The organism is Pseudacidovorax intermedius (assembly GCF_003350475.1).
GTDB lineage: Bacteria > Pseudomonadota > Gammaproteobacteria > Burkholderiales > Burkholderiaceae_C > Xenophilus > Xenophilus intermedius.
Genome location: NZ_QQAV01000001.1, coordinates 914928 through 970400, shown reverse-complemented (window position 1 = coordinate 970400; position 55473 = coordinate 914928). Strand labels below are relative to the sequence as shown.

General features: G+C 71.4%; 52 protein-coding genes (2 of these 52 running past the window's edge). 23 read left to right on the top strand and 29 right to left on the bottom strand.

The window, feature by feature from the left end; translation table 11 throughout:
• Positions 1-834, top strand: the 3' portion of a protein-coding gene (recQ, locus tag DFR41_RS04295) for a DNA helicase RecQ (protein ID WP_114801809.1). Its footprint begins 1104 nt before the window's first position; the window shows 834 of its 1938 coding nt (coding positions 1105-1938); the start codon falls outside the window, past its left edge; it ends in the stop codon at positions 832-834.
• Positions 835-997: 163 nt separating this feature from the next.
• Here the strand turns inward: recQ and DFR41_RS04290 are convergent, their stop codons facing one another.
• Both DFR41_RS04290 and DFR41_RS04285 read right to left on the bottom strand, forming a co-directional pair.
• The gene (locus tag DFR41_RS04290; protein WP_114801808.1) at positions 998-2569 is read right to left on the bottom strand and encodes a S41 family peptidase; all 1572 of its coding nucleotides are present in this window, start codon (positions 2567-2569) and stop codon (positions 998-1000) included.
• A gap of 147 nt (positions 2570-2716) precedes the next feature.
• Entirely contained in the window at positions 2717-5041 is a 2325-nt protein-coding gene (locus tag DFR41_RS04285) for an ATP-binding protein (protein WP_114801807.1), read from the bottom strand.
• Positions 5042-5222: 181 nt separating this feature from the next.
• Between DFR41_RS04285 and DFR41_RS04280 the strand changes: the two genes are divergently transcribed.
• From DFR41_RS04280 to DFR41_RS04275, 3 genes are all read left to right on the top strand, one after another.
• On the top strand, positions 5223-6428 hold the full coding sequence (locus tag DFR41_RS04280; protein ID WP_170159313.1) for a threonine ammonia-lyase: 1206 nt from the start codon (positions 5223-5225) through the stop codon (positions 6426-6428).
• A gap of 203 nt (positions 6429-6631) precedes the next feature.
• The gene (locus DFR41_RS27645) at positions 6632-6784 is read left to right on the top strand and encodes a hypothetical protein (protein WP_017759270.1); all 153 of its coding nucleotides are present in this window, start codon (positions 6632-6634) and stop codon (positions 6782-6784) included.
• A gap of 216 nt (positions 6785-7000) precedes the next feature.
• Complete coding sequence (locus tag DFR41_RS04275; protein WP_114801806.1) at positions 7001-8854, top strand: phosphoenolpyruvate carboxykinase (GTP); 1854 nt, start codon at positions 7001-7003, stop codon at positions 8852-8854.
• 283 nt (positions 8855-9137) lie between these two features.
• On the opposite strand, the gene DFR41_RS04270 is transcribed toward DFR41_RS04275, so the two are convergent.
• Positions 9138-9644: a hypothetical protein gene (locus DFR41_RS04270; protein ID WP_114801805.1), complete on the bottom strand. Its 507-nt coding sequence runs from the start codon at positions 9642-9644 to the stop codon at positions 9138-9140.
• Between the two features lie 116 nt (positions 9645-9760).
• On the opposite strand from DFR41_RS04270, the gene DFR41_RS04265 reads away from it, so the two are divergent.
• Positions 9761-10744, top strand: coding sequence for a LysR family transcriptional regulator (locus DFR41_RS04265; protein WP_017759416.1), 984 nt, complete (start codon positions 9761-9763; stop codon positions 10742-10744).
• Between the two features lie 66 nt (positions 10745-10810).
• Here DFR41_RS04265 and DFR41_RS27640 read toward each other — a convergent pair whose 3' ends face one another.
• Positions 10811-10984 carry a hypothetical protein gene (locus tag DFR41_RS27640; RefSeq protein WP_017759417.1) on the bottom strand — a complete coding sequence of 58 codons (174 nt, stop codon included), beginning with the start codon at positions 10982-10984 and terminating at the stop codon, positions 10811-10813.
• Between the two features lie 144 nt (positions 10985-11128).
• On the opposite strand from DFR41_RS27640, the gene DFR41_RS04260 reads away from it, so the two are divergent.
• Both DFR41_RS04260 and DFR41_RS27635 read left to right on the top strand, forming a co-directional pair.
• Positions 11129-11956 (top strand): metallophosphoesterase, encoded by an 828-nt coding sequence (locus DFR41_RS04260; RefSeq protein WP_114801804.1) that lies wholly within the window; start codon positions 11129-11131, stop codon positions 11954-11956.
• Positions 11957-12003: 47 nt separating this feature from the next.
• Entirely contained in the window at positions 12004-12207 is a 204-nt protein-coding gene (locus DFR41_RS27635; protein ID WP_017760188.1) for a hypothetical protein, read from the top strand.
• Between the two features lie 62 nt (positions 12208-12269).
• On the opposite strand, the gene DFR41_RS04250 is transcribed toward DFR41_RS27635, so the two are convergent.
• From DFR41_RS04250 to DFR41_RS04170, 17 genes are all read right to left on the bottom strand, one after another.
• Entirely contained in the window at positions 12270-13076 is an 807-nt protein-coding gene (locus DFR41_RS04250) for a crotonase/enoyl-CoA hydratase family protein (protein ID WP_114801802.1), read from the bottom strand.
• A 38-nt stretch (positions 13077-13114) separates the two neighbouring features.
• Positions 13115-14005: an SDR family oxidoreductase gene (locus tag DFR41_RS04245; protein WP_114801801.1), complete on the bottom strand. Its 891-nt coding sequence runs from the start codon at positions 14003-14005 to the stop codon at positions 13115-13117.
• On the bottom strand, positions 14002-14823 hold the full coding sequence (locus tag DFR41_RS04240; RefSeq protein ID WP_017760104.1) for an enoyl-CoA hydratase/isomerase family protein: 822 nt from the start codon (positions 14821-14823) through the stop codon (positions 14002-14004). The genes DFR41_RS04245 and DFR41_RS04240 overlap by 4 nt, the downstream gene beginning before the upstream one ends.
• Complete coding sequence (locus DFR41_RS04235; RefSeq protein ID WP_114801800.1) at positions 14823-16004, bottom strand: acyl-CoA dehydrogenase family protein; 1182 nt, start codon at positions 16002-16004, stop codon at positions 14823-14825. Before DFR41_RS04235 ends, DFR41_RS04240 begins: the two co-directional genes overlap by 1 nt.
• 49 nt (positions 16005-16053) lie before the next feature.
• Positions 16054-17616, bottom strand: a complete 1563-nt coding sequence (locus DFR41_RS04230) for an acyl-CoA synthetase (RefSeq protein ID WP_114801799.1) — start codon at positions 17614-17616, stop codon at positions 16054-16056.
• A gap of 20 nt (positions 17617-17636) precedes the next feature.
• A complete protein-coding gene (locus DFR41_RS04225; protein WP_114801798.1) occupies positions 17637-18719 on the bottom strand; it encodes a CaiB/BaiF CoA transferase family protein in 1083 nt (360 codons plus the stop codon).
• Between the two features lie 122 nt (positions 18720-18841).
• Positions 18842-19756 carry a thioesterase family protein gene (locus tag DFR41_RS04220; protein ID WP_147284315.1) on the bottom strand — a complete coding sequence of 305 codons (915 nt, stop codon included), beginning with the start codon at positions 19754-19756 and terminating at the stop codon, positions 18842-18844.
• Positions 19753-21402 carry a long-chain-fatty-acid--CoA ligase gene (locus tag DFR41_RS04215; protein ID WP_114801796.1) on the bottom strand — a complete coding sequence of 550 codons (1650 nt, stop codon included), beginning with the start codon at positions 21400-21402 and terminating at the stop codon, positions 19753-19755. The genes DFR41_RS04220 and DFR41_RS04215 overlap by 4 nt, the downstream gene beginning before the upstream one ends.
• A gap of 39 nt (positions 21403-21441) precedes the next feature.
• Positions 21442-22656 carry an ABC transporter substrate-binding protein gene (locus DFR41_RS04210; protein WP_114801795.1) on the bottom strand — a complete coding sequence of 405 codons (1215 nt, stop codon included), beginning with the start codon at positions 22654-22656 and terminating at the stop codon, positions 21442-21444.
• Positions 22657-22787: 131 nt separating this feature from the next.
• Positions 22788-23612: an enoyl-CoA hydratase-related protein gene (locus DFR41_RS04205; RefSeq protein WP_114801794.1), complete on the bottom strand. Its 825-nt coding sequence runs from the start codon at positions 23610-23612 to the stop codon at positions 22788-22790.
• Between the two features lie 40 nt (positions 23613-23652).
• Positions 23653-24660, bottom strand: coding sequence for a branched-chain amino acid ABC transporter permease (locus tag DFR41_RS04200; RefSeq protein ID WP_114801793.1), 1008 nt, complete (start codon positions 24658-24660; stop codon positions 23653-23655).
• Positions 24661-24665: 5 nt separating this feature from the next.
• A complete protein-coding gene (locus DFR41_RS04195) occupies positions 24666-25538 on the bottom strand; it encodes a branched-chain amino acid ABC transporter permease (protein WP_114801792.1) in 873 nt (290 codons plus the stop codon).
• Positions 25539-25545: 7 nt separating this feature from the next.
• Positions 25546-26271 carry an ABC transporter ATP-binding protein gene (locus DFR41_RS04190; RefSeq protein WP_114801791.1) on the bottom strand — a complete coding sequence of 242 codons (726 nt, stop codon included), beginning with the start codon at positions 26269-26271 and terminating at the stop codon, positions 25546-25548.
• Positions 26255-27103: an ABC transporter ATP-binding protein gene (locus DFR41_RS04185; protein ID WP_114801790.1), complete on the bottom strand. Its 849-nt coding sequence runs from the start codon at positions 27101-27103 to the stop codon at positions 26255-26257. The genes DFR41_RS04190 and DFR41_RS04185 overlap by 17 nt, the downstream gene beginning before the upstream one ends.
• Positions 27104-27234: 131 nt before the next feature.
• Positions 27235-28419, bottom strand: coding sequence for an acetyl-CoA C-acetyltransferase (locus DFR41_RS04180; RefSeq protein ID WP_114801789.1), 1185 nt, complete (start codon positions 28417-28419; stop codon positions 27235-27237).
• A gap of 118 nt (positions 28420-28537) precedes the next feature.
• Positions 28538-30481, bottom strand: a complete 1944-nt coding sequence (locus DFR41_RS04175) for an FUSC family protein (protein WP_170159312.1) — start codon at positions 30479-30481, stop codon at positions 28538-28540.
• A gap of 70 nt (positions 30482-30551) precedes the next feature.
• On the bottom strand, positions 30552-31010 hold the full coding sequence (locus DFR41_RS04170) for a MarR family winged helix-turn-helix transcriptional regulator (protein WP_244917640.1): 459 nt from the start codon (positions 31008-31010) through the stop codon (positions 30552-30554).
• Positions 31011-31196: 186 nt separating this feature from the next.
• Here DFR41_RS04170 and DFR41_RS04165 point away from each other — a divergent pair, with 186 nt between their 5' ends.
• Together DFR41_RS04165 and DFR41_RS04160 are read left to right on the top strand one after the other, a co-directional pair.
• Positions 31197-31454: a type II toxin-antitoxin system Phd/YefM family antitoxin gene (locus DFR41_RS04165; protein ID WP_114801787.1), complete on the top strand. Its 258-nt coding sequence runs from the start codon at positions 31197-31199 to the stop codon at positions 31452-31454.
• The gene (locus DFR41_RS04160) at positions 31451-31867 is read left to right on the top strand and encodes a type II toxin-antitoxin system VapC family toxin (protein ID WP_114801786.1); all 417 of its coding nucleotides are present in this window, start codon (positions 31451-31453) and stop codon (positions 31865-31867) included. Before DFR41_RS04165 ends, DFR41_RS04160 begins: the two co-directional genes overlap by 4 nt.
• 15 nt (positions 31868-31882) lie before the next feature.
• Here the strand turns inward: DFR41_RS04160 and DFR41_RS04155 are convergent, their stop codons facing one another.
• A complete protein-coding gene (locus tag DFR41_RS04155; protein ID WP_114801785.1) occupies positions 31883-32665 on the bottom strand; it encodes an SDR family NAD(P)-dependent oxidoreductase in 783 nt (260 codons plus the stop codon).
• A 66-nt stretch (positions 32666-32731) separates the two neighbouring features.
• On the bottom strand, positions 32732-34882 hold the full coding sequence (gene fadB, locus DFR41_RS04150) for a fatty acid oxidation complex subunit alpha FadB (protein ID WP_114801784.1): 2151 nt from the start codon (positions 34880-34882) through the stop codon (positions 32732-32734).
• Positions 34883-35029: 147 nt separating this feature from the next.
• Here fadB and DFR41_RS04145 point away from each other — a divergent pair, with 147 nt between their 5' ends.
• The 6 genes from DFR41_RS04145 to DFR41_RS04120 all read left to right on the top strand — a co-directional run bounded on the left by DFR41_RS04145 (position 35030) and on the right by DFR41_RS04120 (position 41275).
• Positions 35030-37702, top strand: a complete 2673-nt coding sequence (locus DFR41_RS04145) for a winged helix-turn-helix domain-containing protein (protein WP_114801783.1) — start codon at positions 35030-35032, stop codon at positions 37700-37702.
• Between the two features lie 48 nt (positions 37703-37750).
• Positions 37751-38563 carry a crotonase/enoyl-CoA hydratase family protein gene (locus DFR41_RS04140; RefSeq protein WP_114801782.1) on the top strand — a complete coding sequence of 271 codons (813 nt, stop codon included), beginning with the start codon at positions 37751-37753 and terminating at the stop codon, positions 38561-38563.
• A gap of 53 nt (positions 38564-38616) precedes the next feature.
• Complete coding sequence (locus tag DFR41_RS04135; RefSeq protein WP_114801781.1) at positions 38617-38910, top strand: antitoxin of toxin-antitoxin stability system; 294 nt, start codon at positions 38617-38619, stop codon at positions 38908-38910.
• Entirely contained in the window at positions 38907-39185 is a 279-nt protein-coding gene (locus DFR41_RS04130) for a type II toxin-antitoxin system RelE/ParE family toxin (RefSeq protein WP_017758264.1), read from the top strand. Before DFR41_RS04135 ends, DFR41_RS04130 begins: the two co-directional genes overlap by 4 nt.
• A gap of 200 nt (positions 39186-39385) precedes the next feature.
• Positions 39386-40615, top strand: a complete 1230-nt coding sequence (locus DFR41_RS04125; RefSeq protein WP_114801780.1) for a nucleoside recognition domain-containing protein — start codon at positions 39386-39388, stop codon at positions 40613-40615.
• Positions 40616-40765: 150 nt separating this feature from the next.
• Entirely contained in the window at positions 40766-41275 is a 510-nt protein-coding gene (locus tag DFR41_RS04120; protein ID WP_017758556.1) for a flavin reductase family protein, read from the top strand.
• Positions 41276-41448: 173 nt separating this feature from the next.
• On the opposite strand, the gene DFR41_RS04115 is transcribed toward DFR41_RS04120, so the two are convergent.
• The 3 genes from DFR41_RS04115 to DFR41_RS04105 form a co-directional block, all read right to left on the bottom strand.
• Positions 41449-42846: an aldehyde dehydrogenase family protein gene (locus DFR41_RS04115; protein ID WP_114801779.1), complete on the bottom strand. Its 1398-nt coding sequence runs from the start codon at positions 42844-42846 to the stop codon at positions 41449-41451.
• A gap of 124 nt (positions 42847-42970) precedes the next feature.
• On the bottom strand, positions 42971-43909 hold the full coding sequence (locus DFR41_RS04110) for an isopenicillin N synthase family dioxygenase (RefSeq protein ID WP_017758219.1): 939 nt from the start codon (positions 43907-43909) through the stop codon (positions 42971-42973).
• Between the two features lie 78 nt (positions 43910-43987).
• Complete coding sequence (locus DFR41_RS04105) at positions 43988-44707, bottom strand: GntR family transcriptional regulator (protein WP_147284314.1); 720 nt, start codon at positions 44705-44707, stop codon at positions 43988-43990.
• Positions 44708-44832: 125 nt separating this feature from the next.
• On the opposite strand from DFR41_RS04105, the gene DFR41_RS04100 reads away from it, so the two are divergent.
• The 7 genes from DFR41_RS04100 to DFR41_RS04070 all read left to right on the top strand — a co-directional run bounded on the left by DFR41_RS04100 (position 44833) and on the right by DFR41_RS04070 (position 52146).
• A complete protein-coding gene (locus DFR41_RS04100; RefSeq protein ID WP_244917639.1) occupies positions 44833-45852 on the top strand; it encodes a Bug family tripartite tricarboxylate transporter substrate binding protein in 1020 nt (339 codons plus the stop codon).
• 10 nt (positions 45853-45862) lie between these two features.
• Entirely contained in the window at positions 45863-46612 is a 750-nt protein-coding gene (locus tag DFR41_RS04095; RefSeq protein WP_114801777.1) for a sulfite exporter TauE/SafE family protein, read from the top strand.
• A 50-nt stretch (positions 46613-46662) separates the two neighbouring features.
• Positions 46663-48090, top strand: a complete 1428-nt coding sequence (locus DFR41_RS04090) for an amidohydrolase family protein (protein WP_114801776.1) — start codon at positions 46663-46665, stop codon at positions 48088-48090.
• A 47-nt stretch (positions 48091-48137) separates the two neighbouring features.
• Complete coding sequence (locus tag DFR41_RS04085; RefSeq protein ID WP_114801775.1) at positions 48138-49028, top strand: DMT family transporter; 891 nt, start codon at positions 48138-48140, stop codon at positions 49026-49028.
• A gap of 76 nt (positions 49029-49104) precedes the next feature.
• Positions 49105-50040 carry a glutaminase gene (locus tag DFR41_RS04080; RefSeq protein WP_114801774.1) on the top strand — a complete coding sequence of 312 codons (936 nt, stop codon included), beginning with the start codon at positions 49105-49107 and terminating at the stop codon, positions 50038-50040.
• 19 nt (positions 50041-50059) lie between these two features.
• Positions 50060-50962: a ketopantoate reductase family protein gene (locus DFR41_RS04075; RefSeq protein ID WP_114801773.1), complete on the top strand. Its 903-nt coding sequence runs from the start codon at positions 50060-50062 to the stop codon at positions 50960-50962.
• Positions 50959-52146, top strand: a complete 1188-nt coding sequence (locus DFR41_RS04070) for an MFS transporter (RefSeq protein ID WP_114801772.1) — start codon at positions 50959-50961, stop codon at positions 52144-52146. The genes DFR41_RS04075 and DFR41_RS04070 overlap by 4 nt, the downstream gene beginning before the upstream one ends.
• On the opposite strand, the gene DFR41_RS27855 is transcribed toward DFR41_RS04070, so the two are convergent.
• The 3 genes from DFR41_RS27855 to DFR41_RS04055 form a co-directional block, all read right to left on the bottom strand.
• Positions 52110-52700 (bottom strand): DUF3253 domain-containing protein, encoded by a 591-nt coding sequence (locus DFR41_RS27855; RefSeq protein WP_211322547.1) that lies wholly within the window; start codon positions 52698-52700, stop codon positions 52110-52112. The two genes, DFR41_RS04070 and DFR41_RS27855, sit on opposite strands and share 37 nt — an antisense overlap.
• An 11-nt stretch (positions 52701-52711) precedes the next feature.
• Positions 52712-53770, bottom strand: coding sequence for a phosphotransferase enzyme family protein (locus DFR41_RS04060; RefSeq protein ID WP_114801770.1), 1059 nt, complete (start codon positions 53768-53770; stop codon positions 52712-52714).
• Positions 53771-53913: 143 nt separating this feature from the next.
• Positions 53914-55044: a citrate synthase/methylcitrate synthase gene (locus DFR41_RS04055; RefSeq protein ID WP_114801769.1), complete on the bottom strand. Its 1131-nt coding sequence runs from the start codon at positions 55042-55044 to the stop codon at positions 53914-53916.
• 86 nt (positions 55045-55130) lie between these two features.
• Between DFR41_RS04055 and DFR41_RS04050 the strand changes: the two genes are divergently transcribed.
• Positions 55131-55473, top strand: the beginning of a protein-coding gene (locus DFR41_RS04050; RefSeq protein ID WP_244917638.1) for a citrate synthase. 854 nt of this gene lie beyond the right edge of the window; the window shows 343 of its 1197 coding nt (coding positions 1-343); it begins with the start codon at positions 55131-55133; the stop codon falls past the right edge of the window.

Below are 55473 nucleotides of genomic sequence, written 5' to 3'. Positions count from 1 at the left end.
GAGGAATTCAAGCAGGTGATGCGCGGCAAGCTCGACGCGCTGCTGGCCCTGGCCGAGGCCACCGACTGCCGCCGCGTGCGGCTGCTGGCGTACTTCGACGAGACCTACGGCATGCCGCCGGATGCGCCCGAGGGCGAGGAGCGCGCGCCGCTCATGCACTGCGGCAGCTGCGACAACTGCCTGTCGCCGCCCGCGGTGTGGGACGGCACGGATGCCGCCCGCAAGCTGCTGTCCACCATCTACCGCGTGCAGCAGCAAAGCGGCATCGGCTTCGGCGCCGGCCACATCATGGACATCCTGCGCGGCAAGCCGACCGAAAAGGTCAAGCAGTTCTTCCATGAGCGGGTGAGCACCTTCGGCATCGGCGCCGAGTACAGCGAGACGCAGCTGCGCGGCGTGCTGCGCCAGCTGATCGCCATCGGCGCGGTGGAGGTGGACGCGGAGAAGTTCAACACCCTGCGCCTCACCGACGGCTCGCGCGCCGTGCTGCGCGGCGAGGTGCCGGTGCGGCTGCGCGAATCGGTGTCGCAGCCGGCCCCGCGCCGCAGCCGGCGCGAGCGCACGGGCGGCGCCACGACGGCGGCGCCTGCTGCCGCAGCGGCGCTCGACACCGGCGGCCAGGCGCGCTTCGCCGCCCTCAAGGCCTGGCGCGCCGAGGTCGCCAGGGCCCACAACCTGCCGGCCTACGTCATCTTCCACGACGCCACCCTCGCCGCCATCGCCGAGCGCGCGCCCGACTCGCTGGAGGCGCTGGAAGGCATCAGCGGCCTGGGCGCGAAGAAGCTGGAGGCCTACGGCGAAGAGGTCGTTCGGGTCATCGCCAGCGTCAAATAGGCGGGCACCCCCCAAGCCGCTTCGCGGCTCCCCCCTCCCTCGCGCCTTCGGCTTGGAGGGGGCCCACCCCCCGGCCCGGCAAAGCCGGTTCCGCGGGTGCACTGGCATGGCCTGCTCCGCGGCCATTCGATCTTGCCGCTGCTTGCAATCGGCGTGTGTTCGTCTAGAGCCCACGGTCCGCCGGCAGCACGATGCGGTTGTCCAGCCAGGGCGCGCGCGGGCCGAGCACGGCCTGGTCGGCGGGCAGGCCGGTGCCGCTGCCGGCGATGGCCGAGCGCGCGCTGGCCACGAGCGGCGTGGCGGGCGCGGGGCACACGCCGTTCTGGCGCAGGCTGAGGGCCGCGGCCAGGCGCGCCTCGGCCGGGTCGCCCAGGGCATGGCTGAAATCGTCGGCCACGCTGCAGGTGGGCGCGAAGCCATCTCCGTAATCGCCCTGGCCCTGCGCATTGACGCCCTGGAACTGGATGGTGAAGTAGGTGGTGCCGCAGTTGTCCTGCGGATAGAAGCCATAGGGCTTGCCGCAGGTGGTACCGCCCACCAGGGCCACGTTCACGCCGATGCCACGCAGGCCGTTGACGACCGACTCGCTGGCCGAGCAGGTGTCGCCACCGGCCAGCACCAGCACACGCGGCAGGTTCAGCCGCGGCAGCGGTGTGCCCGAGCGCGGCCCGTACTGCGCCGTGGCGTAGAAGGGCACGCGGCTGGCCGCGGCGGAGGTGCCGAAGGGATTCTTGCGGTTGTAGATCAGGCGCTCGAAGGTCTGCCCGGTGGTGCTGTTGCTCGGCGCGATCATGCTGGCGACCTCGGAGGCGATGCCCAGCAGACCGCCGCCGTTGTAGCGCATGTCCAGCACCAGGTCGGACACCGCCGCGTCGCGCAGGGCGGCCATCGCATCCATCAGCTGCGATTCGGCCGCCACGCTGTGCTGGTTGAACTGCAGGTAGCCGACGTTGCCGCTGGCCGTGGGAATGGTCTTCACGTTCATCACGGCGCTGCTGACGATGTCGGTGGCCGTGAGGCCGAGCGTGATGTCGCTGCCGTCCAGGCGGCGCAGGCCCAGCTGGTGCACTTCGCCCGCTTTCTGGGGCGCCAGGCCGGCGTTGAGGCCATCCACGTTGCTGCCGTTGGTCACGTCGATGCCGTCGACCGTGCGCAGGCGCATGCCGCGTGTCACGCCGGCGGAGGAGGCCGGCGAGTTGGGCTCCACATAGGCGACACGCACATCGCGCGGCGGCACGCTGGAGAGGTAGGCGAAGCGGATGCCGTAGCCGATCTCCTGGCCGTTGCTCGACAGGCCCTGGTACGCGGCCGTGTCGTAGGTGAAGTGGAAGCGGTCCTTGGGCTTGCCGCTGGAAGTGAGCGCCGAGGTCTTGAGCACCGCGAAGTAGTCGATGGGCGTCGCATAGTTCGCCGCCGAGAGGGTGGGCACCTCGTCGTACCAGAGGTAGGTGTCGTCGATCCAGGAGCGCACCCAGCGCTTCTCGTCGAGCAGGGTCCCGGCCAGGTCGGCGCTGCCGCTGCGGGGCTTGGCGCACCGGCCCGCCACGGAGGCCACGTCGACGATGTCCGGATCGCCGGCCTGGGCGACAGGCGTGGACGCCGGGGCCGCCGGACTGCTGGCGGGCAGGGCCAGCGGCAGCGCGCCGCCGCCACCTCCGCCGCCGCCGCCGCCACAGGCACTCAACACGGTCACGATCGCGCCGGCCAGCAGCGCCCCCATCCCTCGTCGCATCATGGATCGTCCTCGGTGTGATGGGCACGCGGCCCCCCGGCGCGCATGCCGGCGCCGATGCTAGCGCCCCCGCACGACAGTTCGCGCGATCAGGAGGTGTGAATGAATCCGGCGGGGCCGAGCGGGCGTGGCGGGCTCGCCCACCCTTTCTCAGTGGACGAAGCCCATGCCCCGGGCCTCGCGCACCTCGGGCTTGAGGCGATGCTCGGCCTCCAGCTGCGCCAGGAATTCCTCGGGCGTGAAGGCGGCGGCGAGGATCTCCACCTGCCGCTTCACGGCGGCGAAGTCGCCGGGGCACAACTGGTCGAGCCGCGCCAGCCGCGCCGTGACCTCGGGCGTGAGTGCTTCGGCCTGGCCAGCCAGCGCCTCGGTGACGAACATGCGTTCACGCTGCCCGGCCGTGAGGGGCTTGAAGCGGATCTTGAAGGTGAAGCGCCGCAGCGCCGCCTGGTCGATGCGGTCGAGCAGGTTGGTGGTGCAGACGAAGACGCCCTGGTAGCGCTCCATGCCCTGCAGCATCTCGTTGACCTCGGTGACCTCGTAGCTGCGCTGCGCGCCGCGCCGGTCCTGCAGGAAGGAGTCGGCCTCGTCCAGCAGCAGCACGGCCTTCTCGGCCTCGGCCTCGCGGAACATGGCGGCCATCTGCTGCTCGGTCTCGCCGACGTACTTGCTCATCAGGTCGCTGGCCTGCTTGATCATCAGCGGCCGGCCCAGCGCCCGCGCGATGTGCTCGGCCAGGGCGGTCTTGCCGGTGCCGGGTGCGCCGTAGAAGCACAGCGTGCCGTGGCCGCGGGCCTTGAGCGCCTCGACGATGCGCGGGATCTCGAAGCGCGTGTCGACGTTGAGCATGCCCAGGTCCCAGGTCGTCACGGCCAGCCGCTCGGCGGGCGTGCCGGGGCTGCGGCCCAGGGCCTGGTCGGCATTGCGCAACTGGCGCTCGATCAGCGCTTCGGCATCGGCACCGCCCTCGGCCGCCAGGCCGGCGAAACGCACCGCGGTGCGGATCTGCGCCGGCGTGAGGCCGCGCCGCTCGGCCAGCCGGCCGGCGAAGGCCTCGGACACCTCGACGCCGGCCAGGGCCTTGCGCACGATCTGCTCGCGCGCGCCGGGCGGCGGCGACTTCAGCTCCAGGTGGTAGGCGAAGCGACGGCGGAAGGCCGGGTCGATCTGCTCGATGCGGTTGGTGACCCACAGCGTGGGCACCGGGTTGGTCTCCAGGATCTGGTTGACCCAGGCCTTGCCGTTGACGCTGCCGCTGGCGGCCGGCGCCGCGATCTGCTCGGCACGGGCCATGAACTGCGCCGCTTCGGTGCTGATGGGCGGAAAGACGTCCTCCACCTCGTCGAACAGCAGCGCCGACTGCGCGCTGCCCTTGAGGAAGACCTGCGCGATCTGCAGCGAGCGGTAGCGGTCGCGGCCGGAGAGCGAGTTGCCGTCGCGGTCGGCGTACTCGACCTCGAACAGCTCCAGCCCCGCCGCCTGCGCCACCACCTTCGCCAGCTCGGTCTTGCCGGTGCCGGGTGGGCCGTAGAGCAGCACGTTCACGCCCGGCTCCTTGCGCGCGACGGCGGCGCGCAGCAGCGTGATCAGCATGCGGGCCTCGTCGCCGACGAATTCGAAGTCGTCCAGCGCCAGTTCGCTCTTGGTGGAGGGCCGCGTGAAGACGGCCATCAGCTCGCTCTGGTCGCGGTACTCGCGCATGAGCACCGGCGGCAGCTTCTCGCTGACCTTCATCAGGTCGGCCAGGTCGGTGATGTTGTGCTCGGAGATGAGGTTCTCGACCAGCCCGATGCGCTCCAGCCGCGAGCCGGCGCGCAGCGCCTCGCCCACCTCGCTGGGGCTCACGCCGGCCACCTCGGCCAGCGCGGCATAGGCCTCGGGCGCGTTGCTGACCTTGAACTCCACCAGCAGCGAGCGCAGGTCGCGCTGGTAGCGCGCCAGCGTCCCGTAGAGCAGCAGCGCGCGCTCGGCCTTGTTCAGCTGCAGCAGGCCGGCCAGGGCGTCGATGTTCTTCTCGACCAATGTGGACTGCTTGCGCAGCGTCTGCGCCAGCCAGTCGCGCGTGAGGGCCAGCACGGCCAGCAGATCCTTGGGCTGGTCCTTGGCGTATTCGTCGAGGTGGAAGAAGAGCGTGCCTTCTTCGTACGGGCCGCGCCAGTGGCCGTGGCGCTCGAGCAGGGCGCGGTTGTCCAGCGTCTGCACATCCTTCCAGACCTCGTTGCCCTCGCAGCGCCGCGCCAGGAAGGCCCGCAGCCGCTGCAATACCGACGCGGGCCACACCAGGTGCCGGCCGGTGAGCGAGAGCAGGCCGTTGAGATCGCGCCGCACATTGAAGCGCGGGCCCTGCTGCGCGGCCAGCGTCAGCACGAAGTGCGAACACATCAGCTCCAGCACCGGCGCCTCGCGCAGGCCGGGCGAGGGCAAGGCGGCCCCGCGCTGGGCGGTGCTGGCGTCGAGTCCTGAGCGGCGGGCCATGGCAGGGTTTCCTCGGAGATGGAGCGGCGACCATAGCGCAGTCCGATGCAATGCGAAAGTGCGGGGCCGCGAAAGCCCCCCAGGGCGACTGCGCGTGTACGCCGGCGCCGGTGCGGGGCGAGCGCGGCTGCAGGCGCGTCCGGCGGACGCCCGTGTGCAGGGCCGCGCCACAATGCCGGCCATGGTCTCCCTCCAAGACATCGAAGCGGCCGCCCGGCGCCTCCAGGGCCAGGTGCTGCGCACGCCCTGCGTGGAATCGCGCACCCTGTCGGACATCGTCGGTGCGCAGGTCTTTCTCAAGTTCGAGAACCTGCAGTTCACCGCCTCCTTCAAGGAGCGCGGTGCCTGCAACATCATGGCGCAGCTGGCCGCCGCCGACGTGCCGCCCAAGGGCGTGATCGCCATGTCGGCCGGCAACCATGCGCAGGGTGTGGCCTACCACGCGCAGCGGCTGGGTATTCCCGCGACCATCGTCATGCCGCGCTTCACGCCGGGCGTGAAGATCGAGCGCACCCGCGGCTTCGGCGCGAACGTGGTGCTGTTCGGCGATTCGCTGGAGGCGGCACGCGCCCATGCCTACGAGCTGGCCGAGCGCGACGGCCTGGCCTTCGTGCATCCCTACGACGACGACGCCATCATCGCGGGCCAGGGCACGGTGGCGCTGGAGATGCTGGAGGACGTGCCCGAGCTGGACACGCTGGTCGTCTCGGTCGGCGGCGGCGGCCTGCTGGCCGGCATGGCGGTGGTGGGCCGGGCCCGCCGTCCCGGCCTGCAGATCGTGGGCGTGCAGACCGCGCGCTTCCCGGCCATGGTCAACGCCGTCAAGGGCACGCAGCACATCGCCGGCACCAGCACCATCGCCGAGGGCATCGCCGTGGGCACGCCCGGCGAACGCACCCGCGAGATCATCGCGGCGATGGTCGACGACCTGGTGCTGGTGGACGAAGGCGACATCGAGCAGTCGGTGCTGATGCTGCTGGAGATCGAGAAGACGCTGGTGGAGGGCGCCGGCGCCGCCGGTCTGGCGGCGCTGCTGCGGCATCCGGAGCGATTCCGCGGGCGCAAGGTGGGACTGGTGCTCTCGGGCGGCAACATCGATCCGCTGCTGCTGGCTGCGATCATCGAGCGCGGCATGGTGCGCGCCGGTCGCCTGGCGCGGCTGACGGTGAGCGCGCGCGACGTGCCCGGCATGCTGGCGCGCATCACGGCCACCGTGGCGGAGGCCGGCGCCAACATCGACGAGGTGCACCACCAGCGCGCCTTCACGCTGCTGGCGGCGCAGAACGTGGACATCGAATTGGTGCTGCAGACCCGGGGGCGCGCGCACCTGGCGTCGGTGATCGAGGCGTTGCGCAACGCCGGCTTCCAGGCCGAAGAAAAGCGCTAGCTCGGGCCAACCCGTTGCGTGGCGAGGGAACACACCGCCACTTTTCACCGTGCGCCGCGGCTGGAACGCGCGGGTTGGGATAGCGCAAACCCACTGCTGGAGCGCCTCGGCAGGAGAAACCCCGAGTCCCACTCGCTTTCCTGGGAGAAGGGGTGCTTGTTAACATCTTTCTCCTTGTCCGCTTAGAAAAGAGACGCTCGCCCATGTCCACTCCCACGCCCGTCGAGCCCGGCCACGATGCCATCATCGAGAAAGACGCGGTGGAAGGCATCGTTCCGCTGATGCCGATCGTGCTGCCCATTGCTGGCGGCATCCTGATGCTGCTGCTGGCTTCGATCGCGGTGTACCTGGCCTGAGTGCCGAGGGCGTGCATGAATCCGGCCTGAGCGCCATGCCGGATTCCTCCATGCCTTCCGACGGACGCGCGGGTTTCTCGCCGCGCGCGACCCGCCGCCTGCGCCGACCGCGACCGCGGAATCCCTGACCGAAGACGTTTTCTCCAACGACGTTCGCGCCGCGCGCCCCGCGACGAGCGTCGTTCGAAAAGACAGTTTTCTTTTCAGGAGTTCACCATGAGTCCCAGCAACCTGCAGGCCCCCGACTACGTCAAGAATCCCAAGCTCATCGCCTGGGTGGCCGAGATGGCGGCCCTGTGCAAGCCCGAGCGCATCCACTGGTGCGACGGCAGCCAGGAAGAGTACGACGCCCTGTGCAACCAGCTCGTCGAGGCCGGCACCTTCAAGCGCCTGAACCCGGCCAAGCGCCCCGGCTCCTTCCTCGCCTGCTCCGATCCGAGCGACGTCGCCCGCGTCGAGGACCGCACCTTCATCTGCAGCGAGAAGAAGGAAGACGCCGGCCCCACCAACAACTGGATGGCCCCGGCCGAGATGCGCGCCACGCTGCAGCCGCTGTTCGAAGGCTGCATGCAGGGCCGCACCATGTACGTCGTGCCCTTCAGCATGGGCCCGCTGGGCTCGCCCATCGCGCACATCGGCATCGAGCTGTCGGACAGCCCGTACGTGGCCGTCAACATGAAGATCATGACCCGCATGGGCCGCGCCGTGTACGACGTGCTGGGCGCCGAGGGCGAGTTCGTGCCCTGCGTGCACACCGTGGGCGCGCCGCTGCAGCCCGGCCAGAAGGACGTGGCCTGGCCCTGCAACAAGACCAAGTACATCGTCCACTACCCCGCCACGCGCGAGATCTGGTCGTACGGCTCGGGCTACGGCGGCAACGCGCTGCTGGGCAAGAAATGCTTCGCGCTGCGCATTGCCTCCAACATGGGCCGCGACGAAGGCTGGCTGGCCGAGCACATGCTGATCCTGGGCGTGACCAGCCCCGAGGGCAAAAAGTACCACGTGGCCGCCGCCTTCCCCAGCGCCTGCGGCAAGACCAACTTCTCGATGCTCGTGCCGCCGGCCGGCTTCGAGGGCTGGAAGGTCACGACCATCGGCGACGACATCGCCTGGATCAAGCCCCAGGCCGACGGCAGCCTGCGCGCCATCAACCCAGAGGCAGGCTACTTCGGCGTGGCGCCGGGCACCAACTTCAAGACCAACCCCAACTGCATGGCCAGCCTCGACAAGAACGTGATCTTCACGAACGTCGCGCTGACCGATGACGGCGACGTGTGGTGGGAAGGCATGGAGGCCGATGCCCCCGGCAAGGCGATGCCCGCGCACCTGATCGACTGGCAGGGCAAGGACTGGACGCCGCAGATCGCCCGCGAGACCGGCGCCAAGGCCGCCCATCCCAACGCCCGCTTCACCGTCGCCGCCACCAACAACCCGGCGCTGGACGAGGCCTGGGACGACCCGAAGGGCGTGAAGATCGACGCCTTCATCTTCGGTGGCCGCCGCTCGACCACCGTGCCGCTGGTGACCGAGGCCCGCAACTGGACCGAAGGCGTCTACATGGCCGCCACCATGGGCAGCGAGACGACCGCCGCCGCCGCCGGCCAGCAGGGCGTGGTGCGCCGCGACCCCTTCGCCATGCTGCCCTTCATGGGCTACAACATGAGCGACTACTTCCAGCACTGGCTGGACCTGGGCAAGAAGCTGCAGGCCTCGGGCGCCAAGCTGCCGCACATCTACACCACCAACTGGTTCCGCAAGGGCGACGACGGCAAGTTCGTCTGGCCCGGTTATGGCGAGAACATGCGCGTGCTCAAGTGGATGATCGACCGCATCGAAGGCCAGGGCCAGGGCGACGAGCATGTCTTCGGCGTGAGCCCGCGCTATGAGGACCTGAACTGGACCGGCCTGAACTTCAGCCGCGAAGAGTTCGACAAGGTCACCAGCATCGACAAGGCCGCCTGGCAGGCCGAGCTGAAGCTGCACACCGAGCTCTTCGAGCAGCTGGCCCACCACCTGCCGGAAGAGCTGCCGCAGACCAAGGCGGCCATCGAGCAGCGCCTGGCGGCTTGATAGAGCAGCCCCCCATGCCGCTTCGCGGCTCCCCCCTCTCTGGCGCCTTCGGCTTGGAGGGGGGCGCACCCAGAGGCCTGGCAAAGCCAGTTCCTCGGGTGCGCTGGCATGGCCTGCTCCGCGGCCTTTCGATTCTGTTGCCCGACGTGCGTATCTGCGCCCGCAGCCACGCGGCCCCGCTGCCAGCCATCCGGCCCTGCGAGCCGCAGACGCAAAAAAACCGCCCGAGGGCGGTTTTTTCGTGGGCGCTTGCCGCCTTTAGTGTCGGCGGGCCAGGCTGCGCTCAGTAGTAGCGGGCCAGGTGGCTGGCGGAGGCCTGGTGCACGCGCATCTTGGTCTGGGCGGGCACGGCGCTGTCGACCGCCGAGACCGATTCGGCGCGGGTGATGGCCGCCTGCAGGTCGTTCATGATGCGGGTGTCGCGGTGTGCGGCAGCCAGGAAACGCTCGTCGGCGCGGGCAGCGGCCTGGGCACGCTGCAGGCTGTTCCAGCGCTCGACCAGGCCGATGGCCAGGTTCTGCGCTGCACCAGCGGCGTACAGCGACAGGCCGCCGAACACCAGGGCCCACAGCACCATCCAGGCGGCCAGCAGGCTGCCGTCGGTGATCTCGGCGACGAAGCGCTCGGCCACCACCAGCGCAGCGGCCAGCAGGGCGGCGACGACCATCATGAGCGCGCCGCCGCGGGCCTTGAAGCTGCGGCCGGCATCGCGGATGTAGGCCGCGGTTTCCTCGGCGCGGCGGACGCCGGGGTGGGAGACGGGTTGGTCGACGTGGACGAAGGTGGTCATGGCAATCCCCTCCTAGGGAAGAAAACGGTGGGCAACAGTGCCGATGAGCTGAATATTAGGGTTTGCCCCAGTGTTCTTCCACTTTATAGTGGTGATGCTCTTCATTCATTGGAATGATGAACGTCAATTTCCGCACCCTCGACCTGAATCTCTTGCGCGTCTTCGACGAGGTGATGGCCGAGCGCAGCCTCACCCGTGCCGCCCGCAACCTCTCGCTGACCCAGCCTGCGGTCAGCAATGCCCTGCGCCGCCTGCGCGAGACGCTGGGCGACGAGCTGGTGCACCGCGCCGGCAGCGGCGTCGAGCCCACGCCCCGTGCCCTCGCGCTGTGGCCGGTGGTGCGCGACGCCTTGCGCCACATCCAGCACGCCATCGCGCCCACGGCCTTCGAGCCGGCGCAGGCGGACGACAGCTTCGTGCTGGCCATGGCCGATGCCACGGCCACCGAGCTGATCCCCGGCGCCGTGCGGCTGCTGGAGGCGGAGGCGCCCGGCGTATCGCTGCGGGTGGTGCCCTTGAACACGCGCGACCCGCGGGCGCTGCTCGACAAGGAATCGGCGGACCTGGCCATCGGCCACTTTCCGGCCGTGATGGCAGACCTGACCGCCCGCACGCAGGCGGGCGAGGCCGTGGCCTTCGAGTCGCATCGCCTCTATGTGGGGCGCTATGTGTGCGTGATGCGCAGCGGTCATCCCTTGGCCGCGCAGGATCTGACGCTGGACGCCTTCTGCACCGCGCGTCACCTGCTGGTGAGCTTCTCGGGACGACCCTGGGGCTTCGTCGACGAGGCGCTGGAGGCCATCGGCCGTCGCCGGCGCATCGTGCTGACGGTGAACCAGTTCTTCACGGCCGGCAAGGTGGTCGCCGATTCGGACCTGCTGACGGTGCTGCCGCGCCACTTCGTGAGCAGCACCGGGGTGAGCGACGGGCTGGTCGTGCGTGAGTTGCCGCTCACCCTGCCGCTGGTGCATGTGGATGCGCTGTGGCACCGGCGCATGCAGGCGGCGCCGGGTCATGCGTGGCTTCGCGACCTGATCGTGCGGGCGGCGGGTGACGCCTTTGCCCGCACCCTGGCGGAATATGTACTGCCGCGGGCCTGAGTGGCTTGCGGCCAGCGCCCGTCGGCGCTCGGGCTGCCGCTTATGTCACGCCAGCTGGGCGACACCTCAGCGGACGACGCGCAGCCAGGCCGAGGCGGCTTCGCGCAGTTCCTGCGCGTGGTGCGGATCCAGGCCCGCCATGGCATCGGCCGATTCGAAGAGATCGGCGGCCGGGCTGACGGGTACGGGGGCGGCGGTCGGCTGCATCCAGCGGGACCAGAAAGTGAGCAGGGAAGACATGATGTTTCGCGGCTCCACGCCGCGTGTGTGAGTATGGGTAGAAGAATAGGGTTTTCCCTAGTTTTCACAACCCCTGCTTCATGCTTTCCGCGCATGGCACCGCCGCGACCGCGACATGGGCTGTGAATTTCTACACTGGTGCGCATGAAGATCCAGCTGCTGTCGGACCTGCACCTCGAGACCTATCCCGAATTCGTCGCCCAACCCGCGCCAAGGGCGGAACTGCTGATCCTGGCGGGGGACGTGGGCTCCTACCAGCGTGGCTCGCAGCTCGCAGACCCCGACTTCGGCCTCGGCCGCTTCTCACCCAGGAAGGGCTGGCCGGTGCCCGTGATCTACGTGCCCGGCAACCATGAATACGACGGCCTGGATTTCGACGAGACCCATGCCCGCCTGCGCGAGCACTGCGAGGCGCTCGGCATCGTCTGGCTGGAGCGCGAGACGCATGTGCACCAGGGCGTGCGCTTCGTCGGCACCACGCTCTGGGCCGACTTCGACGCCCTGGCGACGCCGCAGGACGACACCGTCGCCCGCGTTCGCAAGCGCGGCAAGGCCATGCGCGCCGCCGATTTCTACCTGGCCAAGGCCGCCACCACACGCGGCGGCCAGCCCTTCATGGCAGCCGAGCTGCGCGCGCAGGCCCTGGCGTGCCAGGACTGGCTGCGCGAAGCACTCGCCCAGCCCTTCGATGGTGTGACGGTAGCCATCACTCACTTCGCGCCCTCGCTGGCCAGCGCCGACCCGCGCTACGGGCTGGCGCCGGGCACGGCTGGCTTTTGCAATGCGCTGGACGAGTTGCTGCCGCTGGCCGACGTCTGGATGCACGGCCACCTGCATTGCGCCTTCGACTACGTGAAGTCAGGCTGCCGCGTGGTCGCCAATCCGCGGGGCTACGAGGAGAAGGGCGAGCAGGCGGGATTCCTGCCGCTGGGTTGCGTGGAACTGCCTGCGCAGCCGCGGAGTCGACCATGAAGCGGCCGCCACCTGCTGCCGGCCACCCTGATCCAAGGAAGCATCCGATGACCCCACGATTCGCCCCTGGCGCCCGGCGCGCCACCTTCACCCTGGCCCTGATGCTGGGCCTTGCGGTCCTGGGCACCGGCTGCGCGAGCAGCGGCGCCGCCAGCGGTGGCAGCACGGCCTCCACCGGCGGCAGCGGGGTGGAGGTGTTCGGCACCATCGACGCCGGCGTCAGCGGCGTGCGAAACAAGTCGGGCCGCTGAGCGGCGGGACGCCACCCTGCGGATCACCCGGAAGCGCTCCAAGCGGCGAAGCGCGAAGGAGATCAGTCCTCGTACCTCGCCGGGCGCTTTTCCATTCCCGCGCGCACCGCTTCCACCTGCTGCGGGCTGCCGATGAGCGCCTGCTGCTCGCGGGCTTCGGCCAGCAGCAGTTCCTCCGGCGTGGCGTGGGCCGTCAGGCGCATCAGCCGCTTGGCAGCACGGATGGCGCTGGGGCTGCTGGTGGCGATCTGGCGCGCCAATGCCCGCGCTTCAGTCAGCGGATCGGCGCTGACCCGCGTCGCCAGGCCCAGCTCGGCGGCCTCGGCGCCGCCCACCACGCGGCCGGTGTAGACCAGCTCGCGCAGCCGGTCGCCGCGCACCAGCGGCGCGAGCAGGGCGCAGCCCGCCATGTCGGGCACCAGGCCCCACTTGATCTCCAGCACCGACAGGCGCGCATCGGCCGCCACCAAGCGGATGTCCGCCCCGGCCGCGAGCTGCAGTCCGCCGCCGTAGGCCACGCCGTGCACCGCGGCGATGACCGGCACCGGCAGTTCCTGCCAGCCCCAGCAGACCTGCTGGAAGCGGTTGGCGATGCCGTGGGTGCGCGGCAGCAGGTCGGTGAAGCCACCGGCGGGTTCGCCGCCCGCCATGCCGGCCATGCTGCCCATGTCCAGCCCGGCGCAGAAGGCGCGGCCCTCGCCATGCAACACCACGGCGCGCAGGCCGGGCTCGGCCTGCAGCTGTGCCAGGGCGTCCAGCAGCGCGTCGAACATGGCGGGGTCGAGCGCGTTCATCTTGTCGGGGCGGGCGAGCGTCACCTCGGCCACGCCGCCGTCCATGTCGATCCGCACGCGGGTGGGGGAAGTCATCGAAAAAAGTCTCCTGTGCAAAGCCCGGCGGCCGGTTCTCAAGCTGTGCGCTGGGCGCGGTCGGCCGCGTTGCGCGAGGCAATGGACTCGCGCGCCTTCGCCCAGTCCTCATCGCCCCAGGCGGCCAGGCTGGCGAAGTTGCCGCCGGTGGCCTGATATTGCCCGCCATCGATGGCAATCGTCTGTCCCGTGAGGTACTCGGCCTGCCGGCTCATCAGGAAGACCGCCAGGTTGGCCAGCTCGGGCATGCGACCGGCGCGCTGCATGGGATTGCCCTCGGGCTTGTGCTCGCCGCCCTGTGGATTGAGGCGCGCGCTCATGCCCTCGGTGGGGAAGAGCCCCGGCGCGATGGCATTGCATCGGATGCCGCGGTTGCCCCATTCCACCGCCAGCGACTGCGTCATCGCATGCACGCCCGACTTGGCCATGGCCGAGGGCACGGTGAAGGCCGAGCCGTTCCACACCCAGGTGGTCAGGATGGACAGCACGCTGCCGCGCTGCCCCGCCGCCAGCCAGCGCCTGCCGCATTCCAGCGTCATGTTGAAGCTGCCACGCATCACGATGTTGGCCACGGCGTCGAAGGCGCGCATCGACAGGTCCTCGGTGCGGCTGACGAAGTTGCCGGCGGCGTTGTTGACCAGACCCGTAAGCGGCCCGCCGTCGGCCCAGATGGCGTCGAGCATGGCCTCGATGGCCTCGGGCTGCCGCACGTCGCAGGCATGGCCGGCCGCCTTGCCACCGTGGGCGGCCATCAGCTCGCGCGCGGTCTGCTCCACCACCGGGCCGCGCCGGCCGCAGAGGTAGACGTCGGCGCCGAGCATCAGGAAGGCCTCGGCCATCACGCGGCCCAGGCCGGTGCCGCCGCCGGTCACGAGGATGCGTTCGCCGGCCAGCAGGCCGGGCTTGTACATGAGGTCGTCGAGGGTCATGGCTTCACGGGTGAGGGTGCGCCGTAGCGCGGTTCGCGCCGCTCCAGGAAGGCGCGCACGCCTTCCTGAAAGTCGCGCGTCTGAGTGCACAGCACCTGGTTGCGGTCTTCGAGGGCCATGGCCGCCTCCAGGCTGGCGGCGTCCACCGCATGACCCAGCGCGTCCTTGGTGAGGGCCAGGCCCAGCGGCGTGGCGCGCAGCATGTCGGCGCACAGGCTGCGCGCCTCGGCCTCGATCTCGTCCATGGGGCCCACGCGGCTGACCAGGCCCAGTTGCTGCGCACGCGGTGCGTCGATGAAGCGGCCGGTCAGCAGGTATTCGGCGGCCACCGAACTGCCGACCATGCGCGGCAGGAAGTAGCTCACGCCCACGTCGCAGGCCGACAGCCCGATGCGGATGAAGGCGGCGTTCATGCGCGCATCGGGCGTGGCCAGCCGGATGTCCGAGGCCAGCGCCAGCGCGAAGCCGCCGCCGCTGGCCGCGCCCTGCACCAGGCTCACGATGGGCTGCGGGCAGCGCCGCATGGCCACCATGATGTCGCGGATGCCGCGCTGGCGCTGCAGCATGGTGGCGGCATCGGGCATACGGTCGAGGTCCAGCGCCTGCAGGTCCAGTCCGGCGCAGAAGGCCCGGCCCGCGCCGCGCAGCACCACCACACGGGCGGAGGATTGCAGCGTCAGGCCCTGGAAGTACTGGCGCAGCGCGAGCACCAGCGTGTCGTCCAGCGCATTCAGGCGTTCGGGTCGGTGCAGCGTGAGCCAGGCGACGCCGGCTTCCTCGCGCACCTGCAGCACATCGTCGGCGGCGGGCATCGTCATCACAGCGCCCGCGAGATGACTTCCTTCATGATCTCGCTGGTGCCGCCATAGATGCGCTGCACCCGCGCGTCGGCATACATGCGCGTGACCAGGTACTCGTTCATGAAGCCGTAGCCGCCGTGCAGCTGCACCAGCTCGTCGAGCACGCGGCCCTGGGCCTCCGAGCCCCACAGCTTGGCCATGGAGGCGGTGGCCGTGTCCAGCTCGCCGGCCACGATCCGTTCCACGCAGCGGTCCATGAAGGCACGGCCCACCATGATCTGCGTGGCCACCTCGGCCAGCTTGAACTTGGTGTTCTGCATCTCGGCGATGGGCTTGCCGAAGGCCTTGCGCTCGCGCACATAGTCCAGCGTGGCGGCATAGGCACCTTCCATGCAGGCCACGGCGCTGACGCCGATGATCAGCCGCTCGTAGGGCAGGTCGCCCATCAGCTGGTAGAAGCCCTGGCCCTCCTGGCCGCCGAGCAGGCCATCGGCGGGCACCACCACGTTGTCGAAGAAGAGTTCGGAGGTGTCCTGCGCCTTCATGCCCATCTTGTCGAGCACGCGGCCCACGCGGAAGCCTTCGCGCTGCATGCCCGGCGCGTCGTCGCCGGCCGGTGCCGCATCGGTCTCCACGATCAGGATCGAGGTGCCGCGCGCACCCTGCGTGGGGTCGGTCTTGCAGACGACCAGGATCACGCCGGCCAGGAAGCCGTTGGTGATGAAGGTCTTGCTGCCATTGAGCACGTAGTGGTCGCCCTGCCGCTCGGCCCGGGTGCGGATGCCCTGCAGGTCAGAGCCGGCACCGGGCTCGGTCATGGCGATGGCGCCGATCAGCTCGCCGCGGGCCATGCGCGGCAGGTACTTGCGCTTCTGCGCCTCGGTGCCGTGATTGAGGAAGTAGTGCGCCACGATGGCGTGCACCGAGTTGCTCATGCCGGAAAGGCCGCGGCGCGCCATCTCCTCGTAGATCACCGCCTCGTGCCGGAAGTCGCCGCCACCGCCGCCGTACTCCTCGGGGATGTCGGTGCACAGCAGGCCCAACTCGCCGGCGCGGCGCCAGAGCGCGTGGCCGACGTGGCCGCGCTTGCGGGCGGCCTCGTCGTGCGGCTGCATCTCGGATTCGATGAAGCGCACGGCGGTGTCGCGCAGCGCCTCCAGCTCTTCGTTGCTCCAGGAGCGGGTCAGGTTCAGTGGCATGTCTGTCTCCTTGTCGGGCGCAGCCGGCCGCGCCGGGCTGCGCGATCGGTCAATTGACGTTGCGGCTGCGACCTTCCCAGAAGGGCTTGCGCAGCTCGAACTTCTGCAACTTGCCGGCGGCCGACAGCGGCAGCGCGGCGCGGAACTCCACCGAGCGCGGGCACTTGTAGCCGGCGATGTGCGCGCGGCAGTGGGTGATGACCGCCGCCTCGTCCAGCGACTGGCCCGCACGCAGCACCAGCACCGCATGCACCCGCTCGCCCCAGCGCTCGTCGGGCACGCCGATGACGGCGCACATCGACACCTGCGGCAGCTGGGCGATGGCGTTTTCCACCTCGGCCGAATACACGTTCTCGCCGCCGCTGACGATCATGTCCTTGAGCCGGTCGACCACGAAGAGGTAGCCGTCGGCATCGAGCCGGCCCATGTCGCCGGTGTGCATCCAGCCGTCCCGCAGCGCCGCGGCCGTCTCGGCCGGCTTGTTCCAGTAGCCCTGCATCACCATGGGACCGCGCGCGGTGATCTCGCCCACCTCGCCGGGCGGCAGCTCACGGCCTTCGCCGTCGACGATGCGCACCTCGGCGATGGGCACCGGCCGGCCGGCGGCGCGCAGCAGGCGCTCGCGCTGCGGGCCGGGACGGTGCTCCTCGGGGCCGAGGGTGACCACGGTGGGCGCCAGCTCGGTCATGCCGTAGGCCTGGGCGAAGTCGGCGCCGGGCAGGGCAGCCATGGCCTGCGCCAGCAGCGTCGCGTCGATGGGCGCGGCGCCGTAGAGCATCAACCGGAGGCTGGAGAGGTCGAACTCGGCGAAGCGCGGATGCTCGATCAGCCGCTTGATCATGGTGGGCACCAGGAACATCTCGTTGGCCCGGTGCGCCTGCACCGCCGCCATGATGGCCACCTCGTCGAAAACCGGCACGATGACCTGCGGCACCAGCCGCTGCGCCATCAGCAGCGACAGCCCGCAGCCCGCCACATGAAACATGGGGGAGACGACCAGCCCCACCTGCACGCCCACGCGCGGCACCGCGCTCGCGTTCGACAGGGCATTGATGTACAGGTTGTCATGACCCAGCATCACGCCCTTGGGCCGGCCCGTGGTGCCGCCGGTGTACATGACGGCGGCCAGATCGGTGCCGCCGCGCCGCAGGTCGTCGCGAGGTGCGGCCTCGGCCAGCAGGGCTTCGTAGCCCAGCGCGCCCTCGGGCGGCGTGCCGCGGCCGCAGAAGATCACCGTGCGCAGGCTGCGCGACAGCTGTCGCAACTGCGGCACCAGCGGGGCGAAGGCATCGTCCACGATCAGCACGCGGGTGTCGCAGTCGTCCAGCGAGTACGCGACCTCGTGCGGATTCCAGCGGATGTTGACCGGGTTGACCACGGCGCCCGTCCACCAGCAGCCGTAGAAGTACTCCAGGTAGCGCACCGAGTTGAGGGCCATCATGCCCACGCGGTCGCCCGGCGCCACGGCCAGCGCGGCCAGGGCGCCGGCCAGGCGCTCGATGCGGCCGGCGAGCTCGGCCCAGCTGCGACGTTCGTCGCCGCAGATCGCTGCGGTCTCGTCCGCCTTCTCGCGCCTGCCCTTGTGGATGGATTGGGTGAGGGACATCGTCATGGCCGTGCGCTCCGCGGCCGTCAGACCTTCGCGCCCCAGGCGGCCAGCACCTCGTCCAGGCTGGCGGCCTGCGGGGCCATGGGCTCCGTCGGCGTGCTGCGCGAGAAGCGCGGCGCCGGCGCCGGCTGCACCACGCCATCGACCTCGGTGAAGGTGCCGCGCGCGCGGTTGTGCGCATGCTGCGGCGCCTCGTCCCAGTCCAGCACAGGCGCGAAGCAGGCGTCGGTGCCTTCGAGCAGGGCGCACCATTCGTCGCGCGTGCGGGTGCGGAACACGTCGGCCAGCCGCAGCTTGAGCAGCGGCCAGCGGGCCGGGTCCATCTGGCCGTCGAAGAGGGGATCGTGGATGCCGCAGCGCTCGCGCAGCTCGGCATAGAACTGCGGCTCGATGGCGCCGATGGCCACGTACTTGCCGTCGGCGCAGGCATAGGTGTCGTAGAAGTGGGCCCCGCCGTCCAGCATGTTCTCGCCGCGCTGGTTGCTCCACTGGCCCTTGGCCTTGAAGCCGTACATGAAGGCCGACAGCAGCGCCGTGCCGTCGGTCATGGCCGCATCGATGACCTGGCCACGGCCGCTGCGGCCCGCCTCGTGCAGGGCGGCCAGCAGGCCCACGGCCAGCAGCATGCCGCCGCCGCCGAAGTCGCCCACGTAGTTGAGCGGCGGCACCGGCGCCTCGCCCGCGCGGCCGATGGCATGCAGGGCGCCGCTGATCGCGATGTAGTTGATGTCGTGCCCGGCCGCCTTGGCCAGCGGACCGTGCTGGCCCCAGCCGGTCATGCGGCCGTAGACCAGCCGCGGGTTGCGGGCCAGGCAGTCGTCGGGGCCCAGGCCCAGGCGTTCCATCACCCCGGGGCGGAAGCCCTCCACCAGCAGATCGGCCTTGTCGATCAGTGCCAGCGCCGCCGCCTGGCCGTCGGGGCCGCGCAGATCGATGGCCACCTGCCGGCGGCTGCGGGTGGTGATGTCCTGCGGGTCGGGCGCGACGCCGGGTCGGACGATGCGCAGCACCTCCGCGCCCAGGTCGGCCAGCAGCATGGCGCAGAAGGGGCCGGGGCCCAGGCCGGCGAACTCGACCACCCGGACGCCGTGGAGCGGACCTGCCATCGCGTTGTCTCCTTGTGTGTGCATGGCGCGGGCCGGCCTTGTCGCCGGTCCCTGCCCCGATCATGGCGCAGCCGGCGCCGGGCCCGGAATCGTCGGAACGGACGAAAGTGCCGCGTCGCGCTTCAGGCGACCGGCAGCAATGCGGACCAACGTTCGCGCACCGCCTCGGGCAGCGGCGCCGGCCGGTGCGTGGCCGGGTCGATGGCCACCAGCACGGCCTCGCTGTCGGCCTGTAGCGCTGCGCCATCGAACAGCCGGCAGCGCAGCACCACCGAACTGCGGCCGAGCGCCTGCACGCCGGTACGCAGGCGCCAGGTGACCGGCACGGGGGTGGCGCGGTGCATGCGCAGGGCAATGTGGGCCACCATCACATCGACGCCGCCCGTGAGCGGCAGCCGGCTGGGATCGGCGCCGCCATCCAGCCACCAGCGGGAGCGGCCGTGCTCCAGGTAGCGGGCCAGTGCCACATCCGACAGCAGTCCTTCGGCGTCGACATCGGCGTACCGGGTGGCCAGCAGCTCCTCGATGGCCTGGGTGGCGGGCGCACCGAAGGCCGCATGCACCTCCGCGGGCAAGGGGCGCGGCTGTTCGTGCAGGCGCAGCTGCTGCACGAGCGCCGCGGGCAGCGGCACGCGCTCGCCGTCCTGCCAGGCCGCCAGCTCGGTGTGCTGCAGGCCGATGCAGCGGCCCTGCTGGAAGAGGGCCGTGGCGATGTGGGCCGCCTCGGCATCGACACACAGCAGCGCCACGCCAGCCTCCAGCGCCTCGGGATAGGTGCCCTCGGCCAGGAAGTCCGTCCACAGCCCGGCGGGTCGCAGGCGCAGACCATCGCCCGCGGGCTGCAGCAGCACCGCATCGAGCCAGCGGACGCGCGCCTCGATGTGCAGGCCGATCACCGCGGCATTGTTCAGGTGCCGCAGCAGGTCCAGGTCGGCATGCCTCGGCGCCAGGGTCGTATGCCAGCCGTAGGCCTCGCGCGCTTGGCGCCAGCCCTGGCGGCGCATGGCTTCGTGAGGAGGGGCGGCAACACCGCTCATGCCGTGGGCAGCCGGTAGTCGCGGTACTGCTCGCGCAGCCGCGTCTTGAGCAGCTTGCCCGTGGCCGTGTGGGGCAACTCGGGCACCACGATCACGTCATCGGGCAGCCACCACTTGGCGATGCGGCTGGCCAGGAAGTCGAGCACCGATTCCTTGGTGGGCTGATGGCCCGCGCGCGGCACCACCAGCAGCAGCGGGCGCTCCTGCCACTTGGGATGGGCCACGCCGATGATGGCCGCCTCGGCCACGCCCGGATGGCCCATGGCCGCGTTCTCGACGTCGATGGACGAGATCCACTCGCCGCCGGACTTGATCACGTCCTTGGCCCGGTCCACCAGCTGCAGGTAGCCGTCGGTGTCGATGGTGGCCACGTCGCCGGTGCTGAAGTAGCCCTCGTCGTCCATCGGCGATCCGCCCTCGCCCTTGAAATAGCCCGAGGCGATCCACGGGCCCCGCACGCGCAGGTGGCCGCGCGACTGGCCGTCCCAGGGCTGCACCTCGCCCATGTCGTCGACCAGCTTGAGGTCCACGCCCCACACGCCGCGGCCCTGCTTGAGCTTGACCTTGACCAGTTCGTCCTCGGCCATGCTGTCATGCTTGGGCAGCAGCTTGCTGATGACGCCGATGGGGCTGGTCTCGGTCATGCCCCAGCCCTGAACCACCTGGGCGCCGAACTGCTTCTCGAAGCGCTCCAGCATGGCGCGCGGCACGGCGGCACCGCCGATGCCGATCATCTTGACGCCCAGCGCGCGCGGGTCGATCTCGGGGTGCGCGTCCAGGTACTGGAAGAGCATCAGCCACACCGTGGGCACGCCCTGCGAGAAGGTGACCCGCTCGTCCTTCATCAGCGTGTAGACGCTCTCGCCGTCCATGTGCGGCCCCGGAAACACCAGCCGCGTGCCCACCATGGCCGCCGCATAGGGCGTGCCCCAGCCGTTGGCATGGAACATGGGCACGATCAGCATCACCGTCTCGCGCGAGCTGATGCCGAAGGTGTCGGGCGCCAGCTCCATCAGCGTGTGCAGCATGGTCGAGCGGTGCGAATAGAGCACACCCTTGGGATTGCCGGTGGTGCCGGACGTGTAGCAGAGCGAAGAGGCGGTGCGCTCGTCGAAGTCGGGCCAGTCGTACTGCTCGCTCTGGGCGGCGAGCAGCTCGTCCCAGCAGCGCAGGTCGGGCAGATCCAGCGCCGGCATGTGCTCGCGCGAGCTCATGCAGACGTAGGTCTTCACCGTCTTGAGCTTCGGTGCCAGCTTCTGCACCAGCGGCGCGAAGGTCACGTCGAAGAACAGCACGCGGTCTTCGGCATGGTTGGCGATGTACTCGATCTGCTCCGGAAAGAGCCGCGGGTTGACGGTGTGCAGCACGGCGCCTGTGCCCGAGACGCCGAAGTACAGCGCCAGGTGGCGCCAGCTGTTCCAGGCCAGCGTGGCGACACGCTCGCCGCGCTGGATGCCCAGCGACTGCAGCGCATTGGCGATGCGGCAGGCGGCATTGCGCACGCCCAGCCAGTCGGTGCGGTGCGTGCCGCCCTCGGGCAGGCGCGAGACGATCTCGGTGCGCGGATGGAAGCGCGCCGCATGCTCGATGAGCGAAGAGATCAGCAGCGGGCGGTCCTGCATCAGGCCGAAGAGGGGTTCGGACATGGGGGTGTCTCCTGGATGCGGTTGCGGTGCGGTGGCGGCTCAGCTGCCGAGCAGCTCGCCGAAGGGCACGTAGCGCGTGCCATCGAAGCGCACCGGCTGCATCTTCTTGATGGGGAAGAAGTCGTCGGCACCCGTGCTGAGCGTGATGCCCGGGTAGAGCATGGGCAGCGCCATCTTCAGGCTCGCGGCCTGCTTCATGACGTTGGCGCGGGTCAGGTCGTCGCCGCAGCGGCGCAGCACCTCGGCCAGCGTCTGGGCCTGCGAGTAGCCGATGACGTTGAGCGAGTCGTTCGGGTCGCCCGCCGGGTAGTACTGCTTCATGAAGGCCAGGTAGTCGGCCAGCTCGCGCGTGCCCTGGTTGCCCGGGTCCGAGGGCTCGCGCAGGTAGGTGGCGGTGATGATGCCCTGCGCGTTGTCGGCACCGGCCGGCTTGATGACCGAGCTGATCGACAGCGACACGCTCACCAGGTAGTGGGCCGGCTTCCAGCCGATGTCGGCGGCCTTGCGGATGGACTGGGCCGCGAACTTGGGCGTGGTGATGTTGATGAAGGTGTCGGCGCCCGAGCCCTTGAGCGCGACCATCTGGCTGTCCACCGTCGGGTCGGTCACCTCGTAGGTCTGCTGGCTCACGACGAACTGCTTGGCCTTGTCGCCGAAGCCGTCCATCACGCCCTTGAGGTAGTCCTTTCCGAAGTCGTCGTTCTGCATCAGGATGCCGACCTTGGCATTGGGCCGGTTGGCCATGATGTGGCGCGCGAAGAGCGCGCCTTCGAGCTGGTAGGTGGGCTGCCAGCCCATGGTCCACGGGAAGGTCTTGGGGTCGCCCCAGCGCGTGGCGCCGGTGGAGACGAACAGCTGCGGCACCTTGCGCTGGTTCATGTAGCGCTGCACGGCCTGGTTGTGCGAGGTGCCCAGCGCGCCGAACATCAGCAGCACGCCGTCGCGCTCGACCAGCTTGCGGGTCTGCTCCACGCTCTGCGCCGGGTTGTAGGCATCGTCGGCCGACAGGTAGGTGATCTTGCGGCCGTTGATGCCGCCCTCGGCATTGAGCTTGGCGAAGTAGGCCGCATGGGTCTTGCCGATGGTGCCGTAGGCCGAGGCCGGGCCGGAGTAGGGCACGAAGTTGCCGACCTTGATCTCGGTGTCGCTGGCCCCGGTGTCGTACTTCTTCTGGGCCTGCGCGGCAGGCGCCAGGGCCAGCAGCGAGAAGGTGGCGAGCGCGGCCCCCAGGCCGCGTGCGATGGAAAGGCGCATGGTTGTCTCCTGGTTGTCGTCGGCCCGTTCTGTGTGGTGTGGGCCTTGGTGTGGGGTCGCGAGGCGATGGTAGGAATCGCCTCTGCCGATGCCCATCGTCGGTTCCGACGATTGGGCGGGCGCATGGGGAATCAGCCTGCGCTGCGGGGCGGGAACACGGGCTCGCGCTTCTGCACGAAGGCGCGCACGCCCTCCGCGAAGGCGGCACCGTCGATCAGCTCGCGCTGGCGCTCGGCCTCGTAATGCAACTGGTCGGCCAGGCTGCCGGTGGCGGCGGCGTCCAATGCGCGGCGCGCCTCCATCGCGGCATGGGCGGGCAGGCGCGCCAGGCGGCGGGCGAGGGCGAGCGCCTCGTCCTGCAGCACGGCATCGTCCGCGCACCCCCACACCAAGCCCCAGTCCAGCGCCTGCTGGGCCGACAGGCGCTCGCCCAGCAGCGCCAGGCCCATGGCCCGTGCGCGGCCCAGCCGGCGTTCGATGAACCAGGTGGTGCCCAGGTCGGGCACGATGCCCAGCCGCGGCAGGAAGGGCAGGAAGAAGTAGGCCGAGCGGGCCATGAGCGTGAAGTCGCCCGCCAGCGCCAGGCCGGCACCGGCGCCCGCCGCCGCGCCGTTGACGGCGCAGACCACGGGCATGGGCAGGGCCTGCAGGTCGAGGATGAGCCGGTTGGAGAGCGCATGCATGGTGTCCGCCGTGTGCGCGCCCAGCGTGCGCCCATCGTCGGCCGGCACGCCGCCCATGGATTGCAGATCGGCGCCCACGCAGAAGCCCTTGCCTTCGCCGGTGAGCACCAGGGCGCGCACGCCGGTATCGGCGGCCAGTTCGGCCAGCCGCGCGCGCAGCTGCTGCTGCAGGCCGATGCCCAGCGGATTGAGGCGGGCGGTGTTGCACAGCGTGAGCACGGCCACCTCGTCGTGGCGGTGCAGTCGGAGCACGGTGTCGGTGTCGGCGGTCATGCGGCTTTCCTTGGGCGTTGAAGGTCGAGGCAAAGAGGGCTCAGCGCCGGCGCGCGAGCCGGGTCCGCAGCCGGTGCAGCAGCCCCATCACCCCGCCGGGCATCACGAACATGAAGAGGATCAGCACCACGCCGTACACGGCCCAGGGTGCGGACTTGGACACCTGCTCGGCCAGCCCCGGCACGAAGAGGATGAACAGGGCGCCGAACAGCGCCCCCCACAGCGTGCCCACGCCGCCCACCACGATGCCCACCAGCAGCGAGATGGAGAGGAAGAAGGTGAAGGAATCCGGCGCCACGAACTGCACCGCGATGGCCGCCAGCGCGCCGCCCACGCCGGTGTAGCCGGCGGAGACGGCAAAGGCCATGGACTTGGCATGCGCGTTGTTCACGCCCATGGCCTCGGCCGCCATGCCGTGGTCGCGGATGGCCCGCAGCGCCAGGCCGCTGCCGCTGTCGATCAGGTTGCGCGCGCCCCAGAACAGCAGCACCGCCACCGCCAGCGCATAGAGGTAGAACCACTGGTCGGCATCCAGCGGCAGGCCCCATGGCGCCTCCGGCTTGGTCAGCACGATGCCGCCCACGCCACCGGTCCAGGCCTCCAGGTGCTTGTACTTGAGCAGTTGCGGCATGGCCACGCCCAGCGCAAAGGTGGCCAGCGCCAGATACAGGCCTTCGAGCTTGAGCGCCGGCCGGCCGAAGAGGTAGCCCACCCCCAGGCTCACGGCGCCCGCAGCCGGCACTGCGAGCCAGTAGGGCACGCCGCCGCGGTCCATGAGGATGCCGGCCGCATAGGCGCCGATGGCGTAGAAGGCGCCATGGCCCAGCGAGATCTGGCCGTTGTAGCCGGTGAGGATGTTCAGCCCCACCAGCGCCACCGCATAGGCCAGCACCATGGTGGCCTGGAAGAGCTGGTAGCCCTGCGCGATGAAGGCCAGAGCCACGCCGGCCACGATCAACGCCACTGCGAAGACAGATGAGGGCGAGAGCCGCCGCCTCGCGGGCGCTGCCTTCAGCGGCATGGCATCGGAGCTGAGCAAGGTGGACATGACGTTCAGACCCTCTTGACGATGCGCCGGCCCATGAGGCCGGCCGGCCGCACGATGAGCACGCCCACGATCAGCACCAGCGCCACCGAGAGCTTGAGCTCGGTGCCCACCACGTAGCTGCCCATCAGGTTTTCCAGCACGCCCACCAGGAAGCCGCCGACCACCGCCCCCACCGGGTTGTCGATGCCGCCCAGCAGCGCGCCGGCGAAGGCATAAAGCAGCACGCCGGTCATCATGTGCGGATCGAGGAAGACCACCGGCGCCACCATCATCCCGGCCACCGCGCCGATGGCGCCGGCCAGGCCCCAGCCCAGCATCAGCATGCGACCCACCGAGATGCCCACCAGCCGCGACGAGGCCGGGTTCTGCGCCGCGGCCCGCATGGCCAGGCCCAGCGGCGTGAGGCGGAAGAAGCCGAAGAGCAACGCCACGATGGCCAGCGCCACGGCGATGGCGCCCACCTCGTGCGCGGACATCAGTGCGCTGGCGTACCAGGCGTCCTTGGGAAAGGGGCTCGGAAATTCCTTGATCGTGTAGCCGAAGAGCCAGCCCGCCAGGCTGTGGAAGACCACCAGCAGCCCGATGAAGACCACCACCTGCGCCAGGTCGGTGGCCTTGTGCATCGGCCGGATGATGGCGAATTCCACCGCCGCGCCCATCACGAAGGACAGTGCCACGGTGGCGAAGAAGGCCGCCCAGTACGGCAGCCCCGCCTGCATCAGCGACCAGGCGATGAAGGTGGAGAACATCGCCATCTCGCCCTGGGCGAAATTGATGTGGTGCGTGGCCTGGTAGATCATCACCAGCGCCAGCGCGACGGTGGCGTAGATGCCGCCCGTGGCCAGGCCGGCGAAGAGCTGGTGCAGGAATGCGTCCATGGTGTACTCAACCTCCCAGGTAGGCGCGGCGCACCGCATCGTTGCGGCCCACGTCCTCGCTGGCGCCGTGCAGCACGATGCGGCCCGTCTCCAGCAGGTAGGCGGTGTCGGCCAGTTCCAGCGCCAGGCGCGCGTTCTGCTCGACCAGCAGGATGGCCATGCGCTGCTCCTGGTTGATGCGCCGCATGATGGCGAAGATGTCGCGCACCACCAGCGGGGCCAGGCCGAAGGAGGGCTCGTCCAGCAGCAGCAGGCGCGGCTCGCCCATCAGGGCGCGGCCGATGGCCAGCATCTGCTGCTCGCCGCCGGAGAGGGTGCCGGCCTGCTGCGCGCGCCGCTCCTTCAGCCTGGGGAAGTAGGCATAGATGCGTTCCAGCGCCTCGGCCATGGCCGCGCGGCCCGGATGTCGCGGCCGGGCCTGGGCGCCCAGGCGCAGGTTCTCCTCGGCCGTGAGGTGCGCGAAGGTGCCGCGCCCGTCGGGCACATGGCCCACGCCCAGGCGGGCGATCTGCTCGGTGCTGCGGCCGTCGATGCGCTCGCCGGCCAGCCGCACCTCGCCGCGCACCGACACCATGTGCCGGCAGATGGCGCGCAGCAGCGTGGTCTTGCCCGCGCCGTTGGCACCCAGCAGCGCCGTGACGCGGCCTTCGGGCACGTCCAGGTCGATGCCGTGCAGCACGGCGGTGGGCCCGTAGGCGGCGTGCACGCCGCGCAGTTCAAGCAGCGCGGGCATGCTGGCGCACCTCCAGGGCCGGCTCGGCGGCGCCGTCGTCGCCCAGGTAGGCGCGGATCACCTCGGGATGGCGGCGCACGGCCTCGGGCGTGCCCTCGGCGATCTTGCGACCGAAGTTAAGCGCGACCACCTTGTCGCTCACCCGCATGACCAGGCCCATGTGGTGCTCCACCAGCAGCACCGTCAGGCCCAGCCGCGCACGCAGCGCGAGGATCAGGTCGCCCAGGCCCTCCAGCTCCTCGTGGTTGAGGCCGCAGGCAGGCTCGTCCAGCAGCAGCAGCCGGGGGCGCGCCGCCAGCGCGCGTGCCAGCTCCACCCGCTTCTGGGTGCCGAAGGGCAGGTCGGCGACGCGGCGGTCGGCCACGGCACCCAGGTCGAGCAGGGCAATGAATTCCTCGGTGCGGGCCTCGGCCTCGTCCTCCAGCCGGCGTGCGCCGGGCAGGCGCAGCGCATCGCGCAGGAAGCCCGCATGCTGGTGGGTGTGCGTGCCCACGCGCACGTTCTCGCGCACCGTCATGCTGGCGAAGAGCGCCAGGTTCTGGAAGGTGCGGCCGATGCCCAGCGCCGCCATGCGGTGGCGCGGCAGCGTGGCCAGCGCGCGGCCGGCGAACGCGATGCGCCCGGCCTGCCAGCCGTACAGCCGCGAAAGGCAGTTGAACAGCGTGCTCTTGCCCGCGCCGTTGGGCCCGATCAGGCCGCAGACCTGGCCGGCGGCCACGTCGAAGCCGACGCCGTCCAGCGCCACGATGCCGCCGAAGCGCACCGACAGCCCCTCGATGCGCAGCAGGGGCGTGGCGGTGGCGGCATGTCTGTCTCCGAAGTCCTGGGTCATGGAAGTCCTGCCCTGGTGTTGTGATGGAAGGGCCGGCGCGCGCCGGTCCGCGCCCGGGCTTCGACAGGCTCAGCCTGAACGGTCCAGGGTCGCCGAGCGTGCATCTCCCGTGGAGATGGCCCGGCCGCGGCTCAAAGCCGCTCGACGATGGTCACGTTGGCCATGCCGCCGCCTTCGCACATGGTCTGCAGGCCGTAGCGGCCGCCGCGGTCGTGCAGGGCATGCACGAGCGTGGTCATCAGCTTGGTGCCCGAGGCGCCCAGCGGATGGCCCAGGGCGATGGCGCCGCCGTTGACGTTCAGGCGCGCCGGGTCGGCGCCCGTCACCTGCAGCCAGGCCAGGGGCACGGGCGCGAAGGCCTCGTTGACCTCGAACAGGTCGATGTCGTCGATCTTCATGCCGGCCTTCTGCAGCGCGCGCTGCGTGGCGGGGATGGGCGCCTCCAGCATGATCACCGGGTCGTGGCCGATCATGGTCATGTGGTGGATGCGCGCGAGCGGCTTGACGCCCAACGCCTTGAGGCCGCGCTCGTTGACCACCATCACGCCGGTGGCGCCGTCGCAGATCTGGCTGGCGGTGGCCGCCGTGCAGCGGCCGCCCTCCTGGATCAGCTTGACGCCGGCGATGCCCTCCAGCGTGGCGTTGAAGCGGATGCCCTCGTCCACCGCATGCGGCTGGCCCTCGCCCTCGGCGCCGCCTTCGGCGCTGCGGGCCTCGACCGCCAGGATCTCCCTGGCGAAGCGACCCTCGTTCGTCGCAGCCACGGCACGCTGGTGGCTCTGCAGCGCGTAGACGTCGAGCTGCTCCTTCGACAGGCCGTACTTCTTCGCCATCATCTCGGCGCCCATGAACTGGCTGAACTCGACGCCAGGGTAGCGCTTCTGCATGGCCGGGCTCATGTAGCCGCCCAGGCCCGCCTTCAGCGGCAGCGCGTTGGGCGTGAACATCGGCACGCGCGACATGCTCTCCACGCCAGCGGCGATCACCACGTCCATGCTGCCGCTCATCACCGCCTGGGCCGCGAAATGCAGCGCCTGTTGCGAGGAGCCGCACTGCCGGTCGACCGAGGTGCCGGGCACCGACTCGGGCAGCGAGGAGGCCAGCACCGCATTGCGCGCCACGTTGGTGGCCTGCTGGCCCACCTGGCTGACGCAGCCCATGATCACATCCTCGACCAGCGCCGGATCGGCGTCGGCGCGGCGCACCAGTTCGTCGATCACCTGGGCCGCGAGGTCCACCGGGTGCCAGCCCGAGAGTTTGCCGCCGCGCCGGCCGCCGGCGGTACGGGTGGCGGCGACGATGAATGCTTCTGCCATGGTGTCTCCAGTCTCCAATGCGGTTCGTCGGAAGTCCGCGTGGATTCTGGGCGGCGAGGGCGGCGGCGTCGCTCGTCCGAAGCGACGAATTTCGATGGCCACGCGACGCGGCGGTACCTCAGCCCGCCTGCGCAAGCGCCCGGGCGGCGTGCTGCAGCGCCGACGCCACCTGGGGCCCGGCAGGCGCGGGGCCCAGCCGCAAGGCATCGCGCGCCAGCAGGCGGCCTCGGCGGTGGGCCTGTGCCGGACTGCGCACGGGCCGGGCCAGCCGACGCAGCCAGGCCTGTGCGCGGCGGCGGTCGGCGTCGGGCCATGCGTCCTGCGCCAGCATCTGCCCCAGCGCGAGCACCGCCTGCCCGGTGGCCAGCACGGCCAGGCCTTCGCGTGCGGCACGCCCCGGGGCCAGCCCGGCCGCGTCGGCGCACCGGACCAGGCGCAGCACGCGGTGCTGCAATCGGGCCCGCCACACCGCGGCGCGTTGCCAGGCCTTTGGCTGTGCGGCCATGGCCGCGACCTCCGCCCGCATCAGCGCCGACAGCTGCGCATAGCGACGCCGGCCGCCCGGCGGAAAGACGAGGCGGAAGGCCGCCAGCGCCACCAGCGGCCCGGCCACCACCGCCGCCGCCTCGGCCAGCCCCGTCGGCCAGGCGAACGCCCGGGCATGCATGGGCTGCAGGAGCAGCAGGCCGACGAGATTGAAGTCGAAGCCGAAGCGCGCCGTGCGTGGATGTGCCAGCACGAAGGCGCCGGCCAGCACCAGCGGCAGGCACATCAGCAACCGCCCGACCGCACCATCCACCCACGGCCAGAGCAGGGCCTGCACCGCCAGCGCCGCGGCGGCGCCGAGCAACTGGCCGCAGAACACCGAGCGCATGATCCGCGCCGGGTCGTCGGCGGTGGAAAAGAGCGTGGTCATCACCGCCACGCCCAGCATGAGCAGCGGCGCCGCAGACCAGCCGGTCGCCAGCCACAGCCCCCCGATGAGGCCGAGCGTGAGGGCGGAGCGCAGGAAGGTCTCGCGCGCGGCGATCCAGTCGCGGTGCAGCACGACGGTCGGCTCGAAAGCGGGGCGCGCATCGGGACCGGTGCCGACGCGCGCGTGCGCGCTTGCGCTGCCGTGAGGGCCTTCGATGCTGCAAGCCGCCTCGCCGAGGCGACGCAGCACGGCCGCCAGTTCGGCGTCCAGCGACTCGGCGACCGTCGCGGCCTGCAGGAGCGCCGGGCCCACGGGCCGGCCGGCGCCCGCGGCGTCGAGCGCAGTCTGCAGCGCCGCGACCAGCGGAGCGCCCTCCGTGTGAGCCGGCGCCCGGGCCCCGGGCCACCAAAGCAGCAGGCCGACCTGGGCGGTCAGCGCCTGGCGCAGCGCACGCACCTCGCGGCGGGAATCGAGGCGGCCGGCGACCTGCAGCTCCAGCCCTTCCTCCAGCCGTGCCAGTTCGGCCAGCTGGGTGTCGCGCGCCGTGTGCGCCGGCAGCGCCCCGGTGCGCGCCCAGGCGGCCAGTTCGCGCAGCCGATCCAGGCAGAGGGTGCGCATGCGAACGTGCAGCGCATCGGCCGGCGGCCGGGCCGCGAAGCGCAGGCTCACGGCCAGCGCCACCACCACGCCCAGGCCGATGGTCAGCAGCCGGTCGAGGCCGAAGGCCGCGATGTGCGTCGGATGGCTGGCGTCGAGCAGCGCCACCATCGCCGCCGAATAGCCGGCCAGCAAGGTGCCGTAGCTGGCAAAGCCGCGCAGCAGCTGGCCCGCGCCCGCGCACAGTCCGGCCCACAGCGCCAGCCCGGGCACCAGCACCGCCGGCGAGCCGTGGCCCAGGGCCACCAGCGCCACGCCGTAGAGGGCACCGGCGGCCGTGCCCAGCAGGCGGTACAGGCTCTTCTCGATCAGGTGGCCGCGCAGCGGCTGTGCCGCGATCCACACGGTCATGGCCGCCCATTGGGGATGGTCCAGGCCCAGCAGGCCCGCCAGCAGCAGCGCCATGCCCGAGCCGGCCGCGGTGCGCAGGGTGAACGCCAGGCGGGCAGGCTCGAAGCCGAAGCGGCGCGCGACTCGCTCGAAGGACATGGAGGTGCCTTCGGCAGGGACGTTGGGGCGGACGTTCACTGGACGCCCTTCGGATTGGCCGGGCAGGCGCTCATTCCCCTGCCTCCATGGCCTCGATGCCTTCGCCGATACGGTCGAAGCCATCGAGCAGCGCCTGCAGCTGCGCGTCGTCCAGCCCGGCGAGCATGCGGCCTTCCACCCGGTCCAGCACCGCCTGGATGCGCCGCACCACCGCGCGCCCGTCGCGGGTGAGGAAGAGCCGCCAGGTGCGGCGGTCCTGCGGATCGTCGCGGCGCTCGATCCAGCCGGCGCGGGCATGCTGGTCCAGCAGCCGCACCAGGCTGGAGCCGTCGATGCCGATGCGCTCGGCCAGCTCCCGCTGCGTGAGCCCGCCCCCCGCCTCGGCCAGGTACATCAGGGGCGGCCAGCCCGCGTCGGTCAGGCCCAGGGCGGCAAGTTGCGCGTCCAGCGCCCGGCGCCAGCGACGGGCCAGCACGACGAAACGCATGCCGAAGCGCTGGCGGGGCAGGGCGGGGGTGTCGTCATCCATGGGGAGGATGATAGGCGAATCATTTGAATTCCAACGATTTGGAGGGTATCGATTTGCGCCGTGACTGCAGCCTGGATGCGAGCGAGCCGAACCCCGCCGGGGGACGGGCCGCAAAGTCTCTCGTTTGACAGCCCAGGGTCCTGCTGACAGACTAGTTGCCTGACCAGTTCAACAGGGAGCTTTCCGATGCACACATGGCCCGTCCAGGACGCCAAGGCGCGGTTCAGCGAATTCCTCGATGCCTGCCTCGAGCAAGGCCCGCAGATGGTGACCCGCCGTGGCGCCGAGGCGGCCGTGCTGGTGCCGGTGCAGGAATGGCGCCGGCTGCAGTCGGCGGCCCGTCCGTCGCTCAAGCAACTGCTGCTGTCGGACGACGGCCGCACCGACCTGCTGGTACCGCCGCGCGGTCAGGCGCGTCGGCGCAAGGTGGAGCCGCAGCGGTGACGCAGGGCTACCTGCTCGACACCAACGTCGTCTCCGAACTGCGCCGCCTGCGCCCGCACGGCGCGGTGGTGGCCTGGTTGAAGTCGCTGGACGATGCGCAGCTGCATCTTTCGGCGGTCACGCTCGGCGAGATCCAGGCCGGCATCGAGCTGACGAAGGAGCAGGACGCGGCCAAGGCCCAGGAGATCGAGGCATGGCTCGCGCAGATCGCCAGCGCCTACAACGTCCTGCCCATGGACGCCGGGGCTTTCCGGGCCTGGGCGCGGCTGATGCACCGGAAGTCCGACACGCTTTACGAAGACGCCATGATCGCCGCCACCGCCCAGGTGCACGGCCTGACGGTGGCTACGCGCAACGTGGCGGACTTTCATGCGCTGGCCGTCGAGGTGTTCAATCCCTTTGCGGCATCCTGAGCACTGCGGCACCGGCTACCGCGGCGCCATCCGGATCGCCCCATCCAGCCGCACACACTCCCCGTTGAAGTAGCCGTTGGTGATCATCGTCTCGGCCAGGTGCGCGTACTCGGCCGGGTTGCCCAGGCGCTTCGGGAAAGGCACCGAGGCCGCCAGCGCCGCCTTGACGTTGTCGGGCGCGCCCTGCAGCAGCGGCGTGTCGAAGATGCCGGGCAGGATGGTGTTGACGCGGATGCCCTCGCCCATCAGGTCGCGGGCGATGGGCAGGGTCATGCCCGCGACGCCGGCCTTGCTGGCCGAATAGCTCGCCTGGCCCATCTGGCCGTCGACCGCGGCCACCGAGGCGGTGTTGACGATGGCGCCGCGCTCCCCGTCCACCAGGGGCTCCAGCGTCAGCATGCCCGCTGCCGACTTGGCGATGCAGCGGAAGGTGCCCACCAGGTTGATCTGGATGATGCGGTCGAAGTTGGCCAGCGGAAAGTGCTTGATCTCGCCGGTGGCCTTGTCCCGGCTGGCGGTCTTGACGGCATTGCCGGTGCCGGCGCAGTTGACCAGCACGCGCTCCTGCCCGTGCGCGGCGCGGGCCTTGGCGAAGCCGGCATCGACCGAGGCCTCGTTGGTCACGTCGACGGCGCAGAACAGGCCGCCGATCTCGCGTGCCAGCGCCTCGCCGGCCGCTTCGTTGAGGTCGAACAGCGCGACCTTGACGCCGTGCGAAGCCAGCCGCCGCGCGGTGGCGGCGCCCAGGCCGGAGGCACCGCCGGTGACGACGGCGGCGATGGTGGCATCGAGTTGCATGAAGGGGCTCTCCTGTGTCGTGGTGAGGGGCGCCTGCCAGGGCGGCAGGCGAAGGCGCGTGTTCGGTCAGAGCGGGTGGAAGCGCCGCTGCTGCGCCGCCATCTGCCGCAGCAGTTCGGGCGGCGCATAGGCGGGGCCGTGCGCGGCATGGGCCTCCAGCCGCCGCAGCAGCTCGGCCGCACCGAGCCAGTCGGCGTACTGCAGCGGCCCGCCCAGCCAGGCCGGAAAGCCCACGCCCAGCAGCAGGGCCATGTCCAGCTCGGCGGCGCTGGCGACGCTGCCGTCCTCCAGCGCGGCGATGGCCTCGGCCAGCAGGGGCAGCATCAGGCGTTCCACGATGGCCTCGTCGGCCATGGGCGTGAAGCCGCCGGGCGCCAGGTCCGCCAGCAGGGCCTGGGCAGCGGGGTCGGCGCTGCGGCGCGGCTTGCCGACGGCGTCGCGTTCGTAGCGGTAGAAGCCGGCGCCGCTCTTCTGACCCAGCCGACCGGCACGCACCATGCGGTGCACCGGGTTGGCGTCGATGGCGCGCATGCGCTTCGGATGGCCGGCGGTGATCACGTCGCCCACATGGGCGCCGGTGTCCATGCCCACCACGTCGTTGAGCCAGGCCGGGCCCATGGGCCAGCCGAAGGCCTCCATAGCGCGGTCGATGGCGGTGAAATCCACGCCCTCGGCCACCAGTTCGTTGAAGGCATTGAAGTAGGCGGTGAGCACGCGGTTGACCAGGAAGCCCGGCCCGTCGGCCACCACGATGGGCGTCTTCTTCATGGCCAGCGCGTAGGCCACCGCGGCGGCCACGGCCGCGTCGCTGGTCTGCGGGCCGCGCACGACCTCGACCAGCGGCATGGCCGGCACGGGGTTGAAGAAATGCATGCCGACCAGGTTCTGCGGCCGGGCCAGTGGCCGGGCGATGTCGGCCAGGCGCAGGCTGGAGGTGTTGGTGGCGATCAGCGCATCGGGCCGCAGCTGCGGCTCCAGCGCGGCCAGCACCTGCTGCTTGACCGCCAGCCGCTCGACGATGGCCTCGACCACCAGGTCCGCCGCATCCAGGCCCGCGTCGTCCAGCTGCGGCGTGATGGCGGCCAGCACCGCGTCGGCCCTGGCCTGCGACAAGCGGCCCGCCTGCACGCGGCGGCCCAGCTGTTTGGCGGCCTCGGTCATGCCCAGGTCCAGCTGGTCGGCGCGGATGTCCTTCATGCGCACGGGAATGCCGGCCAGCGCACTGCTGAAGGCGATGCCGCCGCCCATGATGCCGGCGCCGAGCACGGCGGCCCGGGCGGGCGCCCTGGCGCCGGCGGCCTGCTTCTTCGCCGCCTTGCGCACGGCCTGTTCGTTGAGGAAGGTGCGCACCAGCGAGGCCGCCGCCTGCGTGCGTGCGACGCGGCCGAAGGCCTCGGCCTCCAGCCGCAGGGCCTCGTCGCGCGGCTGCGACGCGCCGTCGGCCATCATGGCCAGGGCCATGGGCGCGGCAGGCTGATGGCGACCCAGGCGCGGGGCCAGCTCTTCCAGCACCTGCTGCGCCGTGGCCGCGAAGGCAGTGGCATCGCCGGGCAGCGCAGCGTGCTTGCGCGCGACCTGGGCGCGCCAGTCCACGTCGCCCGCGACGCATCGGCGCAGCAGGGCCAGCGCGTCGTCGCGCAACGCATCGGGCTCGGCCACGGCCTCGACCACGCCAGCGGCATGGGCCGTGCGCGCATCGGCCGGCGTGCCGGTGGCGACCCAGCGCATGGCCGTCCCCAGCCCCGCCACGCGGGCCAGCCGCACCGTGCCGCCGAAGCCGGGGAACAGGCCCAGCTTGACCTCGGGCACGCCCACCTGGGCGGCGGTGGACATCACCCGCAGCGTCGCGGCCAGCGCCAGCTCCAGCCCACCGCCCAGCGCATAGCCGTTGATGGCGACCACGGTGGGCACCGGCAGATCTTCCAGCGCGACGAAGACCTCGTTGCTACGCCGCACGCCGGCCGTGATGGCCTCGGCGCTCTGCTGGAAGGTGGCGCCGAACTCGGTGATGTCGGCGCCGACGATGAACACGTCCTTGGGGCTGGTGATCAGCACGCCCCGCAGGCCGGTGTCGGCCGCGAGCAGGGCCACGGCCTCGCGCAGCTCGGCGACGGTGCGGGCGTCGAACTTGTTGATGGCCTCGCCGCGGCGGTCGAAGACGAGCTCCACCAGCCCATCGGCCAGGGGTTGCAGGCGGATGCTGTTTCCTTCGAACACGGTGTTGTCTCCTGGGTGTCTCTGGCCTGAAAGCCGGGGGCAGTCTAGGAATCGCCCCTTCTTGCGGCCATCGTCCAAACCGACGAAAGTGGCCGGCCGCCGCCGCGCGGCTTTTGTCACTCCGCGCCACGCGCACCGCCTCGTTCCATGTCCGCCCCGCCGCCTTCCGTGCCCGTCCAGCCCGCCAAGCTCAGCCCACCCGCACCGCCAGCGGCGCAGGTGCTGCGGCAGGCCATCGCTCGGCAGGTGCACGAGGCGGCCCGCGCCCGGCTGCTGCTGGTGCGCGCGCCGGCCGGCTTCGGCAAGACCACGGCCATGCGCCAGATGCGCGACCGCTTCGAGGCCGAGGGCATCGCCACCGCCTGGCTCACGCTGGACGGCGCCGACAACGACGTGCCGCGCTTCCTGCAGGGCCTGGCCGCCGCGGTGCAGGCCCTGGGCATCGAGCCCGCACCGGGCAGCGGCCGGGGCGACCCCATCGCCGCGCTGGGCCATGACGCGCTGCCCTTCGCGCTTTTCCTCGACGACTTCGAGGTGCTGCAGTCGCCCGCCGTCATCGGCCTGGTGCGGCAACTGCTCGACGGCCTGCCACGCCAAGCCCAGCTGGTGATCGGCTCGCGCAGCCTGCCCGACCTGGGCCTGGGCCGGCTGCGGGCGCGCGGCCAGTTGCTGGAGATCGACGCCGCCCTGCTGCGCTTCTCGCCCGCCGAGGCGGAGGAATTCTTCCGCCTGCGAGGCGAGGCGCTGCCGCGCGACACGCTGGAGCGGCTGCTCGCCAAGACCGAGGGCTGGGCCGGCGCGCTGTGGCTGGCCTCGCTGGCGCTGCAACGCCACGGCGCCGAAGGCTGCGACTTCGTCGAGCGCTTCTCGGGCTCCGACCGCGCGGTGGCCGACTACCTGGCCGAGGACGTGCTGGCCCAGCAGAGCGAGGAGGTGCGCGACTTCCTGCTGCGCACCAGCGTGCTGCGCGTGCTCGACGCACAGGTGTGCGCGGCCGTGGCGCCGCGCGCCGATTGCACGGCGATGCTCGCGCAGCTGGAGGCGGGCCACCTCTTCCTCGCGCCGCTGGCCAGCGATGCGCGCAGCTACCGCTACCACAGCCTGTTCGCCGACTTCCTGCGCGCCCAGCTGGCGCGCGAGCGGCCCGGCGACGTGGCGCGGCTGCACCTGGCGGCCTCGGGCTGGTACGAAGCCCAGGGCCGGCCGGTGCCCGCCATCGACCATGCCATCGAAGGCGGCGACCATCCGCATGCGCTGACCCTGCTGGCACGCCATGCCGAGCGCTTCCTGGAGGAAGGGCGCATGCGCCTGCTGGACCGCTGGTTCGCCGCGCTGCCGCCCGAGCAGCTGGCCGGCCAACCGCTGCTGCAGATGGTGGCCACCTGGGCCGAATGCTTCACCCGCGGGCCCTGGCAGGCGCTGCAGCGGCTACGCGCCAGCGGCTGCGAGACCAGCGAGGACGCCGCCGTGCGCGCCCACGTCAACGGCCTGCAGCCGCTGCTGCTGGCCATGATGGACCATCCCGAGGACGCCTACCCCGTCGGCCAGGCCAACCTGCGTCGCCTGCCCACCTGCCGCGCCTTCGCCGACAGCGCGCTGGCCAATGCCATGGCCTACATCGTCTCGGTGATGGGCGAGCAGCACGAGGCCCACCGCCTGCTCGACGCCGCCCGCCGCAGCCAGGCCGGCAGCATCTTCAACCGCATGTACACCGAGGCGATGGAAGGCGTGCTCGATCTGGCCGAAGGTCGGCTGCGCCAGGCCGCCGCGCGCTTTCGCGTGGCGCTAACCGCGACGCCGCGCAGCGCCTCGTACAACCCCACGCAGGGCAATGCCTGGGCCGGCGTGCTGCATGCCGGCGTGCTGTACGAAAGCGACGACCTGGCCGGCGCCGAGCACCTGCTGAGCGTGTACCTGCCGCTGGCCCGCGATGTGGGCTTGCCCGACCATGTGATCGCGGCCTACCGCATGCGGGCACGCATCGCCTTCCTGCAGGGCGATGTGGACAGCGCCTTCCAGCTGCTGACCGAGCTGGAATACCTGGGCCACGACCGCCAGCTGCCGCGCGTGGTGGCCAGCGCCAAGCTGGAGCACGCGCGCCTCCTGATGCTGCAGGGCAACCGCGAGGCCGCCGCCGACATGCTGGAGCGTGCCGACGACGCCGCCGTGTGGGACCGCGTGCGCCGCCTCAACCTGCCGGCCCACCAGGTGGACGACATCGCCATCGGCCGTTGGCGCTGGCAGCTGCGCTTCGGCGATGCGGCAGGCGTGCGGCAGGCGCTGGCACCGGCCATCGCCGAGGCCGACACGCAGGCGCGGCGGCACCGGGCGCTCAAGCTGCGCGTGCTGCTGGCGCTGGCCCATGCGCGTGCCGGTGCAGCGGCCGAGGCGCAGACGACGCTCGCCGCCGTGTTGGCCGAGACCGCACGCGAAGGCTTCGTGCGGCTGCTGCTGGACGAGGGGCCCGCGCTGGCACCGCTGCTGCGCGCCCTGCAGGCCGACCGAGCCCGGCTGGACGAGGCCGGGCCCATCTATGCCGACCATGTGGCACGCCTGGCCGCCGCCTTCGGCGAGGTGCACGAGGACGAGCCGGCGGCCGGCGACGCATCGCCCGCGCCCCTGGCCGAGCCGCTGACCCGCAAGGAGATCCGCGTGCTGGAACTGCTGGCCGCCGGTTACTCCAACGCGGCCATGGCCGAGAAGCTGTTCGTCTCGGACAGCACCGTGCGCACGCACCTGCGCAACATCAACCTCAAGCTCGGCGCCCGCAGCCGCACGCAGGCGGTGGCGCTGGCGCGGCAGGCGGGTGTGGTGCGGTAGGGCGGGCGCCTTGTCGGCCGCAGACCTTTTCAACCGGGAGCCTCGCCCATGACCGATCTTTCCGCATCTGCCCTGCAGACCAGCGTGCATTACGCCGCCGACGGCCCCATCTGCACCATCACCCTCGACCGCCCGCACAAGCGCAATGCCGTCGACGGCGCCACGGCCGAAGCACTGCGCGAGGCCTTCGAACGCTTCGAGACCGACGATGCCCTGCGGGTGGCGGTGCTCACCGGCGCCGGCGGCCACTTCTGCGCTGGCGCCGACCTGGCGGCCGCCACCGACCCGGCCGCGCGCAATGCGCTGGATGTCCGCGGTGAGGGCCCCGGCCCCATGGGCCCCACGCGCATGGCGCTGTCCAAGCCGCTGATCGCCGCCATCGAGGGCTATGCCGTGGCCGGCGGCCTGGAACTGGCCCTGCTGGCCGACCTGCGCGTCGCCGCCGACGACGCCGTGATGGGCGTCTTCTGCCGCCGCTGGGGCGTGCCGCTGATCGACGGCGGCACCGTGCGGCTGCCGCGCCTGATCGGCATGGGCCGGGCGATGGACCTGATCCTCAGCGGCCGGCCCGTGCCCGCCGACGAGGCGCTGGCCATGGGCCTGGTCAACCGCGTCGTGCCGCGCGGCAGCGCCCTGTTCGCCGCCCAGGCCTGGGCGCGCGAGCTGGCGGCCTTTCCGCAGCAATGCATGCGGGCCGACCGTCGCTCCGCCTATGTGCAGTGGGACCTGCCGCTGGACGAGGCACTGCGGCAGGAGGGCGCGAACGGCGTGCCGATGTTCTTTGCCGAGGGTGAGGCGGGCGCTGCGCGCTTTGCGGCGGGGGCGGGGCGGCACGGCCGCTTCGGCGAGATGCCCCGGTGATGACGAGGTACTGACAAAATAGAGACATCGTCCCTACGTTTTCAGGAGCCACCATGCCCAAGGAAGCCGTCTTCACCATGAAACTCGAGCCGGAACTGCGCGACGCCTTCATGGCGGAGGCGCAGGCCAGCGACCGGCCGGCTTCGCAGATCGTCCGGGAACTCATGCGCGACTTCGTCCAGCGTCAGCGAGACGCGAGGGACTACGACGCTTTCCTGCAGGACAAGGTGGCCACGGCCCGCGCACAACGCGCCGCCGGCCAGCACGCCAGCGCCGACGAGGTCGAGGCCCGATTTGTTGAGCGCCGCGCCCGGCTCCAGGCCCGCGCGGACGCAAACAAGCCTTGAAAGTCTTCTGGACCTCGGCCGCAGAGCAGGATCGGGCGGACATCCTGGACTTCATCGGCCGGGACAAGCCCCTGGCCGCCATCGGCATGGACGAGCGTTTCGGCGACGCGGCTGGCCGCCTGTCGGCGCACCCGCTGCTGGGGCGCGCAGGCCGCGTTGCCGGCACGCGCGAACTCGTCGTGCACGAGAGCTACAGGCTGGTCTACGAAGTGCACGACGACGCGGTCTGGATTCTGGCGCTCGTTCACACGGCCCGCCGGTGGCCACCCGCTTGATCGACGCCGGGCGACGCGGCCCTGCGCCGCCCCCTCATCCAACAACGCCGCCGCTGGCGTGAGCATCTCCGACATGGCGCCGCATCACGCGCCGCCCTTGCCACCGAGCATCGCCAGCGGGCCGACGCGGCCTTGGATGCGGCGCGGCGGCTCCTATGATCCGCGCGCGCATTCCCGCTCCCTCTGCATCGCTTTCCACCATGCTCAACGGCCTGTGGCTGTCCTTCTTCCTCGCCGCCGCCGTGGCGGGCTTTTCGCGCTGGCTGGTGGGTGGCGACGCGACGGTCTTCGCCGCCATGGTCGAGGCGCTGTTCGCCATGGCCAGGCTGTCGGTGGAGATCATGCTGCTGCTCTTCGGCACGCTCACGCTGTGGCTGGGCTTTTTGCGCATCGCCGAAGCGGCCGGACTGGTGGCGCTGCTGGCGCGGGCGCTGGGGCCGCTCTTTCGCCGGCTGATGCCCGAGGTGCCCGCGGGCCATCCGGCGCTGGGGCTGATCACCATGAACTTCGCGGCCAACGCGTTGGGCCTGGACAACGCGGCCACGCCCATCGGCCTGAAGGCCATGCGCGAGCTGCAGACGCTCAACCCACGGCCCGATACGGCCAGCAACGCGCAGATCCTCTTTTTGGTGCTCAACGCGTCCTCGCTCACGCTGCTGCCGGTGACCATCTTCATGTACCGCGCGCAGCAGGGCGCGGCCGACCCGACGCTGGTCTTCCTGCCCATCCTGCTGGCAACCAGCGCGTCGACGCTGGTGGGGCTGCTGTCGGTGGCGCTGGCGCAGCGCCTGAAGCTGTGGGACCCGGTGGTGCTGGCCTACCTGCTGCCCGGCGCGGCGCTGGTGGCGGGCTTCATGGCGCTGCTGGCCACGCTGTCGGCGCAGGCGCTGGCGCAGCTCTCGTCGCTGATGGGCAACCTGGTGCTGTTCGGCGTCGTCATCGCCTTCCTCGTGGTCGGCGCGCTCAGGCGGGTGGCGGTGTACGACCGCTTCATCGAGGGCGCCAAGGAAGGCTTCGACGTGGCCAAGGGCCTGCTGCCCTACCTGGTGGCCATGCTCTGCGCCATCGGCGTGCTGCGGGCCTCGGGCGCGCTGGACCTGCTGCTGGACGGCATCCGCTGGTGCGTGGCGCAGACGGGCTGGGACACGCGCTTCGTCGATGCGCTGCCGACCGCGCTGGTCAAGCCCTTCTCGGGCAGTGCGGCGCGGGCGCTGCTGATCGAGACCATGAAGACCCACGGCGTGGACAGCTTCCCCGCCCTGGTGGCCGCCACCATCCAGGGCAGCACCGAGACCACCTTCTACGTGCTGGCGGTGTACTTCGGCGCGGTGGGCATCCAGCGGGCGCGGCACGCGGTGGGCTGTGCGTTGCTGGCCGAGTTGGCCGGTGTCGGCGCCGCGATCGCCGTCTGCTACTGGTTCTTCGGCTGAGGCGCCGGGCCTTCTTCAGGCCCCTTCATCGGCCAGCAACGCGCAACGCCTGACGCCTGCATCTGCACCTGCCCGACCCTGCCACCGCCCCCGGCAAGCGGCCTGCGGGACAATGCCGGCCGACCGCCTCCCGCCACCAGGCCCTCTTCCGTGACCGCACCCCTCCAGGCCCAAGCGCCCGACTTTTCCGCCGCCGAGTTCCGCGCCGCCCTGGGCATGTTCGCCACCGGCGTGACCATCATCACGGCGCGGGCCGCCGATGGACGGTTGGTGGGATTCACGGCCAACTCCTTCAACTCGGTGTCGCTGACGCCGCCGCTGGTGCTGTGGAGCCTGGCGCGCAGCGCGGGTTCGATGCCCGACCTCAGCGCGGGCTCGCACTACGCGGTCAACATCCTGGCCGCCAGCCAGAAGGCGCTGGCCGAGCGCTTCGCCGCACGCGGGGTGGACCGCTGGGAAGGCGTGGACTGGGCACCAGGCGTGGCCGGCGCGCCCGTGCTGGAGGGCTGCGTGGCCAGCTTCGAATGCTTCAACCGCAGCCGCTATGAAGAGGGTGACCACGTCATCTTCGTCGGCGAGGTGGAGCGCTGCGCCCACCGCGCCGGTGTGGCGCCGCTGCTGTTCCACGGCGGGCGCTTCTATACCGAACACCCGCTCTAGGGATGCGCTTCACGGATGTGCGCGCCGATTCGTGAAGCGCATCCCCAGGCGCCGAGGGTCGGACGAAGGCGCCTTTGGAGCGGGCTTCGACAGGCTCAGCCTGAACGGTCCCCGGGGCTCCACAAGCTGCAGTGAAACGCCCGCCGGCGTCCGGGCTGGCATCCGGGCTGGCGTCAGCCGCGCCGGCGCATCGCGGCCAGCAGCCGCTCGGTGCGCGGCCCGTAGGGCGGATGCAGCAGACCGCCCAGCGACCAGCGCGACTGCGCCAGCACCGCCTTCTCGTGCGTGAAGCGCAGGAAGCCGGCCTCGCCATGCGAGGCACCCCAGCCGCTGTCGCCCACGCCGCCGAAGGGCAGGCGGGGATGGGCGATGTGCACCAGCGTGTCATTGACGGTCACGCCGCCGCTGGTGGTCTGCTGCAGCAACACATCGCGCGCCGCGCGGTCCTCGCCGAACCAGTACAGCGCCAGGGGCCGCGGACGGTCGTTGATGAAGCGCACCGCCTGCGGGGCGTCCTCGCAGGCCAGCAGGGGCAGCACCGGCCCGAAGATCTCCTCCTGCATCAGGGCCATGTCGGGCGTGACGCCCAGCACCAGGCGCAGCGCCATCTGCCGCGCGTCGACGCCGTCGGTGCCCAGCACCCGCACGCGGGCGCCGCGCGCAACGGCCTCGGCCACCAGGCGTTCGAGCCGCTCGGCATGGCGGGCATCGATCAGTGCCGTGTAGTCGGGATTGCCGCCCACGGCCGGGAACATGCGCTGCACGGCCCGCTCGAGCGCGTCCGCCAGCGCCGTGTGCATCGCTGCCGGCGCGAGCAGGTAGTCGGGCGCGATGCAGGTCTGCCCCGCGTTGAGCAGCTTGCCGTGGGCGATGCGCGCCGCCGCCTCGTCGATGCGGCAGGACGGGTCGATGACGCAGGGCGACTTGCCGCCCAGCTCCAGCGTGGTGGGCGTGAGGTTGGCGGCCGCGGCCGCGGCCACGTGGCGGCCTACGGCGGTGGAGCCGGTGAAGAAGAGATGGTCGAAGGGCAGTCCGGCGAATTCCGCCGCCAGCGCGGCGTCGCCATTGACGACGCAGAACTCTTCGGCCTCGAAGTGGCGCGCCACCAGCTCGGCCGTGAGCGCCGAGGTGCGGGGCGTGCGCTCGCTGGGCTTGAGCATCACCCGGTTGCCCGCCGCCAGCGCCGAGGCGGCCGGGCCCAGCGACAGCAGCAGGGGATAGTTCCAGGGCGAGAGCACGCCCACCACGCCCAGCGGCTGGCGCTGGATCCAGGCGCGTGCCGGCTGCAGCGTGAGCGGCGTGCGCACCCGCCGCGGGCGCGACCAGGCGCGCAGGTGCCGCAGGGCGTCGGCCACGCCCTCGCGCAGCAGCAGCATGTCGGCGATCTCGGTCAGCGGGGCCGAGCGCACGCCGAAGTCGGCCTGCACCGCCTGGGCGAGCGCCGCGCCATGCTGCTGGAGCAGGCCGCGCATCCGTAGCAGGCGATCGCGGCGCAGCGGGAGCGCCGCCTCCGGCTGGGCGCGGCTCGCAGCGTGCTGGGCGTCGAACAGGGCGTGGAGCGCAGGCGTCATGGCAAGGGAGGGTGTCGAAGAAGGTGCCGCATCATGCCGCGTGCCGGCCGGCCGCGGTGGCCCGCCATGGTCCGCGCCGCCGCGCTCGGAAGCTCCCCCCGGCGGCAGCCGGCGCATGCGCCTGTCAAGCCGCCGGCGCGGTCGCGGCAGCACCGTAGGTGGCCGCGAAACGGGCCTGCAGGTAGGCCTGCGTCGTGACGGGCGCATGCCGCGGCGCCTCGCCCGGCGGCACGCAGCTGGGGATGGCGCTGACCAGCGCCTCCGGATTGGGGTCGAGGAAGAAGGCGATCGAGTAGCGCTCGGCCGCCGGCCGCACGACCCGGTGAGGCGTCGACAGGTAGACGTCGTTGGTCCAGCGCATCAGGCAGTCGCCGATGTTGCAGACGAAGGCGCCGGGCAGCGGCGGCACGTCGATCCATTCGTCGCGGGCACGGCCCTGCACCTGCAGGCCCGAGACGCCGTCAGTGGCCAGCAGGGTGACATTGCCGTAGTCGGTGTGCGCCCCGGCGCCCACGCCTGCGTCGGCCGCCGCGCCGGCGGGATAGTGCAGCAGCCGCAGCGTGGCCAGGGGCTGGTCGATCTTGTCGGCGAAGAAGTCCTCGGGCAGGCCCAGGTCCAGCGCGAAGGCCGCATGCAGCCGCGTGGCGGCGGCGAAGACCGCGTCGAAGTAGGCCTGCACGGGCGCACGCCAGCCGGGCAGGGCGGGCCAGGCATTGGGCGGGCGCGTGGCCTCGTCGGTCCAGATGAGGTTGAAGGCCTCCTTCTGGTCGGCGCCGCGCTTCTCGTCCAGCGCCTCCACGCCCATGCCCACGTAGCCACGGTTGTGGCTGAGCGTGGCATAGGCCAGCGCGGCCTTGTCGGCCACCGGCTGGGCGAAGAACGCGCGGCTGGCGGCGAAGGCGCCGTCGATCACTTCGGCCGGCACGCCGTGGCCGGTGATGGCGAAGAAGCCGATGTCCCGGCAGGCGGCGCCCACCTCGGCCGCCACGCGGCGACGGGCGTAGGCATCGGGCGAGGCGAGGGCGGCGATGTCGATGACGGGGATGGTGGAGGCAGCGGTCATGCGGCGGGCAAAGGCGTTGAGGAGGGTCGGCGGGCAATCGTGACGCGGCGGGCTGCGCGGGCAGGTTGGCGGGCCCTTCTAGCGTTGCAGGCTCAGCCGGTAGCGGAAGGTGTCGGCGCGGTAGACGGCGCTCTCCACATGCACCGGCGTGCCGGTCTGGTCATGCACGACGCGTTCCACCTCCAGCACGGGCGCGCCGGTTTCGAGCTTGAGCAGGCGGGCATCCGCCGCGCGGGCGGTGCCGGCGCCGATCTCCAGGTCGGCGCGCCCGACGGCGACGCCGCCCTCGTGCTCGAACACGTCGATCAGGTCGCGCTGGGAGAAGTCCACCCGCGACAGGCGCTCGCCCAGCGTGGCCAGCAGCCAGGAGTTGTTGACCGACAGCGGCTCGCGCTCCAGGTAGCGCACGGTCTGCAGGTGGTAGACGGTGGTGTTGCCCGACAGGCCCAGCTTCTGGGCCACGGCGGCAGGCGCCCGCACCTCGCGCCAGGCCAGGCGCTTGTTGCTGACCGCGCGCGCCTCGGCGGCCAGCGCCTCGTTCAGGCCCTGCAGGCGATTGAGGCTCTGTGCCGCTTTCGGGTGCGAGACGAATGCACCCTTTCCGTGCAACTTGACGATCAGGCCCTCGGCCTGCAGCGCCCCGAGCGCCTGGCGCACGGTGATGCGGCTGACGTCATGGGCCGCCTGCAGCTCGGATTCGGACGGCAGCTTGTCGCCCGGTTTCAGTCGGGCGTCGAGGATGGATGCGCGCAGTTCATCGCGCAGACGGGCATGCAGCGACTGGGGAATCTCAGCCAAGGCGCGGCCCCTCCGCACGGCTGGCACGCCGCTTGCATCGCTTGTTATAACTTGTCATAACGAGTAGATTCTCGCACCGTCGAGGTGCTCTTCCATCCTTCATCACTGCCGAACGAGGAACGACCATGGCCCGTCCTGCCCGCACCGCCCATTCCCTGAGCTTCACCCGCCGCACCCTGGCTGCCGCCCTGGCGGCGGGCATGGCCCTGGCCGCATTGCCCGTCGCCGCACAGGCCCAGGCTTGGCCGACCAAGCCGGTCACGCTGATCGTACCGTTCGCGGCCGGCGGCGGCGTCGATGCAACGGCCCGCCTCATCAACGCCAAGCTGGGCGAGGTGCTGGGCCAGCCGGTGGTGATCGACAACGTGGCCGGGGCCGCCGGCACCATCGGCACGCAGAAGGCGGCCCGTGCGCCGGCCGACGGCTACACACTGCTGTTCGCCGTGGCCAGCCCGCTCAACGTGGCGCCGCTGGTGGCGCCCTCGGCCGTGCGCTACGACACCTTCAAGGATTTCGCGCCCATCGCCACCGTCGGCTTCTCGCCCTTCGTGCTGGTCGGCAAGCCGCAGCTGCCGGCGCAGAGTGCCGCCGAGCTGATCACGTACGCCAAGGCGCACCCGGGGCAGCTGAATTTCGGCACCGACGGCGTGGGCACCTCGCTGCACGTGACGGCCGAACTGATCAAGCAGCGCGCCGGCATCGACATCGTGCATGTGCCTTACAAGTCGGGCCCGCAGGTGCTGACCGACGTGGCCGGCGGCCAGCTGGACCTGGCGGTGCTGCCGCTGTCGCTGGCGCTGCCCTTCATCAAGGACGGCAAGGTCAAGGGCCTGGGCGTCACGTCCAGCGCCCGTGCGCCCATCGCGCCGCAGGTGCCGGCCCTGGCCGAGACGCCGGCGCTCAAGGGCTTCGAGCTCGACTCCTGGCTGGGCATCCTGGCGCCCGCCAATGTGCCTGCCCCGGTGGCTGCCAAGCTGGCCGATGCCGTGCAGGCCACGATGAAGGACCCGGAGGTGGTGCGCCGCCTGGCCGAGATCGCCGTGCGCCCCGTGGTGACCACCGGCCCGGCCTTCGGCGAGTACCTGAAGAAGGAGCGCCAGACGATTCAGGACGTGGTCACCCGAGCGGGCATCAAGGCAGAGTGAGGCTTCCCCAATGCCGCTGATCGCCCACGCCTGGATCGTCGCGCCGCTGCTGCTGGTGGCCGGCGCGCTGATCGGCGCGACGGGCATCGGCGGCGTGCTGGTGGTGCCGCTGCTGACCACGCTGGGCGGCGTGCCGGCCCCGCAGGCCATCGCGGCCTCGTCGCTGGCCTTCCTGCTGCCGGCGCTGGTAGCGCTCGGCCCCCTGCGGCAGCGGCCCGAACTCGCGCGCCGCTGCGTGCCGCTGCTGGCGGGTGCCCTCGTGGGTGCTGTTGTCGGCGCGCTGGTGGTGCGCTGGCTGCCGGTGCAGGTGCTGCTGGCCGGCGTCACGGCGCTGGTGCTGCTGGCAGGCTGGCGCGGGCTGCGGCCGGCGTCGGCCGGCGTCCACGGAGGCGCGCCGACGCTGGGCACCGGGGCGCTCGCGGCGCTGGGTGGGGCGGTCGGTGCCGGCTCGGCGCTGACGGGCACCGGCGGCCCGGTGCTGCTGCTGCCGCTGCTGATGCTGCTGCGCCAGCCGCTGGTCTTCGCGGTCGCCGCGGCCCAGGCCGTCCAGCTGCCGGTGGCCGTGTCGGCCAGCACCGTCCATGCGCTGGCGGGCCGGCTGGACTGGCGCCTGGCGCTGACGTGCGGCCTGCTGCTGATGGCCGGCAGCCTGCTGGGCCAGCGCGCCGCGCGGCGGCTGCCCATCGCCCAACTGCAACGCGGCGTGGCCGTGCTGCTGCTGGCCACGGGTGGCTGGTTCGCCCTTCTGATCCTGAAGTGACACGTCTTCCTGCGCTCCGCGGTGAGCGCGCCTTTCCGAACACCTTCTCCATGCTGTCCGCTGACCAACTCCGCTCCGCCGGCGATGCCCCGCTCCTGATCGCCCCCGGCCACCTGCTGCAGCCCGATGGCATGAAGCAGGGCCTGGCCGTCGCCGTGCAGAACGGCCGCTTCACGCAGGTCGGCCCGGTCGACGAGGTGCGGGCCGCCCATCCGGGCCTGCCGGTGCACGAGGCCCCGAACCATCTGCTGATGCCGGGCCTCATCGACACCCACACCCACCTCACGCAGGCCTTCGGCAAGTCGCTGGCCTTCGGCGAACCGTCGGAGATCTTCCGCCGCATCTGGGTGCCGATGGAAGGCGTGCTGGACGAACACGCCGCCTACCTGTCGGCCAAGCTGGCCGCGCTGGAGTCGCTGCGCGGCGGCTTCACCACCGTGGTCGATGCCGGCACGCGCTCCGAAGAGGGCCTGGGCGGCGTGGCGCGGGCCGCGCGCGAGGTGGGCATCCGCTGCGTGCTCGGCCTGATCTGCAACGATGCCGGCAACACCGAGGGCGAGGCCGGCGCGCGCCGCATCCTCGACCGGGCGGCGGGCTTCCTGGCGACGCACGAGCACGACCCGCTGGTGCATCCGTCATTGGCCATCTCCATCCCCGAGGCCGCCACCGACCGCATGCTGCACGACGTGGCCGCGCTCACCCGCGAGGCCGGGGCGCGCTTCCAGACCCATGTGAACGAGCACTTGGCCGCCGTCGAGCGCTCGCTGGTCGCGCGCGGCCTGCGCCCGCTGGAGCTCCTGCATGCCGTGGGCGCGCTCAACGAGAGCGCGCTGCTCGCCCATGCCACGCTGCTCACGCCGCGCGAGCTGGGCCTGCTGCGGGACAGCGGCGCCGCCGTGGCCTACAACCCCGTGGCCAGCGCCTGGAAGGGCAATGCCGTGCTCGACGCCGGCCTCCTGCAGATGCTGGGCGTGCCCTTCGGCCTGGGCACCGACGGCACCCGCGCCGACGCGCTGCGGCTGATGGACGCCGCCGAGATGGCCCAGCGCCTGACGCAGGGCATCGCCAAGGGCGACTCCTCCTGCGGCGGCGGCTGGACCTGGCTGGACCATGCCGCGCACGAAGGCGCGCGCGCCGCCGGCCTGGGCCACATCACCGGCCGCATCGCGGCCGGTCACGCGGCCGACTTCCTGCTGCTGGACGTGGACGTGCCCGAGTTCGTGCCCAGCTGGGATCTGGGCTGGGAGCTGGTGCGCTTCGCCAACCGCGACCAGATCGACGCCGTCTTCGTGCAGGGCGCGCTGCGGCTGTGGCAGGGCTGGCCGGTGGACTGGGACGCCCGCGCGCTGATGCGCGAGGTGGCCGCCATCGCGCGGCGCGACGTGGCACGGGCGCCCATCCAGCGGGTGCATGCGACCTCGGACGCGCACCGCGCGCAGGCGCTGCAGCCCCCAGCAGCTTTTAGCCCCGCGGGCTAGGATCGGCGGCTGTTCCCAGAACAACGCCGAGACACACCGCCCGCTGCATGACCGACCGCAAAGACCACCTCGACACCCGTGCCCTCCTGATCCTCGTCGCCTGTTGCGCGTTCTGGGGCCTGCAGCAGATCCTCATCAAGACAACCGTGGCCGAGGTGCCGCCCATGTGGCAGGCCACGCTGCGCATGGTGGGTGCGACGGTGCTGCTGCTCGTGTGGTGCGCGGTGCGCGGCGTGGCGCTGTTCCGGCGCGACGGGACGCTGGCGGCCGGGCTGCTGGCGGGTCTGCTGTTTTCCGGCGAGTTCATCTGCATCTACCTGGGCCTGCAGCTGACCACCGCCTCGCGGCTCACCGTCTTCCTCTACACCTCGCCCTTCTTCGTGGCCCTGCTGCTGCCGCGGCTGGTGCCGGCCGAACGGCTGCGGGGCGTGCAGTGGATCGGCCTGGCCCTGGCCTTCGCGGCCGTGGTGGTGGCCTTCAGCGAAAGCCTGGGCCATGCCCAGCCCGGGCAATTGCGGGGCGACGCGCTGGCCCTGCTGGCGGGCCTGCTGTGGGGGCTGACCACGCTGGTGATCCGCAGCAGCCGGCTGGCCACCGCCAGTGCCGAGAAGACGCTGTTCTATCAACTGGCCGTCACGGCCGTGGTGGTACCGGTGGCCTCGCTGGTGCGCGGCGAGACCTGGGGCCTGGGCTATTCGGCCTACGCCTGGACCTCCATCGCGGCCCAGACCTTCATTGGCGCCTTTGCCAGCTACCTGGCCTGGATGTGGCTGCTGCGGCACTACCCGGCCACCCGCATCTCCCCCTTCACCTTCCTCACGCCGCTGTTCGCGCTGCTCTTCGGCGTGCTGCTGCTGCGCGAGCCGCTGACGGCGCAGCTGGTGGCGGCGTTGGCCGGCGTGTCGGTGGGGCTGGTGCTGCTGAACCGCAGAGGCTGAAGCTCGACGTGCAAACTGAAGAAAGTTTCTTCCATATGCAGGGGCGTCCGAACGGGCAGCCACCACCCCCTTTTCCATGAACAGCTCCCTCGACTTCCAGGCCGTCCTCGACGACATCGTCCACACCCTGCAGCCCGAGGCCGGGCGCGAGGGCAAGGTCGCCAGCTACATCCCCGCGCTGGCCCGCGTGGACGCCCACCGCTTCGGCATCGCGCTGCGCACCTGCGATGGCCACGAGGCCGTGGCAGGCGATGGCGATGTGCCCTTCTCGATCCAGAGCATCTCCAAGCTCTTCTCGCTCACGCTGGCCATGCGGCACATGCCCGAGGCCGCGCTGTGGGCGCGCATCGGGCGCGAGCCTTCGGGCAATCCCTTCAACTCGCTGGTGCAGCTGGAGAGCGAGCAGGGCAAGCCGCGCAACCCTTTCATCAATGCCGGCGCCATCGCCGTGGCCGACCGCATCGTCGAGCTGTACGGCGCCGATGCGCGGGGCACGCTGCGCGGCTTCCTGAGCCACCTCGCGGGCGAGCCGATCGTCTTCGACGAGGAGGTCGCCGCCTCCGAGGCCGCCACCGGCCACCGCAACCTGGCGCTGGCCCATTTCATGAAGAGCTTCGGCAAGCTGGACCATCCGGTGGCCGAGGTGCTGGACCTGTACTTCCACCAGTGCGCGCTGGCCCTGAGTTGCCGCCAGTTGGCCCGCGCCGCCAGCTACCTGGCCCGCGACGGCGCCCATCCTGCCAATGCCGACGAGCAGGTGGTGACCGAGCGGCAGGCGCGTCGCATCAATGCGCTGATGCTCACCTGCGGCACCTACGACGCGGCGGGCGAGTTCGCCTTCCGCATCGGCCTGCCCTGCAAGAGTGGCGTGGGCGGCGGCATCGTGGCCGTGGTGCCCGACCAGCTCACGCTGTGCGTGTGGTCACCCGCGCTCGATGCCACGGGCAACTCGCACCTGGGCATGAAGGCGTTGGAGCTGTTCGTGGCCCGCACCGGGCTGTCCGTTTTCTGAATATGAGAAGGAGCGAAGGATGAAGGTCGCAGTGATGGGTGCCGGCGCGGTCGGCTGCTACTACGGAGGCATGCTGGCCCGCGCGGGCCATTCGGTGGTGCTGATCGGCCGGCCGACTCATGTGGAGGCGGTGCGCGCCAAGGGCCTGCGCATGCAGACCACGCGCTTCGACGAGCAGGTGCCGCTGCAGGCCGCGACCGGGCCTGAGGCCGTGGATGGTGCCGACCTGGTGCTCTTCTGCGTCAAGTCGCCCGACACCGAGGCCGCGGGCGAACAGATGCGCCCGCACCTGCCGCCCGGCGCGCTGGTGCTGAGCCTGCAGAACGGCGTGGACAACGCAGAGCGCCTGCAGGCGGTGCTGCCGCAGCAGACGGTGGTGCCGGCCGTGGTCTACGTCGCCACCGAGATGGAAGGACCCGGCCATCTGCGCCACCACGGCCGCGGCGAGCTGGTGATCGGCCCGTCGGCGCGCAGTGCCGACGTCGCGGCCCTGCTGGAGGCCGCCGGCGTGCCCACCGAGGTGTCGGCGCAGGCCATCGGCGCGCTGTGGGCCAAGCTGATCCTCAATGCCGCCTACAACGCGCTGTCGGCCATCACGCGCCAGCCCTACGGCGTGCTCTACCCCGCGCCGGGCATCCTGCCGACGCTGCGTGCCATCGCCGACGAATGCCTGGCGGTGGCCCGCGCCGATGGCGTGCAGGTGCCGGGCGATCCGTATGCGGCGGTGGACGCCATCGCGGCCACCATGCCGGCGCAGTTCTCCTCCACCGCGCAGGACCTGATGCGCGGCAAGCCCACCGAGATCGACCACATCAACGGCTACGTGGTGCGCCGCGGCGATGCACTGGGCGTGCCGGTGCCGCTGAACCGCCTGCTGCACAGCCTGGTGAAGCTGCTCGAAGCGAAACCAGCGGCACGATGAACCGCAACCTCTGGCTGCTGACGGCCCTGCAGGGGCTGTTCCTCACCAACAACGTGACCTTCATCGCCATCAACGGCCTGGTGGGGCTGGCCCTGGCGCCCTACGGCTGGATGGCGACCCTGCCGGTGATGGGCTATGTGGTGGGCGGCGCATTGTTCACCGCACCGGTGGCCTGGGTGCAGGGGCGCTTCGGGCGCAAGACGGGCTTCTTGCTCGGCCTGCTCGTGGCGCTGGGCTCGGCCCTGCTGTGCGCCTTCGCGGCCTTCACGCGCCAGTTCTGGCTGCTTTGCGTCGCCACGCTGCTGGCGGGCTACTACTCGGCCAACGGCCAGCTCTACCGCTTCACTTCGGCTGAGCTGTGCGCGCCGGCGATGCGCAGCAAGGCGGTGTCGTACGTGATGGCAGGCGGGCTCATCGGCGCCGTCGTGGGGCCCAACCTGGCGGCCCGCACGCGCGACCTCACGGCCGCACCCTTCGTGGGCGCCTACCTGGCGCTGGCGATCGTCGCGCTGCTGGCCTTGGGCCTGCTCGCCCTGATGCGCTTTCCGCCGCCCGTGGCCGCCTCGTCGGCCTCGGCCGGCCGCAGCGTGGTGCAGTTGCTGCGGCAACCGCCCTTCCTGGTCGCGGCGCTGGGCGGCGCGCTGGCCTACGGCGTGATGAACCTGCTGATGGCGGCCACGCCGCTGGCCATGCAGCAATGCGGCCTGCCCTTCTCGGACGCGGCCTTCGTGCTGGAGTGGCATGTGATCGGCATGTTCGCGCCCGGCTTCTTCACCGGCCACCTGATCCAGCGCTTCGGCACGCTGCCGATCATGGGCACAGGGGTGCTGCTGAACATGCTGTGCGTGGCCATTGCGCTGTCGGGCGTAGAGCTGCACCACTTCGCCATCGCGCTCTTCCTGCTGGGCGTCGGCTGGAACTTCCTGTTCACCGGCAGCACCACGCTTTCGCTGCAGTCGCACACGCCGCAAGAGCGCAACCGGGCCCAGGGCGCGATGAACTTCCTGCAGTTCGCCGTGCTGGCGGGCACCTCGTTCGCCTCGGGTGCGCTGGTCACCACACGCGGGTGGACGCTGCTGAACCTGGGCTCGCTGTTGCCGCTGGGCCTGATCGCCGCGGCGCTGCTGTGGCTGGGGCTGCGTCCGGCTCAACCTTCCGGCAGTGCGGCGAACCAGTCGCGGTAGGGCGTGTTGCGGGCCATGCGGCGGTTGAAGTCGGGCGCGCCGTCGGTCCACCACACGGGCCCGCGCTCGCCCAGGGCGCGCTTGGCCTGGTCGACCCGCTCGCGCGCGGCCTGGCGTTCGGCTTCGGAGCAGCGGCCGCGCAAGGCGCGGCGGGCGTCCATCAGTTGGCGCACCAGGGCGTCGCGTTCCTCTTGCGGCAGGCCTGGATTGGCCTTGCGCCACAGCCGGCCGCGCACGACGAAGTAGCGGCCGTCGGGCGTGGTGGGATGGCCGCCGGTGTCTGCACCAGCGGCGGCGGCCGAGCTCGTGCGGCCCAGCCGGATCGGGCCGCGCAACGCCGCTTCGGCCGACAGGGCCTGGCCATGCTGGCGGATCTCCAGATCGCCCTGCCTCGCCATCTCGATGGCAACGGCCCGCACCTGGGGCATGAGCGGTCGCCAATCGTCGGCCGACAGTGCACGGGCCACCTCCGAGGGGCAGACCGTCGCCTCGGCCGAACGTTGCGCCAGCAGGTCGGCGATGGCGAGGCGGACGGTGGCGTCGGTCGGGCGCATGGCAGGCATCGTCACACAGGCGGCCCTGCCGCGGTGTCGGTGCGAGCCGGGTGCAGGTCCAGCTTCTGCCACGCCGCCATCACCTCGATCTGCTTGCGCAGCCAGTCTTCGGGCGCCGCGCTGGTCCCCCAATGGTGCAGGCGCCCGACGGCCTCGCCCAGGTTCCAGAGATGGCGCAGCTGGATGAACAGCGGCAGGGCTGCCAGGTCCGCGTCGGTGACCACGCCGCCGGCAGCGCGGTAGCCAGCCAGGTAGTGCGCCCAGCGCTCTTGCAGCGTGTCCTCCGTTTCGCGCAGTCCCTTGCGGAACAGGTAGGACCAGGGCATCACGCCCAGGTCGTAGGCCAGGAAGCCCGGGCCGGCATCGTCGAAGTCGAAGAAGACGGCGCGCTTGCCACCCGCGTCGTCGGCCACCACATGGTTGTTGAAGCCATGGGTGTCGCCATGGCACAGCACCCGGGTCAGCATGGGCTCGGCCGCGGCCAGTTCGTCCAGCAGGGCGTCGATCAGCGATTCGTAGCTGGCGAGCACGCGGGCGTCGAGGCCCGGGTAGGCCCGCAGCCACGCCAGCGTCCGGCCGGCCATGCCGTGGCCATCGAGTGGGTAGAGGCTGGGCGGCCCGGCGTAGTCGCGCGCCGCGGCATGCAGGCGGGCCAGCGCCTCGCCGGTCGCGGCGAACTCGTCCAGGGCGTCCGGCACTGCACCATCGACGTGGTGGAAGAGTGCCAGCGCGCGCTCGCCTTCGGGACATTGCAGGCGCACATGCGAGCTGCCCGCCGCCGTGTCGACGGAAGCAGCCACGCCCACACCGCGGCCTTGCAGATGCGCGAGCAGTGCGGTCTCGAACTCGACGTTGAACGGGCCCCGTGGGCGGAGGGTGTAGAGCCGCGCCACATGCCGGGCGCCGCCTGCCACCCGCAGGGCGTAGTTGTCGTTGAGCCCGCGGCGGATCAGCGCGCAGTGTTCGACGGCCAGCCCGTAGTGCCGCTGCACCCACGCCGCCACGGAGCGCGCGGCGACCGTGGTGTGGGTGGGGACGAGCTCGGGATCGCACAGGTCGGATGGGGCCATGGTTCGCTTTCTGCCGCCCATGCCGTCGCGCGCCGGATGCGCGGGGGTCGGCACGGGGCGCGGAGTCTAAGGGGCGTTGGCTTCGGCGATGCCAAAGGCCGGCCCCCCAATGGCACGTCCCGCGGCCTCGCGCCGTCTCGCCGTCAGACCGCGGCCGGCTCGGCCACCCGAGTCGCCGCCGCGGGTGCTGGCCCAACGTACACCGACTGCGGCCGGATCAGCCGCCCGCGCTGCACCTGCTCACGCGCATGCGCCACCCAGCCGCCGACCCGGCCGGCCGCGAAGACGGCGGTGAAGGCCTCGCGCGGCAGGCCCACGGCTTCGAGCAGCAGGGCGGTGTAGAACTCGACATTGGTCTCCAGCACGCGGCCCGGCTTGCGGGCTTGCAGCGAGGCGAGGGCGGTGCGCTCCACGGCCTCGGCGAGCGCGACACGGCCGGCTTCCACACCGCCGGCCTGGGCCAGTTGGCGCAGCGCCTTCTTCAGCGCATCGGCGCGCGGATCGCGCACCCGGTAGATGCGGTGGCCGAAGCCCATCAGCCGCTCGCCGCGATCCAACGCCGCCTCCAGCCAGTGCGCAGCTGCATCGGCATGGCCGATGGCATCGAGCATGTCCAGCACCGGCCCCGGCGCGCCGCCATGCAGCGGGCCCTTCAGCGCGCTCAGGCCCGCGAGCACGGCCGAGGCGAGGCCCGCGCCGGTGGACGCGACCACGCGCGCCGCGAAGGTGGAGGCGTTCAGGCCGTGGTCGGCCACCGTGACCAGGTAGGCGTCGAGCGCCGCCGCCTGGGCCCACGTGGCCGGCCGGCCAGACACCATGCGCAGGAAGTCGGCCGCATGGGAAGCCTCGGGCTCGGGCACAAGGGCCGGCTCGCCCGCCTTCCAGCGCAGCACCGCAGCCGTGAAGACCACGGGCGCAGCCACAAGGCGCAGGGCGGTGGGCAGATCGTCGCCGTCGGGCACGCGGGCGAGCAGGGCACGCATTGCCTCCAGCGGCGTCAGGGCCGACAGCATGGCGTGATCGTCCGCGCGCAGAAGGGCCGCGACGTCGGTGCGCGCACGGCCCAACGCAAGGGCCAACTCGGGCGCTGAAGGCAGCTGCGCGAAGAAGTCCTGCCAGAGCAGCGCCAGCATGTCCTCGTAGCGCCAGCGGCCAGCGATGTCGTCCAGCGCATGGCCGCGCAGCACCAGCCGGCCCGCAGCGCCGTCCACCTCGGACAGCACCGTGTGGGCCGCCACCACGCCCTCGAGCCCGTTGTTGTCGTCGTCCGTCATGTCGCAGCCTTTCGTGTGTCGTTGGGGATGCGAGGCATTGTGGAAACCGCACAATGTTGACGTCAATCTTGATTCATTCCATCAACATGACCGCTGCCGAGAAGCTTCCACTGTGGCTGCCTGCCGCCGATGCCCTGGCCTTGCTGAAAGTGCGTCCGCAGACGCTCTATGCCAACGTGAGCCGCGGGCGCATCCGCACGCGGGCTGACACGGCAGACCCGCGGCGCAGCCTCTACCACCGCGACGACGTGCAACGCCTGGCCGCGCGCCGCCAGGGCCGGCGCAGCGACGCGGTGCTGGCGGGAGAGGCCATCCAGTGGGGCGAACCGGTGCTGGCCTCGGGCATCTCGACGGTGGTGGCCGGGCGGCTCTACTACCGCGGGCAGGATGCCTGTGCGCTGGCAGAAGAGGGCACGCTGGAGCAGGTCT

What these genes read in the sequence shown, in the direction of transcription:
- DFR41_RS04260 (WP_114801804.1), top strand. Translation starts at nt 11,129, where the DNA reads ATGAAGATCCAGCTGCTGTCGGACCTGCACCTCGAGACCTATCCCGAA.
- DFR41_RS04145 (WP_114801783.1), top strand. Translation starts at nt 35,030, where the DNA reads ATGTCCGCCCCGCCGCCTTCCGTGCCCGTCCAGCCCGCCAAGCTCAGC.
- DFR41_RS04280 (WP_170159313.1), top strand. Translation starts at nt 5,223, where the DNA reads ATGGTCTCCCTCCAAGACATCGAAGCGGCCGCCCGGCGCCTCCAGGGC.
- DFR41_RS04090 (WP_114801776.1), top strand. Translation starts at nt 46,663, where the DNA reads ATGCTGTCCGCTGACCAACTCCGCTCCGCCGGCGATGCCCCGCTCCTG.
- DFR41_RS27640 (WP_017759417.1), bottom strand. Translation starts at nt 10,984, where the DNA reads ATGTCTTCCCTGCTCACTTTCTGGTCCCGCTGGATGCAGCCGACCGCC.
- DFR41_RS04170 (WP_244917640.1), bottom strand. Translation starts at nt 31,010, where the DNA reads ATGGATGACGACACCCCCGCCCTGCCCCGCCAGCGCTTCGGCATGCGT.
- DFR41_RS04220 (WP_147284315.1), bottom strand. Translation starts at nt 19,756, where the DNA reads ATGAGCGGTGTTGCCGCCCCTCCTCACGAAGCCATGCGCCGCCAGGGC.
- DFR41_RS04235 (WP_114801800.1), bottom strand. Translation starts at nt 16,004, where the DNA reads ATGCCACTGAACCTGACCCGCTCCTGGAGCAACGAAGAGCTGGAGGCG.
- DFR41_RS04225 (WP_114801798.1), bottom strand. Translation starts at nt 18,719, where the DNA reads ATGGCAGGTCCGCTCCACGGCGTCCGGGTGGTCGAGTTCGCCGGCCTG.
- DFR41_RS04210 (WP_114801795.1), bottom strand. Translation starts at nt 22,656, where the DNA reads ATGCGCCTTTCCATCGCACGCGGCCTGGGGGCCGCGCTCGCCACCTTC.
- DFR41_RS04080 (WP_114801774.1), top strand. Translation starts at nt 49,105, where the DNA reads ATGAACAGCTCCCTCGACTTCCAGGCCGTCCTCGACGACATCGTCCAC.
- DFR41_RS04075 (WP_114801773.1), top strand. Translation starts at nt 50,060, where the DNA reads ATGAAGGTCGCAGTGATGGGTGCCGGCGCGGTCGGCTGCTACTACGGA.
- DFR41_RS27645 (WP_017759270.1), top strand. Translation starts at nt 6,632, where the DNA reads ATGTCCACTCCCACGCCCGTCGAGCCCGGCCACGATGCCATCATCGAG.
- DFR41_RS04085 (WP_114801775.1), top strand. Translation starts at nt 48,138, where the DNA reads ATGACCGACCGCAAAGACCACCTCGACACCCGTGCCCTCCTGATCCTC.
- DFR41_RS04265 (WP_017759416.1), top strand. Translation starts at nt 9,761, where the DNA reads ATGAACGTCAATTTCCGCACCCTCGACCTGAATCTCTTGCGCGTCTTC.
- DFR41_RS04215 (WP_114801796.1), bottom strand. Translation starts at nt 21,402, where the DNA reads ATGTCCGAACCCCTCTTCGGCCTGATGCAGGACCGCCCGCTGCTGATC.
- DFR41_RS04240 (WP_017760104.1), bottom strand. Translation starts at nt 14,823, where the DNA reads ATGACGATGCCCGCCGCCGACGATGTGCTGCAGGTGCGCGAGGAAGCC.
- DFR41_RS04230 (WP_114801799.1), bottom strand. Translation starts at nt 17,616, where the DNA reads ATGACGATGTCCCTCACCCAATCCATCCACAAGGGCAGGCGCGAGAAG.
- DFR41_RS04165 (WP_114801787.1), top strand. Translation starts at nt 31,197, where the DNA reads ATGCACACATGGCCCGTCCAGGACGCCAAGGCGCGGTTCAGCGAATTC.
- DFR41_RS04135 (WP_114801781.1), top strand. Translation starts at nt 38,617, where the DNA reads ATGCCCAAGGAAGCCGTCTTCACCATGAAACTCGAGCCGGAACTGCGC.
- DFR41_RS04205 (WP_114801794.1), bottom strand. Translation starts at nt 23,612, where the DNA reads ATGACCGCCGACACCGACACCGTGCTCCGACTGCACCGCCACGACGAG.
- DFR41_RS27855 (WP_211322547.1), bottom strand. Translation starts at nt 52,700, where the DNA reads ATGCGCCCGACCGACGCCACCGTCCGCCTCGCCATCGCCGACCTGCTG.
- DFR41_RS04155 (WP_114801785.1), bottom strand. Translation starts at nt 32,665, where the DNA reads ATGCAACTCGATGCCACCATCGCCGCCGTCGTCACCGGCGGTGCCTCC.
- DFR41_RS04270 (WP_114801805.1), bottom strand. Translation starts at nt 9,644, where the DNA reads ATGACCACCTTCGTCCACGTCGACCAACCCGTCTCCCACCCCGGCGTC.
- DFR41_RS04095 (WP_114801777.1), top strand. Translation starts at nt 45,863, where the DNA reads ATGCCGCTGATCGCCCACGCCTGGATCGTCGCGCCGCTGCTGCTGGTG.
- DFR41_RS04195 (WP_114801792.1), bottom strand. Translation starts at nt 25,538, where the DNA reads ATGGACGCATTCCTGCACCAGCTCTTCGCCGGCCTGGCCACGGGCGGC.
- DFR41_RS04180 (WP_114801789.1), bottom strand. Translation starts at nt 28,419, where the DNA reads ATGGCAGAAGCATTCATCGTCGCCGCCACCCGTACCGCCGGCGGCCGG.
- DFR41_RS04115 (WP_114801779.1), bottom strand. Translation starts at nt 42,846, where the DNA reads ATGACGCCTGCGCTCCACGCCCTGTTCGACGCCCAGCACGCTGCGAGC.
- DFR41_RS04055 (WP_114801769.1), bottom strand. Translation starts at nt 55,044, where the DNA reads ATGACGGACGACGACAACAACGGGCTCGAGGGCGTGGTGGCGGCCCAC.
- DFR41_RS04275 (WP_114801806.1), top strand. Translation starts at nt 7,001, where the DNA reads ATGAGTCCCAGCAACCTGCAGGCCCCCGACTACGTCAAGAATCCCAAG.
- DFR41_RS04070 (WP_114801772.1), top strand. Translation starts at nt 50,959, where the DNA reads ATGAACCGCAACCTCTGGCTGCTGACGGCCCTGCAGGGGCTGTTCCTC.
- DFR41_RS04185 (WP_114801790.1), bottom strand. Translation starts at nt 27,103, where the DNA reads ATGACCCAGGACTTCGGAGACAGACATGCCGCCACCGCCACGCCCCTG.
- DFR41_RS04100 (WP_244917639.1), top strand. Translation starts at nt 44,833, where the DNA reads ATGGCCCGTCCTGCCCGCACCGCCCATTCCCTGAGCTTCACCCGCCGC.
- DFR41_RS04060 (WP_114801770.1), bottom strand. Translation starts at nt 53,770, where the DNA reads ATGGCCCCATCCGACCTGTGCGATCCCGAGCTCGTCCCCACCCACACC.
- DFR41_RS04245 (WP_114801801.1), bottom strand. Translation starts at nt 14,005, where the DNA reads ATGACCCTCGACGACCTCATGTACAAGCCCGGCCTGCTGGCCGGCGAA.
- DFR41_RS04290 (WP_114801808.1), bottom strand. Translation starts at nt 2,569, where the DNA reads ATGATGCGACGAGGGATGGGGGCGCTGCTGGCCGGCGCGATCGTGACC.
- DFR41_RS04200 (WP_114801793.1), bottom strand. Translation starts at nt 24,660, where the DNA reads ATGTCCACCTTGCTCAGCTCCGATGCCATGCCGCTGAAGGCAGCGCCC.
- DFR41_RS04110 (WP_017758219.1), bottom strand. Translation starts at nt 43,909, where the DNA reads ATGACCGCTGCCTCCACCATCCCCGTCATCGACATCGCCGCCCTCGCC.
- DFR41_RS27635 (WP_017760188.1), top strand. Translation starts at nt 12,004, where the DNA reads ATGACCCCACGATTCGCCCCTGGCGCCCGGCGCGCCACCTTCACCCTG.
- DFR41_RS04250 (WP_114801802.1), bottom strand. Translation starts at nt 13,076, where the DNA reads ATGACTTCCCCCACCCGCGTGCGGATCGACATGGACGGCGGCGTGGCC.
- DFR41_RS04125 (WP_114801780.1), top strand. Translation starts at nt 39,386, where the DNA reads ATGCTCAACGGCCTGTGGCTGTCCTTCTTCCTCGCCGCCGCCGTGGCG.
- DFR41_RS04285 (WP_114801807.1), bottom strand. Translation starts at nt 5,041, where the DNA reads ATGGCCCGCCGCTCAGGACTCGACGCCAGCACCGCCCAGCGCGGGGCC.
- DFR41_RS04190 (WP_114801791.1), bottom strand. Translation starts at nt 26,271, where the DNA reads ATGCCCGCGCTGCTTGAACTGCGCGGCGTGCACGCCGCCTACGGGCCC.
- DFR41_RS04140 (WP_114801782.1), top strand. Translation starts at nt 37,751, where the DNA reads ATGACCGATCTTTCCGCATCTGCCCTGCAGACCAGCGTGCATTACGCC.
- DFR41_RS04175 (WP_170159312.1), bottom strand. Translation starts at nt 30,481, where the DNA reads ATGTCCTTCGAGCGAGTCGCGCGCCGCTTCGGCTTCGAGCCTGCCCGC.